Genomic DNA, 57671 nt, shown 5'->3' on the forward strand with positions numbered 1-57671 from the left:
AGAATCTAAAAGAGGGTTTGGGTTTGAATTCTGATAGTGACGCTCACTATGAGACTCATTGGCGCTCATATCTTGAGGCTTCAGCTGCGATTTCAGCGTATTATCCACATTGGCCCAGAGAGTCCGCAATTGGGCCGTGATAGCTTCCAGAGCCATGGTTTCGGCGTTGCGGGGCGGCGTCACATTCAAAGCATTGAATCGCGCCAGGAGATCGCTCCATGGGCCAGCAAGGTCCTCCTCGAGCGCTACGGCAATCGTTTTGCCAATATCACGTCGTAGGATGGTAATTTCTTCGCGCAGGAAGTACCGGACTTTCCTCTCGGCTTGCGCTTGCGCGGCCAGACTTTCGAACTCGGCGGCTCGAGCGACCAACGGTGAGAGGTCGAACCCGAAGGCCCGCTCAATTGAGCCCTCCTCCCCTTTCCGGGCATAGCGCTTCCCATTTGGGCTGTCGCGACGGATTACTAGGCCCGCTTGCACGAGAGCTGCCAAGTGGCGCCGCAAGGTCGCCGGAGACATGCCATTAGCTCGGAATGTCAGGGCTTTGTTGGACGGAAACACGATCAGGTCTGACCCGAATTGCAGGGTTGTGTCCTGATGGAAGGTGAGAAGAGCGTTGAGCACGCTCAGGGCCCGATCAGAGATTCCAAGCGCCGTCTTGGCCTCACGGAGGTTATCAAAGACCTTCCATTTTTGGGCGATGGCGTTGGATGGGCAGGACTCGGAAACCGCACGCGCGGCAACCATCGCGAGAGAAAGCGGCCGGCGGCCGAATGGAGTCGTCGACTGATGGGAGGTCATACGTCCCCCCACCTGGTTTGTGAACGGCGTGCTGAAAAATCCATAGTTCGGGCCCTTCTTTGGGCCGCGCGTGTCCGTTCGTAGAGATCGCTTGATCTCTCCGTCGTGAGGCAAAGCACCAGCGTACGGAGAAACGACATCTCCGTTGACACCGGATTCGGTGTATGAGACTCTTCGGGTGTTCGCTGACCGAAGGGTCTCAATCGAATTCTACGGCCTCCGTGAGTTGGCGCTCTCGGGGGCCGTTGCTTGTCCTAGGTCAATCGCGCGGGTTGCTCCTGTCTTGGGTTACGGTTTCGGCCCGGCTTGGCCGAAGGACTCGGCAAGCCGAAGCCTCCAGATTGCTCCACAGTGTCGCTGCGGAAGCAATTTGAATAAAAGAAGCGGACAATTTCAGCAGTGGTTTGCAGAGTAACCTCCTCGACGAGAGACTCCAAAGCATTCAGCTTCAGATCGAGGGCTAGTGTTTTACTCCACGTAGATTTCTTGCTGTTGATGGTGTCCCGAGCACGCGCGAAAGCATCAGGCGCGACGGCGAGGAAGCCGATCGATCCATCTTTACCTCGGCCGGTCGATACGATGACTTTACGTCCTCGTCCCAGACCAAGCATCGCAACATGCCCTTCTTCAAACGATGCGAACTGCATCGTACTCTCCTAATGAGGGCAAAGCGGGAGTGTTCACCGAACCGGTGTCCTTGACACTTAGCTTGTCGGGATGGCATAAAGAGAGGGTGCAAACTACTCTTCAGATGCCGATCCCTCGGTATCTCAAAGGCCCTCGAAGGTGGCACTTCGAGGGCCTTTTGCTTTGCTCAGTTAATTCGTTGTGTTGTCCTCCTTACGGACAAATACCGTCACGAGAGCCTCTTGGATGGCCTCTTGCCTGGTCTTGAAGCGGCCGGTGGCAACAGCTTCATCGAGCGCCGCTCCAACCACTGGCGGAATCCAAACGTTTGTCTCGCGATAGCCCGCCTCCCGACGGGACTTCCGCAAGCGCTGAACAGCTTCCGCCACCTTCACATCCGGCATGAGTCTCATCCAGTTCTCGTGACCTTACGAGTAAAGAACGATTCTCCGTATCAGTGGAGTCGGAATGCAAGATTAATTCAAAATGCAAGCGGAATCCGTTGGAAAACTTTCGCGCATGGCTACGAACGCTACGAAGAATTAAGACTCTTTGTGCGGCTGCTTCTTGAATTCGACGTAAAGCAAGCTGAGTTTCTGCGCGATAAACTGCCCAAAGTCTGGCTCGAGTTTGTCGTTCACCACGAGGGTAGTCTTCCCAAGGCTCTGCGAAATCCTTGCGACTGGCTTGCCATCCGGCGTGTGCCATGTCTCCGGTGGCGTTGGGCTTGTCCGCTTTGTTTTGAGAGCACCGAGAAGAACCTCGAAGCGTTGGTCGCTAGATGCGGTCTCGAATGCAAACGACTCGATTGCCGTGCGGGCACGCTTCAGTGCATCCTTACTCTGCAGGGTTTCTGCAAGTTCATCCCAGCGGACCCGGCCAACGCTTGGTGCAGGACCGATTGCATTGGCAATATCCCCGGGTATCTTCTGTGCCAGCGAAATCAGGCGTGAAAGGGCAGCTTTGTCGACCGAAAGCGCGGACATGATGATGTCGCGCGTATAACCGTTCTTCTCAAGCGTGTGCGCAAAGAGCGCCTTCTCAAGGAACGAGAGATCTGAGCGCGAGCTGTTCTCCTGCCCTTGCGCAACGACAAGCTGTGTATCCGTCAGCTCACGTACGACTGCACGGACTTTGCGGCTAAGCGCGGCAACCGCTCTCAGCCGCCGATGTCCGTATGCGACTTGATAGCGCTTTGAGTCTTTTGGGTGTGGGCGGACCAGAATAGGGACGAGCTGCCCCTCTTTTTCGATCCGTTCCTTAAGAAGTGCATCCTCCTCAGGGTCGCTGCCCATCCGGTCGGTAATAAAGGCAGGGTCCACCAGCGAAGGATCAATTTCGACAACAGCAGCCCCAGCACTGAGCTGTTGCTCGATCTCCTTAGCGCGTTCCGCTTGGGACGCAATGCGTTCAAGCGACTGGCCAATTGAGCCGAACGCACCCGTCTTCGTGATTGTCGGTGCTGAGCTCGCCCTCATAGGCGGAACGGAATTGTTCGTTCCGGTGCTCTCTTTCGCAGGAACGGCGATGTCCGGGACATCAGGACCAACTATGTTAGCAAGAAGATTTTTGCGTGCCATCACACCCTCCCCCAGGCTCGCTGGACCAGAACCTCTATTTCTGAGTTCACCATGTCCAGCGCCTCAATCGCACGGTCATAAGTTGACCGCGTAAACTGCTGTCGATCGACCTCATACAGTGTCTGTTTGGTAATACCTGCATCAGCGATTGCCGTGCTCTTCACCATCGGATGGGTTAAAACTCGCTGGCCGAACATCGAGCGCATGAAACCAACCATCTGCGTCTGGGGACCGTCACCAGGTTCGTAGCGGGTGACTAGATAGCGGAGCCAATCGTGCTTGGTATTGCCCCCAGCCCGCGCGACGACGTCCAGCAGCTCGCGCATCATGATGAGAAACTGGTTCATCGACATCACGTCGAGCATCTGTGGGTGGACCGTCAGCAGAACTGAGGTCGCGGCGCAAATTGCGGAAAGGGTGAGAAAGCCCAGCTGGGGTGGGCAGTCGATGACAATGATGTCGTACCGATCCGCCACGGACTCGAACGCACTGCTGAGGCGCGCGAAGAACATCAAGTCCTCGGCTCCTCGCCCCGTAAGCGCTTTGGGCGTCTCATGCTCGAATTCCATGAGTTCAAGGTTGCCTGGCACCAGATCGAGGCCCGAAACATACGTTGGCCGGATAATGTCTGAGAGGGCTCGCCGCTCCTCGTCGTAGCGAATAGCGCCATAAATCGTCTCGTTAGGACCGACGTCAAATTCAGGCTGCTGCCCAAACATGGCGCTTAAGCTCGCTTGGGGATCAAGATCTACAGCGAGGACTCTGTAGCCACGGAACGCGAGATACTGCGCAAGATGAGTAGAGGTGGTCGTCTTGCCCGAGCCGCCCTTAAAGTTCATGACCGAGATCACCTGCAGGTGCTCGGATCCGATTCGATGCGGGACATATCGGCGCTTGGAGCGCATGTTCGTGTCGAGATACGCCCGGATTGCGTTCATATCATCGAGCGAATAGAATCGACGCCCAGTATTCGAGACCTCCGGGTCGCCTGCCCTACCCTCTTGAGAGATCTGACGCAGGTAGCCGTCATTCACACCGATGAGTTTCGCGGCCTCTGCGGCGGAGAAGCGCCGGATTGTTTTCGATGCTGTCGGAGGGAACAGCTCGAGACGGTGCGCACGCAGGCGCTTGGTAAGTTGGTCGGTGTCGGCTGCAATCACGTCACGGATGTCATCCTGCTCACCAGACCGTAATTGAGCCTGCTCAACTGCCGCTTCCATTCTCATCTCCGCTTTGATGTCCAACTTCGATTTTTGCGCTAGTTCTGGAATAATTCGAAGTTGATACTCGCGTAAACAGCTTAACCGCTGATTAAGAGGTGTGACTGCATTTCGCTGAAGCGAGTTGTACACGTACAACTATGCCGGCCCGATTCGATTGCAGACATGTTGTTACAGCGCGTGTGGAAGGCGCGAAATCAGCCTATGCAACAAGGTTCGATTGCCATCAGGAACAGTTGTACATGTACAACTAGATCCCCGCTATTCGTGGTTGGGTCCTTCCCTACCGCGCAATCATCTCGATTGAGCATTTTTGGAGCAATTGGGGCACTGCAGGCCGTTAGAAGCGTGACTTAGCGCGTTAGTTCTCAGCGGCTCTTAGCGAACCTCACATGTCTGGAATGGCTCAGGAAGGATTGTGCCTTTCAAACAAGGAGAACCTCTAGATACTGCAGTTCTCTTCCTGGTGAGGGACCACGCACACATCGTTGCTGTTAGAACGAATCTCCCGCGAGCAGTTTCATACTGCAACACCCTAAGAACCGGATCCACCGACCACCTACAAGTGGGTCAGGAGGAGCGGGGATCGGGCGCTCGTGCGCAACAGCGGGCGGGGATCAGTTGTACATGTACAACTCGGCACACGAGCTGGGCTCAAATGAGATAGTAATCGGCACTAGTCTTAGAGTTGCCTCAACTCGATGCAGAACAAACGCTCTCTGGCAAGAATGGGGAGGGGACCCCTGCCGCGCACTCTCGGGTCGATCCTGCTCCTTCCGACCTAAGCAGCCGGCGATTCTTGATCCTTACTATCGGTTAGATCGGCAAGCTCTTAATGAACTGTCGAGATCTATCGCCGTCGTGAATCCATCCGGCATAATCGATTCCGCCTTTGAATTGGACGGCCTCGTGCATGAGCGTGACACTGGGGTATGCCTCACGACAAGATCCAATATCTGGTACTGGACCGCCGCGACCCAGGCGCCAACATAGCCCGATTTTATGTACTCTCAATCGAGGCGAGCCTCTTTGGTGACGTCGCGTTGATCCGTGAATGGGGTCGGATCGGGACCGTAGGACAGCGAACGACTGAGCTTCACGAGAGCGAGGGCAGCGCCATGGAAGCCCTTGAGGTATGGCTACATCGCAAGCAGAGGCGGGGCTATGTCGCCCGATCCGGTGGAAGATAAGGTTTTACCCAGCGGACCTCCTAGCATCCAATCGGCTCCCTCCCCTCGGTACCGATCGTCCCTTGGTCCCTTGTGCCTCCAGCAAGGGCTTAAGGTACTGGCGGCACTCAAGCCTGAACATGAGGCCGCTATGAAGCGCGGAACCTTCACCCACTCCATGCTGGATCTGTGCGCAGCCCCTCCCCTCACCCAGCAAGCGCTCGAGTTCTTCGGCTGCTTTGGCGACTGATCTATCCGGCCGTCCTCTCATGGGCGGTAGCATCACGGAGGCCCTTGGGATCAAGATCGGCCATCACATCCTCACCCGCCGGCCGACTGGCTGTACCGTCATCCTCTGCGAAGACGGTGCTGTGGGCGGCGTGGACGTGCGCGGCTCTGTCCCTGGCACCCGAGAAACTGATTTGCTCGATCCGACCAATGCCGTCCAGCACGTCCAGACCATCCTGCTGTCAGGCGGCAGCGCCTATGGGCTGGAGGCCGCCACTGGCGTGATGCGCTATCTCGAGGAGCGCAAGATCGGGTTCAAGTTGCGGGCGGGCATGGTTCCGATCGCCCCCGCGGCCATTCTGATGGACCTCAGCGCAGGCGACTTCACCGTCCGCCTGGATGCCGAGGCCGGATACCAAGCTTGCCTCGCCGCAGCCTCACGCCCAGTCCAAGAGGACAATGTCGAGATAGAGGCGGGAGCAACGGCGGGTAAGCTGTTCGGGCCAGCCTTTGCGATGAAAGGTGGCCTCGGAACAGCCAGCCATCGGGTACCTGGTACGGATGTTGTCGTTGGCGCCATCGCCGCCGTGAACGCCGTCGGCGATATCTACCATCCCGACACGCGCCAGATCCTTGCGGAAGCTAGACAGGAGGAGGGGCGGGGCTTCCGGGACACCATGGCGGCGATCATGGGCGGCTACCGCGTTGTCACATCGGCAGGCAGCAATACGACGATCGGGGCAGTAGCCACCAACGTGCCGTTCAGCAAGGTCGAGATGGGCAAGATCGCCCAGATGGCCCTTGATGGCTTCGCCCGCAGCAGCAATCCCGTGCACACGACGTCGGACGGTAACACGATCTTTGCGTTGTCCACGGGCAAGACCTCATCCGTCCGCGCCGATGTCTCCGCCATTGGAGCGATCGCTGCCACCGTACTGGCCCATGCTGTGGCCCGTGCGGCGGTGCAGGCCGAGAGCCTGAAGGAGCATCAGCTTCCAGCGCATAGAGACTACGTGAAGGGGTGAGTTGAGTTCATCGGCCCGATCTCAGGGGCGGCGAGGGGAGCCCGCTTCCCTCGCCTTGGACTCCATCTATCAGAGACGCCTGGACGATGTCCTAGACGGGCTTTGGCACGGCCAGCCCAGCCTTTCGCGCCCGGTCGAGTTGCTTCTTCACTGACGAGGCTGACCATGTGAGGCCGCCGCGTGGGGTTCGCTCCCGCATGCGTTCGAGTTGTGCTCCGATCTCCCGCAATGAGAGGCTTGGGTCGGTCATGGCGATGCCGGCAATCAGCGTCATGAGCCGATCCTCCGGGTTCTTGCGTGGAGCAGGCTGGAGGAGGGCAGGGTCCGCCATGTGCTGTGAGACGAGCTTGCCGACCGCGCGGCGCAGCCGAGCCGCGGTCCACGCTTGCCCGCTGTCGGCGAGCACGCGAACAACATCCTCCCACGGGTGCTGCGGACGCATGCGGCGCACCGTCGGCATCCATTGGTCCGCGCCGGCAATCAGATTGTCCACGTAGATCTTCTCCCGGGCCAGAGCAATCTTGCGGATGGCCTCCGGCTGACGTTCACGCATCCCCGGGTTGCCCGGCTTCTTGCCTCGCGCCTTTGCCGCCTTGATGCCGGCCCGCGTCCGCTCCGAGATGAGGGAGCGCTCGAGCTGAGCGACGGCACCGAGCACCTGCAAGGAAAATATACCTTGTGGGGTCGAGGTGTCGATGGGGTCGCGCAGGGACCGAAAATGCGCCTTCCTGGCCTCTAAGGTTTCGATCACCTCAAGAAGATGGCTCACTGAACGCGCCAGGCGGTCCAGACGTACCACGACCAGGACCTCACCCGGCTTGATCTCCCGGATGAGCCGCGCCAGCACCGGCCGGGCTCGGCTTGCCCCAGATCCGTGCTCCTGGTGGATCTCGGCGCAGCCGGCAGCGCGCAGTTCGTCGAGCTGAGCATCGTGCGCCTGATCCTCAGTAGACACGCGGGCGTAGCCAATTAGGCGCTTCCTGGAAGGGGAGGGGGCCATTAATGGTTGTCAATTTTCGAAGTTGATTGCACTCCAAATGCCTTGTTTCCCAAGCAAGTGAAGTGGCTCACGAGACATTCTCAGGCTCGAAGCTGATTGCACCGTCAATCACTTTGCATCGGAGCCGGTTGCACGAAAAACGGCTATCCAAAATTTCGTGTGGAATTGGTGGTCTCCTGCGATACTCAGAAGCCGAGGAACAGGATATCAAGTGCCCGCTTGATCGCGTCCTGATCGGCGGACAACGAGCCGACAGGGCGTTGCAACTCACGGACCGGGATGGATCCCAACTGATAGGTCAACAGAAGGTAGTCGGTTCCCTTAAACCGAACCAGCGGGGTTAGCCCGGAGATGATCGTGGCCTTGTCGCCGGGGACCATGGGCGCGACGATACGGACTGCCAGCCGATCCAGGAGGTCCGATTGCAACTCCACCACATAGCCCTTGGTGTGGCCGACCCCGGCATAGACATCGAATTGCGCCATCAGAATTGCCGGAACTCATCCAGGATCAGACCATCGCGTTCGATCATCGCATTGTGGGCATCAATGGCTTCCTTATTCTCCTCCAGCCAGCGAGCCCGCCGGGCTTCCGCCACCGAGCGAGCCAACCCACTTTCGCAGGCTTGGGAAACATTGACCTGCAAGGCTTTCGCCTCATCCACAAGTTCGACAGGAAGAGTGACATTCGTTGGACGCCGAACCCGCGCTTCTCCAACTGGCTTAGGCATTGCGGTTCCCCCAGAGTGTAGATGCGCACATTTTATGCGCATATAGCGCGTAAGTAAAGCCAAGCCTTGATCTGCTGATTCCACACCGAAATCCGAAAGGCCAAAAGATTTCGATCCGCTTTGAGGCGGCTAGCATGCAGTCGCCTTCGAACGAAAGTGCAATCCACTTCGAACACTGACACCCCGATTACGGTTTCCGGTGCCTTTGTACACTTTCGCTTCTTACGAGCAACTGATCGTTTGAAGACGTTTCTCAAGCCATTTTGTTAACCAGCCCGCGAGGGGAGGGCTTCTCCAGAGCGGGCAAAAATGGCTTAAAAATAAAGATCTTAGCCGCTCGGCTTCCGCTCCATGCGCAACCTGTCTGTGGTTGATCCAAGTGGAGCAGGTGACCTTTTCAGCCCGGTGCTGATGCAGGCTTGAGAAATAGCTTAAACTCATCCGCCACATCGTAGCGATGGCTTGCTTTGCTCCTCTTCTTACGGCTATGCTGTTTCTCATCAATAGTTTAGCTTATATGACACCATCGTAGTTCCTGGGTAAGTGGGGCATTTTGGGGGGCAACGATTCCCTCAGAAGAGCATCCGTGATTCAATCCAGGCATGACATCGCCGCCCGGTAGGTCCAGCAAGCCCCTGTCCTCGACGGCCCTGCGCCAGCTGGTCTCGGATCTGGCCGGCAAGATCGATCGACTGGAGCAAGAGGTCGAGCAACTCCGCCTCGACAACAGCAACCTGCGCCACGACAACCAGGCCCTGAAGGACGAGATCGCCCGGCTCAAGAACCTGCCGCCGCGCCCGCCCTTCAAGCCCTCCGGCATGGAGAAAGCCACTCAGCCGCGACCCACGGGCCCGGGCCGGCGCCCCGGCCGTGGCGCCAAACGGGATCGGGTCACGCGCGAGGTGACGATCCGGGCCGAAGTGCCACCCGGCTCGCGCTTCAAAGGCTACAAGACGGTGGTGCGACGGGATCTGATCCTGACCGCCGAAGTCGTGCGCTACAAACGGGAACGGTGGGTGACGCCCGAGGGGCAGACTATCATCGCCCCGTTGCCGGTCGGGGTCACCGGCGGGTTCGGGCCTGGCGTACAACGCTTCTGCCTCGCCCTGCACATGCAAGGCCAGGTGACCACCGAGCGCCTGACCGATCTGCTGAACGGCATTGGCCTGTCGATCTCGAAGCGGGAAGTCGTGCGCCTGCTCACCTCAGATCTGGAGCTGTTCGCGCAGGAAGACCGCGCGATCCTGCAGGCGGGCCTGACCTCGTCGCCGTACCTCACCGTCGATGATACCGGCGCGCGGCATGCCCGCCGTCCCGCTGTGACCACCCAGATCGGCGGTGAACGCTTTTGCGTCTTCCGCACCAGCCGATCAAAATCGCGCCTGAACTTCCTGTCGCTGCTGCGGGGTGGGTGCGAGGACTACGTCGTCAACGAGGCCGCCCTGAACTATCTGCGCCGGCAGCCGGTCGAGGCCGCCGTGATCGCCCGATTGACGAAGCTCCAGGGCAGAGTGTTCAGCTCGCAGATGGAGTGGTGGCAGCATCTGTTGCAGTGTTCGATCAACATCTTCGACCGGCCTCTGCTCCGGCTACTGGATGAAGCCGCCACCTGGGGTGCGCTCCGGCATCGCGGGCTGATGGAGAACACCGTCGTGGTCTCCGATGATGCCGGCCAGTTCCGCATCGCCCAGCACGCGCTGTGCTGGATTCATGCCGAGCGCCACCTGCAGAAGCTGATGCCGGGCTCGCCCAAGCAGGTGAAAGCAGTGGTGCTGGTCCGCGAGGCGATCTGGTGCTTTTACCGCAGCCTGAAGCTGTGGAAGCAAAGCCCCGCACCGGGTGGGGAGAGGGCCTTCCGGCAGCAGTTCGACAAGATCTTTGGTCTGCGCACGGGCTACAAGGAGCTCGACGAGTTGCTGGCCCGCCTGGCGCGGCGTAAGGCCGAGCTGCTGCGGGTGCTCGAGCGGCCGGAGATCCCGTTGCACACCAATGCGTCGGAGAACGACCTGCGGGCCTGGGTGATCAAGCGCAAGATCTCCGGTGGCACGATGAGTGCCGATGGCCGGGTGGCCCGGGATGTGATGCTGGGGCTTTCGAAGACCTGCCGCAAACTCGGGCTGTCGTTCTTCGACTATCTTGGCGACCGGCTCGGCCTGAATGGGGATCAGCCGAGAATTCCGCCCCTTGCCGACCTCGTCATCCGGTCAGCCTAAGGCCCACCGTCCCCCAAACTGCCCCGATGACGTTCCTGAGGCAGAGGGCTCGATCTCGACCCGGCTGCAGTCAATTCCGATCCCCATTCTCCGTTTCGACGCTCGATTGAAACGGCTTTGACCATGAGACGACCCACACGCCGGGAGATTGCCGCACAGGACCGCCAGATGCTGGACCGGCAGGCGCAGTTTCGCCTGGCGGCTGATGCCGTGACGGCCGCGCTCGCCGGGGTGGCCGAGGTCGAGGCGGTGGCGTTGATCGGCTCGGTTGCCCGGCCGTTGTGGCGAGAGGTGCCGCGCTTTCAGCCCTTCCGATACTGGGACGTTCCGGTCTGGCACGAATGCAAGGATATCGATCTGGCGGTGTGGCTCGATCGCCTGGACCCGCTCCCGACCCTCAATCGGGCCCGCAGCCTGGCCCTCCACCAACTGTTCAAGGAAAAGCAGATCGGGATTGCTCACCATCAGGTCGAGATCTTCATCCTGCAAGGAGAGGTGAACGCCTATCGCGGCCGGCTCTGCTCCTTCTCGCAGTGCCCGAAGGGCAGGCGGGAATGCCTGGTCCCGGGTTGCGGACGGGATCCGTTCCTGCAGCAGCACGCTGGCTTTACCTTCTGGCCGGACGCAGTGGCACCAGATAGAATCATGCCCCTGTATGATCGGCGGCGCGGGATCCTGCGACGTGCCTCCGAGACACCGGCCGAGGGACAGGACGATCATGTCGCGACAGGGTGATGCCGATGGGACGAGAAGGGGAGCATGGGGATCTATGGTATCCCCGTGAGCCATGGTGCCATGCTCCTTTCAGTGGTGCCCGATCAGGCGGAATGGCAGCGGTCCGGACCAGATCGGCACCGGCGGCCCGGCGAATTCTCGTGCTACTTGTGAAGGGCCCTCAGCCGTGTTCAGTGGGTCTTGCGGCTCCTGTTAAACGGGCAGTGCGGATTGAAACACTTCGGAGCTCGTTCAGCCATCATGCCCCGGATCCAGTTGCGTCTCACACCGCGTGGGCACCTCCTGCTGGAGGAGGCGAACGACGCGCCCACCCTGGATGACACCGTGGCGGCACGGCTGGCCAGGGCCTTTGCCCGTGGCACCGGGTACGGGCTGTTACAACTCGGAGCGGGCGAGATCGGCCGATCCTTGCCCCCCGCCCTCAACTGGTGGCGCGATTTCGCTGTCCGCTATGTGGAGGCGGTCTGTCTTCATGGGTCGGGCGGAGCAGGAGAGGGGCTATCCACCGCGATCTTGCCCACCGTTGCCCCGCCGCCCGAGGCCGAACTCGCAACGCTCGTTCTGACGGCCCCGATGATGCCAGGGGCGGAATACTTGACCTCCGATATCCTGCGTGGGCTGTGGGTCGACCTTGGCACCGCGTTTGCCGCGTCGTTCACAGCAGCCGGCACTGACCTGCAAGCGTTCCTCAAAACACTGAACCCGGCCTGGAACCTGATCGGCCGCGTTCACTTCAATCTGGCCGAGAACCGCCGCGACCCAGAACGGCCCTTTGCCTTCCTGGCCACCTACACCACGCGCCTGTCGGCCCAGGCCAAGGCCCAGCATGTGCCGCTCAGCCAGGCCCTGCGCGAATACGCCGGCGCGGCCGATCGAGACAAGCTGCTGTCGCTCTTGGTGCCGGTGCAGCGGGCAGCGGAGCGCGTCAGTTGGCTCAAGGCCATGGTCGAGACCGGGGAGATCTTTCATCCGCTCCGCTGGAGCCCGGCCGAGGCCACACGGCTTCTGACCAGCGTGCCCGACCTGGAAAGCGCCGGCGTGGTCGTACGCCTGCCCGCGCACTGGCGCGCGGGCCGCCCGTCACGCCCGCAGGTCACCGCCACGATTGGCGCCCGGCCGCCGTCTGGGACCGGCCTCGAGGCTCTGCTCGACTTCCATATGGACGTGACCCTGGAGGGTGAGCCGCTCACCGCCGCGGAGATGGCCACCTTGCTTGCCGGGACCGAGACGCTGGTGCTGCTGCGTGGCCAATGGGTGGAGATCGACCGTCCGCGTCTGGACCGTGCGATGCGCCGCTTCCAGGAGGTGCAGGAGCTCGCCGAACAGGAGGGGCTCACCTTTGCCGAGGCCATGCGCCTGTTGGCCGGCACTGAGGCCACCGGGGACGACGAGCCCGCCGCAGGTGCCGACTGGTCGCACATCACGGCCGGAGCGTGGCTGACTGAGACGCTGAGGGCGCTGCGCAACCCCGACGGTGCCGGTGTTGATCCGGGCCCCGCCCTGAAGGGACGCTTGCGGCCGTACCAGAAGGCGGGTGTCGAATGGCTCCACCTCCTGAGCGGGCTTGGCCTTGGCGCCTGCCTGGCCGACGACATGGGGCTGGGCAAGACGATCCAGGTCCTGTCACTGCTGCTGATCCAGAAACGGAAGAGCACTGAACGCACGCCGAGCCTGCTGGTGGCTCCGGCATCGCTGCTGGCCAACTGGGCGGCGGAGATCGAGCGCTTCGCCCCCGGGCTGAACGCAAAGATCGTCCATCCCTCGGCGACGTCGGCCGAAGACCTCAATCAGATGACGGGGGAGGGATTGTCCGCCTTGGATCTGGTGATCACAAGCTATGGCTCGCTGCTGCGTCTGCCGCTGCTGGGTACAGCGTCCTGGCGCTTCGTGGTGCTCGACGAGGCGCAGGCGATCAAGAACCCTAACGCCAAGCAGACGCGCGCCGCCAAGGCCCTGCAGGCTGAAGCCCGGATCGCCCTGACCGGAACGCCGGTGGAAAACCATCTCGGCGACCTGTGGTCGATCTTCGACTTTATCAACCCCGGCCTGCTTGGCAGCGCCAAGGAGTTCGGCCGCACCACCAAGGCCCTGGCGGAGCGACCGCACAACCCCTATGGCCCGCTGCGTGATCTGGTCCGGCCCTACATCCTGCGCCGGATGAAGACCGACAAGACTGTTATCACCGACCTGCCGGACAAGACGGAGGTCAAGGCGCTGTGCCCATTAAGCCGCAAGCAGGCTGCCCTCTATGCCGAGACGGTGACGGGTCTGACCAAAGCCTTGCAGGATGCCGACGGGATTCGGCGCAAGGGTCTCGTGCTGGCGACGCTGATGCGGCTGAAGCAAATCTGCAATCACCCCTCGCAGTGGCTGAACGATGGTCGGTGGGCCGAGGCCGACAGCGGCAAGTGGGCCCGCCTGCGCGAGATCGCAGGGGTCGCCGCCGCCCGCCAGGAGAAGATGCTGGTCTTCACCCAGTTCCGCGAGATGACGGCGCCACTGGCGGCGTATCTGGGCGGGATCTTCGGCCGAAGCGGGTTGGTCCTGCATGGCGACACCGCGGTCAAGAATCGCCGGGCCCTGGTCCAGACCTTTCAGGAGGACGAGACCGTGCCGTTCTTCGTCCTGTCCTTGAAGGCGGGCGGCTCGGGGCTGACACTGACCGCGGCGTCTCACGTCGTCCACTTCGACCGCTGGTGGAACCCGGCGGTCGAGAACCAGGCCACCGACCGGGCTTTCCGGATCGGCCAGAAGAACAACGTGCTGGTCCACAAATTCGTCTGTCAGGGTACAGTGGAGGAGAAGATCGACGCACTGATCGAGGCGAAGAGGGGCCTATCGGATGACCTGCTCGCTGGTGGAGACGAGATCAACCTGACCGAGATGAAGGATGAGGATCTGCTGCGGATGGTGACCCTTGATCTGAAGTCGGTCATGGCGGAGTAAGGCGGATGGCTCCAGGGTTCGAGGACGGATGGCCCCCCTACGTTCCGGTTGCGGAGCGTCGGAAGCAAGCCGCACGCGAGCTGGAGAAGCTGCGCAAGAAAGGGCACCCGATCGCCCCCATTCTCCTGGCGGGGCGCACCATTGCCCGGACCTTCTGGGGCCAGGCGTGGTGCAACAATCTGGAGAGTTATCAGGATTTCGACAACCGCCTGCCGCGCGGCCGGACCTATGTGCGCCATGGCGCGGTGATCGATCTCCAGATTTCGCCGCTGGAGATCCAGGCGAAGGTCAGTGGATCGTCGATCTACAAGGTCAGCGTCACCATCACGGCGTTGGCGCCGACGCTATGGCGGTCGATCTGCACGGATTGTGCCGGCGGCATCGACTCCTGGTCGAGCTGCTGCAAGGCCGGTTCTCCCAGGGCGTGATGGAGCGGATCTGCCGCCAGGACAGAGGTCTGTTCCCCAAGCCGTCGGACATCCGGTTCTCGTGCACCTTCCCGGACGGGGCCCTCATGTGCAAGCACGTTGCCGCGGTGCTGTATGGCGTCGGGGCCCAGCTTGATGAGAGGCCCGAGCTTCTGTTCCAGTTGCGTGCGGTGGATGAGAAGGATCTGGTCGCCGATCTTGACACGGCGCTGTCACTCTCGAGCCGGCCGCTCGAGGTCAGAAAGCTCCTGGAGACGGACGACATCTCAGCGTTGTTCGGTTTGGACATGGCGGAGACTGGAGGCGCAATCCCCGGCCCGGATGCTATCCCAGCTGTCTCCGAGCCAGTGGCCCGCGCTCGACAGAAGCGGACCAGCACGAAGGTGGCGGGACGCAAGGCGGTCATTCAGTCCCGTCCGGTACCCGCTGCTCGAAAAGCGAACCCGCACGCCGCATTGCCGGCACGGCAGATCCGTAAAACCAGCAAGGCCAGTAAGGTGCCACATTCCGGTGAGCCGATCGCGCAAACTCGGCCTCTCGACGATTCCCCGATCCGAAAGGCGTCCGGACGAACCCGAGATCCCAAGGCCGGGAAAGGCAAGGGGCAGCGGACAGTCCCGAAGCCGGAGATAGAACTGACCCAAGACGGGTTCGTGAAGTGGTGGAAATGACCTCCCAACCCACCGGAACCAGGAGCGCTTGGATGCCTCTGAGCACGGTGTGACGAGCTTCCTCCACGCTTGGATCAGAGCGGCCGAATACCCATATAAAGCCCATGCCGCCCAAGGGATCTTCGCCTCGCACCCTCGACCTGTTCGAGGTCACACTCACCGTACCAACACCTCGGTCCGAACCGGCTCCTGCCTCGGCCGAGCTGTGGGAGCTTGCCAGCCTGTCTGATGCACAACTGGCGAAGCATCTTGGCCAGCTTATGAATGAATTGCAGCGCCGGATGGAGGCGGGCAGGGGGAGTGGGCCTGAGTTGAAGGCGGCGGTCAGAAATGTCAGCGCATTCCTTGAGCGCCACCATCCGCATCCGCCAAAAAAACGGGGCAGGTCCTCACGATCCGATAAGACCTCATCCGCATTGCAGGAGGGGCAACGCAAGGCGGTGCGGGCTGCTCTTCTGGCGGGGGTGGCGCCGGCACAAGTCGCGAAGCATTTTGGTCTTCCACTTGCCACCGTCCGAAAGGTGCTTGAGGAGCCCGCGTAGAGTTCCAGGTGTAAGCATCCGAGGAGCCACGCGGACTTCAAGTGTCGCGCGTAATCCGGTTTGTCGTATGATGGTGGATGTTCATGCGGCCTGCTGCGAAGCCGGATCTCCGGTCTGGCGCAACCTCTTCCATTCCCATGGCAGCATTTCATGGAGGCGTGAGACCGGCAGGTTGGCGAGGCGAGCGAGGATATCGGCGAGCCAGGCCTTCGGGTCGACATCGTTGAGACGGGCCGTCATGATCAGCGTCAGCATGACAGCAGCCCGGTCGGCACCGCGATCGGACCCGGCGAAGAGCCACGATTTCCTGCCGCAGGCCACACCACGCAACGCCCGCTCGGCGGCGTTGTTCGTGAGACAAATCCTGCCATCGTCGACGAAGCGGGAGAAGTCGGCCCAGCGCGAGAGCATGTAGTTGATCGGCTCGATCACCGGGGAGGATCGCGACAGATGACCTCGCTCCTGGCGCAGCCAGGCCTCCATCTCGTCCAGCAGCGGCTTGCTCCTCTCCTGCCGCACGGCGAGCCGCTCAGTCGCGCTCCGGCCGTTGATCTCGCGCTCGATGGCAAACAGCGCATCGATGCGCCGGACCGCCTCCAGCGCAATCGGAGAGATCGGCCTGGCGTTCCGGCCGCGCCGGGGATTGCGGGCGACATCGACCAGTTCGAAGAATTTCCTGCGCGCATGCGCAAAGCAGAAAGCGGCCGTGATGGGCGTCTGCTTCTTCGCCGGGTCGAACAGCGGGTTAAAACCATTGTAGCAATCAGCCTGAAGCACGCCGCCGAACCCGGCCAGGTGTTTCTGCGGATGCTCGCCGCGGCGATCGCGGGAGGCGTAATAGACTGCGGCCGGCGGCGCAGGCCCGCCGAACGGCTGGTCGTCCCGCACGTAAGTCCAGATCCGTCCGGTCGTGCACTGGCCCTTGGCCAGGATCGGGATCGTCGTGTCGTCGCCATGCAGCCGTTCAGCGTCGAACACATGGGCTTCGATCAGGGCGAAGACCGGCTGAAGCGCGGCGCTGACATGCCCGACCTGATCGGCCAGGGTCTGGGTCGACAGCGCGATGCCTTCGCATGTGAAGCGCGTGCTCTGACGGTTCAGAGGGATGTGCTGTCCGAACTTGTCGAACACGATCGTCGCCAGCAGATGCGGACCGAGGAAGCCGCGCGGCGTGGCATGGAACGGCGCGGGCGCTTGGCTGATCGCCTCGCAATCCCGGCACGTGAACTTCTCCCGCACCGTCTCGATCACCTTGAAGCGGCGTGGGATCTCCTCGAGCGTCTCCGTCACGTCCTCGCCCAGCTTCGACAGCCGTGCGCTGCCGCAGCCCCCGCAGACCGTGGGCGCCTCAACCACGACGCGTTCGCGCTCAATGTCATCCGGAAAGGGTTTGCGCACCGGGCGCTTGCGCGTGAAGGCGCGCACGCTCTGCGTTCTCGCCGCTGCCGCTTCAGCGGCCAGTTCATCCTCGCTCGCCGCCGCCACTAGCTCTTCGAGCTGCAATTCCAGCTGGTCGATCAACCGTTGGGTGCGCTCACGGCGTGGGCCATGCTTCTCGCGTTCCAGCTTTCCGATCTGCAATTGCAGATACGCGATCAGCGCTTCGGTGCTGGACAGCCTCGCCCTAGCATTGGCCGCGTCGGCGACCGCCGCATCCCGCTCGGCCTCGCTGCGCAGCCGTGCCTCGCGCTCAGTCAGCAGCGCGGCCTGGGCGCTGGCAAGGTCCGAAGGCAGCGAGAACGGTGCCGATGACATGGCACCATTGAATCAGATTTCCCAGCAACTTCAATGGCAAAACCGGCTCACACCCGCGTCGGACGCCAGGTTTCCTGGGGATTGCGCCAGTCGATTCCAGACAGAAGATAAGACAGCTGCGCCGGTGAGATCGCAACCGCGCCGCCCTCCACATTCGGCCAGATGAAGCGGCCTTTCTCCAATTTTCGCGTGAACAGGCAGGCTCCCTGACCGTCATGCCAAATCACTTTGATCAGGTCACCTCTGCGTCCCCGGAAGCAAAATAAGTGGCCCGCCAAAGGGTCATGTTTCAAAATCTCCTGCACCCGAAGAGCCAGAGTGGGGAAACCACACCGCATGTCGGTATGCCCGGCTGCCAGCCAGACCTTGACGCTCGAGCTCATCGGAAAGAGGTTCATCGCAATGCCTCAAGGCCCCGGACGATCCGCAGCAGCGCATCGATGTCGACATCCCGGTCGACGATCACCTGCCGCCCGTTCGCAGTGACGACCTCCATCCGACCGAGGCCGCGTGGAGGATGCTGTGCCGGTGCCATCGGCCCGGAAGGCTCCAAGGGCGCGCGAGCGTCCGGAACGACCAGGGCAGGCACAAATCCATCGCATGACCCAGCGCCGAGCCGCCCCTCTCTGTGAGCCTTGCGCCAGCTGTTCAATTGAAAGCGGGTGATCCCGTGCCGGCGCGCCGTGGCCGACACCTGCTTTGGCCCGCGATAGCTCTCGGCCACAATCGCAAGCTTCGCTTCATCGCTGAAACGGCGGCGACGACCACTGTCGACCACGTCCAAGCGGCTGACCGGCCCACGATCCCTGATAATGTCCATGGCTACAACACCGTCCATATCGACGTCGATATAGCCAGTGCTCTTCCAAATGCCTCAATCCCACAAGGCGGCCCAGCCCGGATGCGTACTTCCAGGTCGAGTGGGCATGCTCCCAACCGGGGTCGCATCTGAACCCTATTCGCCAGCCTCGTTCAGAGCGTCTGACTTTTAATCAGAGGGTCCTGGGTTCGAGCCCCAGCGCGATCACCACCGCAAACCCTTAACCGGCAAGGGTTTTACTCTCTCGAGTGAGCGAGTGCCCTTCTCAAGTCATGTCGTAGGGTAACGCTCAGGGTAACAAAGGATGTTCGATAGACGTCCTTGAGCAATCGTTGCCTTTGTGAATCGGTGCGAGAGATCGGCTCTTTTGTCTCTCTTAAAAACACGCTCCAAGCTCACCCTCCCGGAACAGATTAAGCACAACAGGCACAACCGATCGGCTCGCAAGCTTTGGACATTGGCAGGGCAATGGAGCCAATAGCGAGTTGCCCGCTTGGCGCGTCAACTCACAGAGTGCTCTGCAGCCCAGGCAAGCGCGTCCGACGCCGTCCGCTCGCGATTGGTTGAGGTAACCCGCGCGAATTCTGATAGCGAACGGCTATGCTCCTGGCGGAGATGTCATTTTTACGGTCTTCAAACTTCCCTCCTTGCTCCGCTCAGAAAAGGGTTTTGGGTTCAAAGAGTTGCTGAAACAGGATCCAGGGTATGAGGACTATAGGATACGTTCGTAATGAGGCCTAAAGCGTAGAACGGTCAGCCTCCAGCGTGGCAGGAGAGGGACGTCGGCCGACCATTTATCCACAGCCTTCCTTGGACTATATGGCCACGCTCTTGCATTGTGGGACAAAACGAGGCACTTTTCCTACATAACGGGTTCTGACCTTGGAGTGCATATGAGCGAGTATGGCGATCAGTCACCTAACCCGGTTAATTCACGGCGCCCCATCTGAGATTGGCTGTACGAGCCTTACTGGTAAAGTTGACCGGATTTCAGGCATGTCCCCACCACCTCCAGGCGTTCTGCTTGGCGGATGAGGGCGGCGGGTTTGCAGGTGGACGGGACAGGGCTCGGGTCAGGGGCGTGCGCGCCCCGTTCCTCAGGTGACGAGGCGCGGAATGCGGCCAAGAACCACCCGCAGGATCGTCTGATCGGGGCAGGCGCTCGGCAGGTGCAGCCGGATCTGGGTCTTCCGTTCAACCACCCGGGCGGCAATCTTGATCAGGCGCAGGCGCAAGGTGTCAAATTGCGCGATGCGCCAGAGCGAGCGCTTCGGCATCATCGCGCGCAGGCCCCACATCAGCCAATAGGCGCCCGCGTGCAGGAACAGCCGGAACTGGTTTGCCGTCGCTTTGGTGCACGACGTGCGGTCGGCCGCCAGATGGGCTTTCCAGGCCTTGATGTGATTTTCCGCTATGCCGCGCCGACAGTAGATCCGCTCATAGAGCGTTCTGGCTTTGCCGCCGGCAAGATTGGTGACGATGAACCGGGTGTCGCTGCCCTGCTCGCCCGCTTCGACACGGGCGATGATGCGCTCGACCCGGCTCCAACTCTCGGCACCGTCAAAGAACTCCGTGAAGCGCCGCACCTTGCCTTGCAGGGGAGCCGCGGCAAAGCGCGCCTTGGCGCTCGCCTCCAGGCCAGCGATATGCCGGCGCAGGGTCGAGGTCGAGGCCACTCCGAGGATGAAGTCAACGCCGTTGGCTCGGCACCAATCAATCACCAGCGGACCGCAGTAATGGCTGTCAGCCCGGATCAGGATGCGGGTGGTGGGCCAGTGGGTTCGGATCGCCCGGATGAGCCGGCGCAGATGAGCCCGGATCTCGGTGCCCTTGGGCCGCTTGGCCGGCCGCAGCACGGCGGTGATGAAGCGTCCTTCACCGTCGAACACGACCATGGGCTGAAAGCCGTATTCGTCGTAATGAGCATTGAACAGGCGCAGTTGCTGATCGCCGTGAACGGCATCGAAGGTGTCGTCGAGGTCGAGCACGATCTGCTTCGGCACCTGTCGGAATGAGGCGCAGTACAGATCGATCATCGTGCGTCCCATGCGCACCAGCGAGCGCGCATCGGGCACATTCTCCAAGCGTGAGAGCGTGGGCTGTGAGGCGAGATGGCGATCCGATGGCAGCACGTCCTGCGCCATCTTAAAGATTGGATCGGCGCGCAAGCTCGTGGCGTCGTTGCAATCCTCATAACCAGCAGCGATCATCAACAGCCGGAAGCGGATCAGATCGGCCAAGCGATGAACGACCTGATCCTGAGAGCGTGGGTCATCGATGCACGCGGCGAGCCGCTCGGCGACACCCAAACGCTTCTCCACCTCGCGCAGGGCGAGAAGGCCAGCATCAGACGACAGCAATCCGCCATCGAACCGAGCCACAACGGTTTTGCCGCCAACAGGTGACAGGCCCGGCAGTGGAAGCGTAGAATGGTTCATGGCGGGTGGGTTCTCCCAGAAATGAGGCGGATCGGATTCAACAACCAAATCCTAAGTCATCTCAGGGCCTTGAGCTACACCCGCCAACCCTCCATGAATTTTCCGGGCTAGCAGATTTGCCTGGCTAATGCTTTCCGGGAACCAACCGTATGTTCTCGGTGCAGCGGAGAAACAAGCGCTGCGGGAAAGGGCTCTTCGTGAAGATCCCTGGGAATCCGGGTATGGTTCAGCAGGACCGCGCATCGATATCCAGTCCTGGACGCAAGGCATCGAAACATGGTTCGATTGACATATAGCATTGCCAAAGTACTTGCCGTGTTCAGCACTACCGCGGCGCTCGGACAAGAGAATGGACGGCGTCCTCTTTCCTCCATGATGACGGAAGACTGGAACGTCGAAACAGTGATCGAAGATCTCGACTATCCGTGGGAGATCGAGCGCTCAGGCGACAGGATTTTCGTGACGGAGGCCGGCGGCAATGTCGTCCTTTATGCCAATGGCACCGCGCAACGGTATGCCTTGCGCACGACGGATGCGATCGTGCGTGAGGGTGGCGGTGGCCTGCTGGGCATGGCTTTGGCCCGGGATTTCGATACCAGCGGACGGGCGTTCTTCTACCACACCTATCGCTCGAATGACGGCCTCACGAACAAAGTCGTCGAAGCCCGCTTCGATGGGCAGGCTTGGCAGGAAACCAAGACACTGCTTGCCGGGATACCCGGCCACAGGCTTTACAACGGCGGACGTATTGTGATCGGTCCTGACGGATACCTCTATGTGACGACGGGTTGGACTGAGGATTGGCAGCGGCCCCAGATCTCGGGAACCTCGCCGGCAAAATCCTCAGAATGACCCTCGATGGGGCGGTTCCCGCGGACAATCCATTTCCGAGTTCGTATGTTTACTCCTACGGTCATCGTAACCCCCAAGGAATAGCATGGAGCCCGGCGGGGGATATGTTCGAGCTTGAGCATGGCCAGTCAGCCCGCGACGAGTTGAATACGATCAGACCGGGTGTCAATTACGGTTGGCCGGTGATCGATGGCGACAGCCAACGCCAGAGCATGCAAAACGCGACATTGAATTCCGGTTCTGAAACATGGGGGCCGTCCGGAGCAGCGTTCGCCGGGAATGAGTTGTTGGTCGCAACCCTCGTAACGCGCGGCCTGTACCTCTTTGACCAGAAGGCCGGAGCCTTGAAGGAGGTCTTTTCGAATGGTGAGCGTTTGCGCGATGTTCTCCCAGTCGGTGAGGACATCTTCGTGATTACGACCAACAGATCACCCCGCGGCGAGGGCCCTTCCGATGATCACCTGATACGATTGTCGCCGAAGCGTTAGCAACGCAGCACCGCCGACTTACTGCCTTTATGCCTCGAGAGCGTATCCCGTGGGCCCCTGACGCTCGTCCGTGTTTTGAAGACCAGCACATCGTACAACACAAAAGGAAAATCACATGAATATCTCGTTTAACAACAAAGTCGCAATCGTGACCGGCGGCGCATCAGGCATGGGCCTTGCGACCGCTCAGGCATTTGCCGAAGCCGGCGCGTCGGTCGCCATCGCCGATATCAACGAGGAGCGCGTCATGGCGGCAGCCGAGAGCCTCAAGGCGGCCGGTCACAATGTCATTGGAATTCGATGCAATGTGGCGGAGCTCGAAGAAGCCGAGGCGATGGTCAAAGAGACTGTTTCGGCTTTCGGCCGGCTGGACTACGCCTTCAACAACGCGGGCGTCCAAAGTCCGGTAGCAGAGACGGCCGACGCAGACCCGAAGGACTACGACTTCGTCATGGGCGTCAACCTGAAGGGCATCTGGAACTGCATGAAGTACGAATTGCTCCAGATGCGTGCGCAAGGCACAGGCGGAGCGATCGTCAATAACTCATCACTAAGTACAGCGTCGGAACTCATATGGAATGAGCACCGATAATGATGCGCACTCTGTCGGGACAGCTGTTGCAGCGGTCGAAGAAAGCTCTGGTGGCGGTGAGTAAGTCCTGAACGGTGTCGAACAGCTCACAGTGCGTGACCTCGCGCCGGAACTGGCGCCAGAGCATCTCGATTGGGTTGAGCCATGGACTGTAGGTGGGCAGATACAGCAGCACGAGACGGCCCGCAGCGCCTCGCAGCACCGCCTCGATCTCCTCGTCCTCATGCGTGCTTGCATTGTCCCACGCCACATACATGGTCTTGTCGGTATGATGATCGAGCAGCGCCTGGAGAAATTCTGCCACCTCCCGTCGGCGCTTGTGATGGCGCGTGATGACCAGAGTCTCGCCGGTGTGCCAGTTGACCGCCCCAAGGCCATAGCGCCGCTTCGGCTGCATCGGTGTGGGGATCATCACCTGCTGGCCTTTCGGGCTCCACATCGCCCGCAGGGTGGGATGCCAGCTGATGTTGAACTCGTCAGCGTAATAGAACACCGCATTGAGCTTCAGGTCATCGCGAGCGTCTTCAACCGTCTTTTTTGACAGCATAGTCGGGATCGGGACTGGTGATGGTGTGCTGCGGCCGGCTCAGTGCCATGCCCCCCGCCCGCAGGAGCCGCTGCACGCTCGGTACGCTCATGCGCAAGCCTGTCTCCTCGGCCAGATGATCGGCCAGCCGGGCGGCGGTCCAGAGGGAGAACGGCAGACCCAAGGCACGTGGGCGTCGGCGCACAAGTTTCAACAGACGGGCCCGGTAGGCGGGCGTGACCTTGGGCGGCGTGCCCGCGCGTGGGGCATCGGCCAGGCCGGTCAGGCCTTCCGCCTCATAGCGCGCCAGCCAACGCCGCACCGTCTCCTCGTGCTGACGCACGATGGCGGCGATCTCAGTCGCGACCAGATGGCGTTCGGCCGAGAGTAGGATCATCAGGGCGCGAATGCGCACCCGCGGATCAGGACTGGTGTGATAGAGCTGATCAAGCTCGCTCAGCTGCTCTGGGCTGAGCGCATCCAGGCAAATGGGACGCATGGCCGACCCCCGGCTGCCCCCGCGTGCCAACATACCACAGAACTTCCAACGCTGTACTTAGGTGGCCTCGTCGGAATTGCTGAGCGCGGCATCTATCACGCCTCCAAACATGGCGTGGTCGGCCTAACGAAGAGCGCAGGTCTGGAATACGCGCCCAAGGGACTCCGGATCAACGCCGTGTGCCCCGGCATCATCGAAACGCCGATGGTCTCGGGAATGTTGGAGACGCAGCCAGAAGCCATGGCAGACCTCATGAAGGAAGTTCCAATGGCTCGCCTCGGCAAGGCCCATGAAATCGCCGATGCCGTACTTTGGCTCTGCAGCGATTATTCCAGCTTCATTGTTGGGCATGCTCTACCTGTTGATGGTGGTTACACAGTTCGATAACAGGCCTGACGCCGGGCGGACTTCACCCGTCCGGCTTCGGCGCCAACAAGGCTTCTCACTCGGCATGCTCGGTTTCTTATCGAGCAGAAGAAGCAGAGCATGCGCGAACCTTCTTGAATGTTCATCCAGTCTCAAGATAAGCCCGCTTCTGGCACGAGGCAGGCGAAAGCCGAACTTCCCTAGCCACAGGGTAAGCTGACCTTCATAAGGCCAAGCCCAACGGCTCAGTTTAACCCGAAGCTGACTCCAGCTACTTAGGGGTAGCATTGCAGCTTCCGGTCGTTCATCGAAGGTCTCTATCAGGCTATTCACCCGCGATATCCATTAACCTACAGACATGAGTTCAAACTGGTCGCGTCCCTCTTCGCGAGCATGGCATCTGCCGATGCATCGTGTCCGGCTATGAAGCAGTCGACACAGTTCTCCATCCCGGGAATAAAACTGCAAGAGGCATGGTCTTGCCGGTAGGGAGCAGTGACCGGAAATGACATCCACCTTGCTCCTCGATCCACCGATTGATGGAGAACCGTGATGTTGAACCTGTCACGCCGAGGTGTCCTGGTCAGCGCGGCCATGGCAGCGGCTTTCGGGCTGCCGAAGCCATTGGCCCTGATTGCTAACGCTCATGCAAAGACGCCTGTGGAGCCGACGAAGGGCTTCTACAAGTACAGGGTCGGGTCGATCGAGGCGACCGCCGTTTATGACGGCATCTGGCGCAAGCCCCATGATCCAGCCTTCATCAAGGATGTAAGCGTCGATGAGATCAAGGCGGCACTCGCCAGAGCAGGCCTTACAACCGACTTCATGCCGATCCCGCTCACGGTATTGGTTCTGAAGATTGGCGACAAACACATTATGATCGATGCTGGATCCGGTGTCGGGCAGTGGCAAGCCAACGCCACCCACCTGCCGGCCAACATGCAGGCGGCTGGCATCGATCGTCGCCAGATCAGCACGATCCTGATCTCTCATTTCCACCCGGATCACGTATGGGGCCTGATGGAGAAGGGTACGGACAACGCCGTGTTCCCCGAGGCCGAACTAGTCGTGAACAGTGCCGAGTACAGGTTCTGGACGGAGCCGGGCCGCGTCGAGCAACTGCCGGAAGGCCGTCGCCAGGCCGGCAAGCGCATTGCCGATGTCTTCCCGACATGGAACAATTGGAGGCTCGTCGAAAACGGCACTGAGGTCGCGCCTGGCATTCATATCCTTGAAGCTTTCGGCCATACGCCCGGGCATTCTGTCTTTCTGGTGACGTCAGGCAGCGACCAGCTGATGGTGTCGAACGACACCATGTACGTCCCGGCTCTCTTGGCGCCCCATCCGGAGTGGCAGGGCGCCTATGACCAGGATGGGCCGATGGCGGTGATCACCCGCCGCAAGATCGTCGACCGTGTCATTGCGGACAGGATGATGATTTGCGGCGCCCACTTCCCGTTCCCTGGCCTTGGTACGTTCATGAAGGATGGCAATGCCTATACCTTCTCCCCTGTTGAAATCTAATACAGCAAGTGAGGACGGATCATGTTGAATAAGGTCTCTCTCTTTTCGTTAGCTCTTCTGGGTGCGATGGCGCTCACGCCGGCCCTGACGAGCACTGCAGCCCTGGCAGTCGACGATGACACATCGGTCAGCTCGGTTGATCTGAGCTCCGTGCGAGACAAGATCAAGGCAGCAAACTATTCCGCGGCGCTGGAAGAGCTGCGGGGGCTGGCTGAAGACACCCAGCAGGCGGATGTCTACAATCTCCTCGGCTACACCCTTCGCAAGACAGGCGACTTCGAAACGTCGCTCGCCTACTACAACAAGGCGCTGCAGCTCCAGCCTGATTACAGGCCGGCCCGCGAGTATTTGGGCGAGCTGTATGTCGAGACCGGGAACATCGGCAAAGCCAGGGAACAGCTCGCTGCGTTGGTCAAGCTCTGTCCAGGTGGCTGCGAGGAGCGCGAGGACCTGGAGAAAGCGCTGGAGGGGAAATAAGAAGTTGATTAGCGGGTGGGCGAGATCATCGCCCACCTCATTCTGCCATGATCAACATTGGGAAATCGCGATGCCACGGACATTTGATCTCATTGCGTCAAGCGCCACCGATCTCCTTCTTCTCGTGGGACGGCTCCTGCTGGCCCTGATCTTTCTTCATGAGGCCGTGGCACTTTCCTTCGACTTCACGGCTGCTGCTTCGGCGATGAGCAAGATCGGCGTTCCACCTTATGTCCTGGTTCTCACCATTCTCTTGCAGCTCGGGTCGGGCTTAATGGTGGCATCGGGCTGGCACGCGCGCCTGGGATCCCTCAGCCTGGGCCTGTTCTGCCTCGCAACCGCTTTCCTGTTCCACTCCAACTTCGCCATCCGAAACGAGCTTTTGCATTTCGAGAAGGATCTTGCGATCGCGGGCGGCATGTTCGTCCTGACTGCATCAGGAGCCGGAGCGCTGTCGCTGGACAGGCTTGTCAAGTACCGGAGCCTCTTTGGATGGGCTCCGTGACGCATACGCCATATCCAAAGAAGGCATAGACCCACTTCTTTCGATACCGAACGGGCCGGCTCTTTATGCTTCTCAGCGCGACCGATCTTGGACGTTCCGGTCAAGGCGTTGTGAGACACCCCATCAAGGTGACCTCCATGAGCCGGTCAGACTACCCGAGTCAGCCCAATAATGGCTATTGACGGGCGAGCAGATCCTGAAGCCGATGTATGAACTCCTGCAGCTCGACGGCATTCAGATCCGAAACTGCCCAGAAGGTCATACCGCTGCCGGACCAATGACGCGTGTTGTATCCGTTGTTCACCGAGGACTGCTCTCCCTCGGCACTGACCCAGTTTTTCTCCGCCGGCCAGATGAACAGGTTGATCACGTGCTCGCGGCGTTTGTACACCAGTGCCGCAACTGCCCGTCCGGCAATGTAGTCGAGGCGCCCCCCTGTCAGCGCAAATCCCTCGCTGGCTAGATCAACAATCGGAGGGGCGAAGTCGAGCCGGCCATCAAACCAGGGCTTCACGGTATGGCGGTCGGACGTTGTCACGTCCGTAATGTGGTTTGCCATCAAGGAGCGGACATGTTCGGCGACAAGTTCTTGCTCCAGATCCGGCGATGTACGCGGCACGATCAAAGCCACGGCAAGACCCGCCGCAAACGCCGCAGCCGGAATGCCAAGGTGCTGACCTTGCCACAGGCGCTGCCACCAGCGGGCCGTCGTCGGCGCTACCGGGCTGGCTGGGGCAGGCACAAGAGCTTCCAGAACCCGCGCCCGTAACGCGTCGGGTGCCCGATACTGCAGACGATCCTGACGCAGGATCACCCGCTGCTCCTGCAGGCGCTGATATTCGCCCGCGCAAGCTGGGCAGGTTCTCCAGGTGATCCTCGACTTGGAAGGCGTTGGCGGCATCTAGTTCCCCGTCCAGATGACCATGCAGGAGAACTTTCATGTCAGAACAGGGGAGCGTCATGACCGGATCTCCTCTCTGTCTGCGGTCCGTCGGCGCCAAGCATTGGCGAGTAGCTGGCGCGCCCGGGCGAGGCGGGACATCACGGTCCCGATCGGCGTTCCAGTGGTTTCGGCAATCTCCTGGTAGGAGAGTTCCTCGAGTTCACGCAAAACCAGCGTCTCCCGAAACGGAAGGGGCAAGGTCTCGATCAACTCCCTCATGGTGGCGATCTCGTCCTGCCGGACAACGGCGGTTTCGGGGCTATCCGCGGGATCGACCAGTCCGGCGGCGCGCTCCGCTGCATCGCCCGGATCATCTCCCTGACTTGCTCCGGTACCTTCAAGCGGAACCGTTCGATCCGACGCCACGGCTTTCGCACAGGTGTGACAGCAGTTTCGCACGATCGCCAGGATCCAGGCCTTCGGATCACCGCCCCTGTACCCACCAAAGGCGCGGAACGCCCGCAGGAAGGCATCCTGCGCGACGTCCTCGGCCGCAACGGGGTCCCGCAGCAAATAGCGCGCCAGGTTGTAAGCGGCATCCAGATGCGGAAGCATCAGGTCGCGAAAGCGCCGGGCGAGATCGGCTTGCTCAACCGTTTCAGGCGACAGGGAGGCCGGCACAGGTTCCTCCGCGCGTTGCTGAAGTGTACTCCCGTCATGCTTGCCTGTCACACAGCCGGATGCGTTGGGCCAGCCTGCAACCTTCCCGGTAGCGTAGGCCTGCGGACCTGAGGTGGAGACCGCAGTCACCTTACTTGGCAGAAGGGACATGCGCTCGAAGGTGATCGCGTCGCCGCTCATGACCAGACATCCCTGTGCACCTGAGACGGATTATGGTTGCTCAGGAGTTCCAGAGGGTTCGGCTGACAGCACTCCCGTCAATCAGGCGTTGATGCTGCGCTGCTTTATCCAGACTGGACGCCACCCAGACTTATTCCCAGCCGGCTGCAGAAATCTGCAACTCGTCTCCCGGCACGTGCGATGGAGCACTCAGAGGGATGCGACCCTCTCGCACCAAGCGTCCTGCGGGAATAACAGGCGGATCGCATCGGTCTCGAGATAGGTGAGGCGGGACAACAGCGCCTCGCACTGAGTGGCACAAGTCTATCCAAGGGACGGGGACGTGCCCGGGAGGCCATCATGGACACGAACCGTCGTGATCGAATTCTTGTTGCCGACAACAATCCGATCTTCCGCGAAACCCTCTCCCGATGGCTGCGGGCCGCAGGGTACGAGGTGATCACAGCGGACACGGGCGAGCATGCATTTTTGACGTTGCGGGATTGGCAGCACCCCATCGAGTGGCTCTAGACCCGGGCCAATCTGCCCATCCTGATCGACGGCTGGATACCGGCCGACGAGTATCATGACACCTACACAACACGCCCAGTTGTGATCGCCGCACGACAGGCCCGGCCGTCTCAACAAGGTGACATCGTCCTCGCTCAACCGAGCCCGACCGCCGCGTTGGAGATCATCCGGGAGCTGATTGCCGCGAGCCATGATCTACCGGCGGTAACCGAGGTGGGATCCGACGATCAGCGGCATGCAGCGTAACAACAGAGCACCTGCGGTAGCCCCGCCGTTCGGGTTGAAGGGTGTTTTGGCGACCTATCTTCATTGTAGGAGTATGACAATGACGACCAAGAGAGTGGGCTGGTTTTGCAGGGCCAGGTACGGCTTGCCGCCTCACAATGCAGGGCTCCTCAATTCCGCAGGCATTGGTGCTGGTGAGCAAGAGCGCGTCCGGAGCGGAGCCTATTTGGTGCGTGCAATCTCGTTCGAAGTTGTCTCGATTCGGCCGAGTCGCAACTCCCGCGGCGCTGCTATGCATCACATACCCGCCGTGCCCGGGAGGCCAGTGGTCGAGTGCCCGCGAGAACTGCACCATGCTCACGAGGAGGCAGCTCCATTGCCGCAATGGATGAGTGCCACCCGTCCCAACCGGGCAGGCATGTTTATTCCAGGCCTTCTGGTCGCTCTTGCGCTCTTAGCGGCAGCAGATGGCGTTCTGAGCACCGCCTTGGAGCTGGCTTGGCTATGATCGCTCTGATGCACGCTCGCGAAAGGTCGGCTAATGGGATGGTCCGGCCGTGCTTCTGCCCCGCTTGCCCGTAAGCTGTGGGGCTTCGAGCCACGCAAGGAGCACGTCCCATGTCACGGTCTTCTGCCTCTGCCGCCATTGCCACCCTGGGCATCGATCTGGGCAAGAACAGCTTCCACCTCGTCGGCCAGGATCAGCGCGGTGCCATCGTGCTGCGCCTCAAGCTCTCCCAGCCCCAGCTCACGCAGCGCCTGGCCAACATCCCACCCTGCCTGATCGGCATGGAGGCCTGCTCCGGGTCCCATCACATCGGCCGCCAGCTCCAGGACCTCGGTCATGACGTGCGTCTGATCCCGGCCCAGTACGTGAAGATGCCATGAGGAGGTGAGCGGCGACCGGCTCTCTGCGAGAGTAGGAACGCCAACTCTTTCTTCCTGGAGGCGATAGGCCATGCAAGCGACCAACCCCACGTCGACTACCCGCAACACTTCCTCGGACCAAGCTGCCATCGTTGTTTCTCTGGAACTCAGTCGCGCCGTCTGGCTCGTGACGGCCTTGTTGCCGGGCGGGACCCAGAGGATGTCGCGTCATCAAGTGCCAGGCGGGGATCTGGCTGGGCTGCTGAGCCGCTTCACAGAGCTGCAACGCAAGGCGCACGCCCGCACGGGCCAGCTCGCCCGGATCGTGGTGATCCAGGAGGCGGGGCTGGATGGGTTCTGGATTCATCGCGTGCTGGAGAGCGAAGGGATTGAAAGCCATGTCGTGGATCCCGCCTCGATCGCCGTCTCACGCCGGCATCGCCGCGCCAAGACCGACCGGATTGATGGCGAGGCTCTGGTGCGGACCTTGCTGGCCTACAAGCGCGGCGAGCCGCGCGTCTGCGCCATGGTCCGCGTGCCGACCCCGGACGAAGAGGATCAGCGGCGCCTCTGCCGTGAGCTGAAGACCCTCGTCAGCGAACGAGTCCGGCATGTCAACAGGCTGAGGGGGCTGTTCTTCTCGCAGGGCATTGCCGATTATGACCCGCGGCGTCCGGACCGGCAGGCAAGACTCGACGAGCTGCGCACCGGCGACGGACGTGCCTTGCCGCCGCATCTCAAAGCCCTGGCACGACGTGAACTCGAGATCATCGAGCTGCTGGATCGGCAGATCGCGGCCGTGAAGGTCGAACGCGATGCTCTTCTGGCCGCGGCGCAAACGGCGGAGGTGCCCTCAAAGGCGGTTCAGATGCTGCTCGGCCTCAAGGGGATCGGATCCGGGTTTGCGGGTGCGCTGTGGTCGGAAGGCCTGTTCCGGCACTTTGACAACCGGCGGCAGGTGGCAGCCTATGCGGGCTTGGCGCCGACGCCCTGGAAGAGCGGCACGATCGATCACGAGCAGGGCGTATCGAAAGCTGGCAATCCGCGCCTGCGCGCCATCCTGGTCGAGATGGCGTGGCTCTGGCTACGGCATCAGCCGGGATCGGCCCTTGCGCGGTGGTATCATGATCGCGTGCACCGCCTGGGCGGGCGGATGAAGAAGGTCACGATCGTCGCGCTGGCGAGGAAGTTGCTCGTGGCGATCTGGAAGTACGTGAACCACGGCGTGGTCATTGAAGGAGCAGCCCTGAAGACCGCTTGATCCTGCCCGCGCACAGAACTCTCATCACTGTCCCCAAGGCCTGATCAGCCTTGGCGGATCCGGGTGGACGAACCGCGGTAAAGGTATGGCCTGACCAGCCGTAGTTAAGAATGGTCGCGTCCTCCCGAGCCCTGCCCGCAGAATGCGGGATGGTGGTGCAGCCGCTGCGAGCGGCGACCGTATGTGAGCTTGAGCGCGTGGTGCAAAAACGTGCTTGAAGGACGGGCTCGGACCTGTGAGCCGCAATCGTCAGGGAGAACTGAATGAACTGAAGCAATTCGACCTTGATCAGATGCTCCTCATGTGAGCCTTTCGTCAAGCGCCAGAAGAACGATTCCGCTGATGCGGAGGCGATCTGCGAGGCGGCTCAGCGCCCAACCATGCGCTTCGTGGTGCCAAAAAGCGAGCAGGCCCAAGCGGCCGCTGTCGTGTTCCGGGCGCGCGATCTCCTCGTGAAGCAGCGCACCCAGATCATCAATGCCCTGCGGGGACATCTGACCAAGTTCGGCATCGTGGTGGCGAAAGGCCCGGCTCACGTTCCTCAACTGGTACGGGCTGTCGAGGACGGGGCCGAGCCGATCCCGGAGCTCGCCCGACCGATCCTTCAAGGCCTGATCGAAATGCTGCAGGCGCTGGATGACAGGATTGCTGGGCTCGACCGCGAGATTGCTCAGCGGGCCAAGGAGGATAAGACTGCGCGGCGACGGATGACCATTCCCGGAGTGGGACCCGTCACTGCCCTGGCGGCACTCGCACCACCGGCTGAGACCTTCAAGCGCGGACGGGACTTTGCCGCCTGGGTCGGGCTCACGCCCTTGCCGCATTCGACGGGCGGCAAGCAGAAGCTCGGCGCTACCTCGAAGATGGGCGAACGGACGCTGCGCCGCCTGCTGATCCTCGGCGCCAGCGGCGTCTTACGCTGGGCGGCTCGCAACGGAGCTCCAGCAGGCTCGTGGCTTGCGCGCATGCTGGCCCGCAAGCCGCCGATGCTGGTGCGGGTGGCGCTGGCCAACACGATGGCTCGCGTCATCTGGGCTTTGATGGCCAAAGGCGGGATCGACCGAGTTCCGGCCGTGAGCGCATAAGCGCTCGCGTCTGTGAGGCTGTTGGAGCGGAGGAACGTCGAAGGAGAGGGATGGCGCAACGGTCGATGAGACGGGATCAGGAAAACCAGTGTGCAACAACGCGCCTCGAGCGCGCCGCTTTGAATTGGACCTGATCCGCGAACTCCATCCGGGCCCGTGGCATGTGAATGGCCGCAGATGAGGCCGTACACATGGCAGCACTCGCCGACGCGCTCCACCTCTCCAGAAGATTCTTCTTGCGTCACCACGGGCGTCCACACACGTTGCACGGATCGGCGATTTGGCAGCCGGAGCTGGAGGGCATAGGAGGGCTGGACCCTCCTGATCCCGGATCTCTAACGTGCCGTTCAAGGCCAATGCCGCTCGCCATCATCGCATCCCCAAGCAGCGGCATCGGGTGACGAACTGGGCGGAGTACGACACGGCCCTGCGCCAGCGGGGAAGTCTCACGATCTGGTTCTCAGAGGAAGCAATCACAGCCTGGCGGGCCGAGCCCCGCACCACACGAGGCGGTCAGCCTCACTACTCGGCCCTGGCGATCCGAACAGCCCTGACGCTGCGAGTGGTGTTCCGGCTGGCGCTCCGCCAAACTGAGGGGCTGATCGGCTCAATCCTTCGCCTCCTTGGCCTTGATCTCGCTGTCCCAGATCACTCCACCCTGAGCCGTCGCGCCGAAGCTCTGGAGGTTCCAAGACCAGTTTCACACGGCGAGCCTGTTCACCTGCTGGTCGACAGCACGGGCCTGCGGCTGTGTGGACCCGGCGAGTGGCTGGCCGAGAAACACGGCACCTGCAGGCGCCGCTCCTGGCGAAAGTTGCACATCGGCATCGATGCCGATACCGGGCAGATCCTTGCATCAGAGTTGACGTCCAATGATGTCGATGATGGCTCGCAGGTCGAGCCTCTGCTTGACCAGATCACCGATTCACTCGCCTCATTCACTGGTGATGGCGCCTACGATCAGGCTGGCATCTACGCCACCGTTACGGAACGGCATCCTGAGGCTGAGGTGATCATCCCGCCCCGATCGACGGCGGTGTTCAGCGAGGACGGGGAGACCACTCCGACCCAGCGCGAACGGCATCTCCAAAGCATCGCGGAGCATGGACGCATCGGCTGGCAGAAGTGGTCAGGGTACAATTGGCGAGCTTTGGTGGAGACCGCCATCAGCCGGCTCAAACGAGTGATCGGGAATGCGTTGCGTTCGCGAGCGGATCGGCGTCGTATCACCGAGGTCACCATCGCCGTTGCAGCCTTGAACAAGATGCTCGAACTTGGACGTCCGAAGTCCGTCCGCATCGCTTGAAGTCGGCTATGGATGCACGCGACGTGTGCACAATCCGGTCCATGCAACAAAGCAGGAGATCGTGCCACCCGAATTTCTACACAACTCGCGACGGCACCGAGACTGTGCTGATGATTTGACTCTTCTGGTTGGCGACATTGCGAAAACTATGAGGCACTCGGCTGTCAAAGTAGTAAGCATCGCCTTTATTCAGAACACGAACCTCTGCTCCAACTGTGACCTCCACATCTCCTTCTATCACTATGCCTGCCTCCTGCGCAGCATGCGAGCACCCGCCACCAGTTTTTGCGCCAATGGCATAAGTCTCATGCAGCATCAAAATGTCCCTGTTAGGATGATTTATGCCTATCATTCGATAAGAAACTGAGCTTTTATTGCCGATTTCTACAAGATCATCTGCCGAATAGAATGGTGAATAAGGTGAACGACCAGCAATTGTTGAAAAGAAGCCCAGCAATGTCGTTCCTAACGCATCCAGGATTGCGCTAAGCGTATTCACCGATGGGCTCATCTGATCCGAAACTAACCCCGAAAATTCATGGAGGGTTGGCGGGTGTAGCTCAAGGCCCTGAGATGACTTAGGATTTGGTTGTTGAATCCGATCCGCCTCATTTCTGGGAGAACCCACCCGCCATGAACCATTCTACGCTTCCACTGCCGGGCCTGTCACCTGTTGGCGGCAAAACCGTTGTGGCTCGGTTCGATGGCGGATTGCTGTCGTCTGATGCTGGCCTTCTCGCCCTGCGCGAGGTGGAGAAGCGTTTGGGTGTCGCCGAGCGGCTCGCCGCGTGCATCGATGACCCACGCTCTCAGGATCAGGTCGTTCATCGCTTGGCCGATCTGATCCGCTTCCGGCTGTTGATGATCGCTGCTGGTTATGAGGATTGCAACGACGCCACGAGCTTGCGCGCCGATCCAATCTTTAAGATGGCGCAGGACGTGCTGCCATCGGATCGCCATCTCGCCTCACAGCCCACGCTCTCACGCTTGGAGAATGTGCCCGATGCGCGCTCGCTGGTGCGCATGGGACGCACGATGATCGATCTGTACTGCGCCTCATTCCGACAGGTGCCGAAGCAGATCGTGCTCGACCTCGACGACACCTTCGATGCCGTTCACGGCGATCAGCAACTGCGCCTGTTCAATGCTCATTACGACGAATACGGCTTTCAGCCCATGGTCGTGTTCGACGGTGAAGGACGCTTCATCACCGCCGTGCTGCGGCCGGCCAAGCGGCCCAAGGGCACCGAGATCCGGGCTCATCTGCGCCGGCTCATCCGGGCGATCCGAACCCACTGGCCCACCACCCGCATCCTGATCCGGGCTGACAGCCATTACTGCGGTCCGCTGGTGATTGATTGGTGCCGAGCCAACGGCGTTGACTTCATCCTCGGAGTGGCCTCGACCTCGACCCTGCGCCGGCATATCGCTGGCCTGGAGGCGAGCGCCAAGGCGCGCTTTGCCGCGGCTCCCCTGCAAGGCAAGGTGCGGCGCTTCACGGAGTTCTTTGACGGTGCCGAGAGTTGGAGCCGGGTCGAGCGCATCATCGCCCGTGTCGAAGCGGGCGAGCAGGGCAGCGACACCCGGTTCATCGTCACCAATCTTGCCGGCGGCAAAGCCAGAACGCTCTATGAGCGGATCTACTGTCGGCGCGGCATAGCGGAAAATCACATCAAGGCCTGGAAAGCCCATCTGGCGGCCGACCGCACGTCGTGCACCAAAGCGACGGCAAACCAGTTCCGGCTGTTCCTGCACGCGGGCGCCTATTGGCTGATGTGGGGCCTGCGCGCGATGATGCCGAAGCGCTCGCTCTGGCGCATCGCGCAATTTGACACCTTGCGCCTGCGCCTGATCAAGATTGCCGCCCGGGTGGTTGAACGGAAGACCCAGATCCGGCTGCACCTGCCGAGCGCCTGCCCCGATCAGACGATCCTGCGGGTGGTTCTTGGCCGCATTCCGCGCCTCGTCACCTGAGGAACGGGGCGCGCACGCCCCCTGACCCGAGCCCTGTCCCGTCCACCTGCAAACCCGCCGCCCTCATCCGCCAAGCAGAACGCCTGGAGGTGGTGGGGACATGCCTGAAATCCGGTCAACTTTACCAGTAAGGCTCGTACAGCCAATCTCAGATGGGGCGCCGTGAATTAACCGGGCTAGGCCGTGTGGACGAATTGAGATCAGTAATGGGTGAGTGGATTGAACGAAGCCGCTGACGCGGCATTTGGTGCCCGGGGATGCGGATGATGCTTCTGTTTTGAAGGGTTGCGGCTGGTGAAGCGCAATCCCGGAACAGGAGATCAAGATGGTCGAGATGAGCCCTCTGCGCCGTCGCATGATCGAGGACATGACGGTCCGCAATCTGTCGCCCGCCACGCAACGATCCTACATCCACGCGGTAGCGAAGTTTTCGCGCTATTTCGGCCGGTCCCCGGCTCGGCTTGGCCTGGAAGATGTCCGCGCCTTCCAGGTGCATCTGGTGGCGAAGGGGATCTCATGGTCGGCGCTGAACCAGACGGTCTGCGCGCTGCGGTTCTTTTACGGCGTGACACTGGGCCATGCCGAGATTCCGGAACGGATTGCCTATGCGCGCTTGCCCCGCAAGCTGCCCGTGGTGCTGAGCGCGGATGAGGTTGTCCGGTTCCTGGAGGCGGTGCCCAGCCTGAAGACGCGCACCGCGCTGACCACGGCCTATGCGGCGGGCCTCCGTGCCTCCGAGACCGTCGGCCTGAAGGTCGGCGACATCGACAGCGAACGCGGTGTCATCCTGATCGCGCACGGCAAGGGCGGCAAGGACCGATACGTCATGCTGTCGGCGCAGCTTCTGCGCATCCTCCGGGTCTATTGGCGGCTGGCAAAGCCCAACGACTGGCTGTTTCCCGGTCGTGACGCAACCGCGCCAATCGATGTGCAGGTTCTCTATGCGGCATGCCGCTCGGCCTGTATCGCCGCCGGCATCGACAAACGCGTGACGGTCCACACGCTGCGGCACAGCTTCGCCACACATTTGCTCGAGAACGGAACCGACATTCGCATCATCCAGGTTTTGCTCGGTCACAACAATCTGTCGAGCACGGCACGCTACACGAAGGTCTCGAACGGCCTTATTCGCCGCACGCAGAGCCCGCTCGACCGTCTGAGGCTGGAGGTTGTTCCCCCAAACTGAGCCGGCGTCGTCATGTCGGCAAGACTGGAGGTGGCGGACATCATGCGTCGCCACGGCGAGGCCTATCGGCAGGCCCAGGAGGGGCATCTCGGGCGGGTCGAGCGCCGCACGATGAGCGCGATCGAGCTGTGCCGGACAGCCGCTCTCGGGGGCCATCTGGAGGGATGCCCATCATGCAGGACAATCCGCGTCTCCTACAATTCCTGCCGCAACCGGCATTGCCCGAAGTGCCAAGGACAGGCCTGTCGGGATTGGCTCGCGGCGCGGCAGGGTGACCTCCTGCCGGTTCCCTATTTCCACGTGGTCTTCACGCTGCCGGCGCCGATGGCCGGCATCGCGTTTCAGAACAAGGCCGCCGTCTATTCCATCCTGTTCAAGGCCGCGGCTGAGACGTTGCTCACCATCGCCGCTGACCCCAAACATCTGGGGGCGGAGATTGGACTCGTCGCGGTCCTGCACAGTTGGGGCCAGAACCTGCATTATCATCCGCATGTCCATTGCATCGTGCCGGGCGGCGGCCTGCCGCCTACCGGCTTCGGGCGTCGATCCGGGGCCGCGCAGTGGATTGCGTGCCGGCCCGGCTTCTTCCTGCCCGTGCGGGTCCTATCGCGTCTGTTTCGTCGGCTGTTTCTACAGGACCTGCAAGCCGCCTATGACGCGGGCAATCTGAGCTTCTTTGGCGACCTCGCCGGACTGATGGCGCCCGCCGCGTTCCGCCGCCGGCTGGCAGAGGTCTGTCATGTCGAATGGATCGTCTACGCCAAACCGCCCTTCGGTGGCCCCGGGCAGATGCTGACCTATCTCGGCCGCTACACCCATCGCGTCGCCATCGCCAATTCTCGGCTTGTCCGTATGGCCGACGGCAGGGTCTCGTTCCGCTGGAAGGACTATCGTCATCGCGGCAAGGTCAAGGTCATGACGCTCGATGCCCACGAGTTCATCCGGCGCTTCCTGCTGCACACCCTGCCGGACGGCTTCCACCGCATCCGACATTACGGCTTTCTCGCGAATGGCCATCGCGCCCAAAAGCTGGAACTGTGTCGCAGACTGCTGACCATCACGGCGCAAGAGAGCGCCGCCGACACCACGCATGATCGGCCCGCCGCAACTCCGGCCAGCCGGTGCTCCTGGTGCGGCCGACAGATGGTCACGTTCGGCATCTGGCGATGTGGGGAGGTGCCTCGCCGTCCCGTCTGGAGCGACAGTTCATGAGAGGATCAACCGCTTGCAGCATGGCAATGACCGAGCCGACTGCCATGTGCGCCGGCCTGCATCTGTTTGCACCCCGTCCCGGAGCGGGAAAGATCCGGGTGCTCTCCGGTGACCGGGCCGGCCGTATTCAACGCGATCATCGGCACCGGGCCGTCGCCGTCGGCACCATCGGGCACACGGATCGCGTTCCACATGCGGTCCGTCCGGCCCTCGTCGAGCACCTCACCTCACCAACCAGCCTACAATCCCCATAGCGCCATCCCCGTCTCGCGGCTTCGCTCAATCCGGCTTCAATGAGGTCCTTCCGGATGAGGGCCTTCACACGTTCCGTCGCGACCGGACCTCACAGAACCCTCCAGATTCCCAAATCAGTCGGGCGATGATTCATGGCGGTCGGCTTCAGGAGGCACGACCATGCTGACGGGAATGACAGAGGACGACTGGGCGACGGTGCTGCGGGTGTTTGCCGCCTCGTGTTCCCGGCGCGGCGCCAAGGGCCGCAATGACCGCCGCTTCCTGGAGGCCCTGCATTATTTCACGGTTCACAACATCACTTGGCGAGCCCTGCCTCCATGCTTCGGCAACTGGAACTCAATCTGGATGGGCGATTCACAAACGACAAATTTTGTCTCAGCCGCCCCGGTCAGTTGACTCTGACGGCGAGCCACATCCCGCTCGCAGCCCGCAGTCGTCACCCGGCCCATAGCAGTTCTCCTCCCGAGGAATTCCGCCCTCGCGGAGGGGACCATGAACCAACCTCCATGGACAATCCAACGGTGCTGGGCCGAGAACCCGGACGCCCTGCGACGCTGGGACAAGGCCTTCCAGCTTCTCCTGGCGGACAGCCAAGCACCCAGACCCAGTCACGACGGCACGGGGGGCGAACCACCAGCACAGGAGAGCCGCCATGCCGATCCTAGCCGCTTACGTGCGCGTCTCAACCCTGCGTCAGGTCCAGAGTCAGTCGATTGAGCAGCAGATCGAACGGCTGCGTGCCCATGCTCTGACCCATGGCGAGGATCTGCCTCTCGAGCATGTCTTTCGAGACGATGGCTACAGTGGCGCCAACCTGCACCGTCCGGGGCTCGATGCCCTGCGCGAGGCTGCCGCCAATGCCAAACTCGACCGGATCCTGATCACAGCTCCGGATCGTCTGGCGCGCAACTATGTGCATCAGGTGCTGTTGGTTGAAGAGCTGCAAAAGTATGGGGCCCAGGTCGACTTCCTCGACCGCCCGATGAGCCAGGATCCGCACGATCAACTCCTCCTCCAGATCCGCGGCGCCGTGGCCGAGTATGAGCGCACCCTGATTGCGGAGCGCATGCGACGCGGTCGGTTACGCCGGCTGCGGGCCGGGACACTCTTGCCATGGACCACGGCGCCGTACGGCTATGAGCTTGATCCAGAGCACCCTCGCAATCCCGCCGGGGTGCGCCTCAACGCTGCCCAAGCCGCCGTCGTCCGGGACATCTTCGCCTGGTATGTCGACGGGACCACGATCATCGGCCTGGTTCGGCGTCTGACCCAGCTTGGCATTCCCTCTCCCTTAGGTCACCCGACTTGAAGCCCGTCGGCGTTGCGCTGCCTGCTGACCAATCCAACCTATACCGGTCAGGTGTTCGCGAACCGGAAGCGCTTCGGTCCCTGTCACAAGCGGCGCTCAGCCCTGCTCCCGGCCCATCCGGCGGGCGGGACGTGCCACAAGACCGACCCCGCAGACTGGATTGCAGTGGCCTCGGTGCCGGCCATCGTGACGCAAGAGCAATTCGACTGCGTGGCAGGACGATTGATCTATAATCGCCAGATGGCGCAGCGGAACAACAGAGCCCATCAGTATCTCCTGCGCGGCTTGGTCAGCTGCGGGCGGTGCGGGCATGGCTGCCAGGGGCGGCATTCGCCCCCGGACTATGCCTATTACCGATGCCAAACCAAAGGACAGCCACGTCTGCTCCTCTCCGGCGAGAGATGTTCGACCCGCTACATTCCCGCCCGGCAACTTGAGGATCTGGTCTGGGGCGATCTGTGTGAGGTGGTGTTACATCCCGAGATCCTCAGCCATGCCATGGAGCGCGCCCGGGGTGGTCAGTGGCTGCCGCAGGAGTGGCAAGCCCGGCGGCACAACCTGCATCGTGGGCGGCGCAGCCTGAGCGAGCAGATCGAGCGTCTGACGAGTGCCTATCTAGCGGGCGTCATCGGACTGCCGGAGTTCGAGCGCCGTCGCCGCGAGGCCGAGAGCCGTCTTCTGACGTTAGAGCGGCAGGAGCAGGAGCTCACTCAGGAGGCTCTCTGTCGCGGGGAGATTGCGCAGCTTGCTGCCAATGCTGAAGCTTTTTGTCACCGCGTCTGTGACGGCCTGGCCAAGGCCGACTTTGATCGAAAGCGTCGCCTTCTCGAATTGCTCGTCGACCGCGTGGTCGTGACCGATGATCAAGTCGAGATCCATTACGCGTTCCCAACCGGTCCAGATGGCGAACGCGAGGCGTTTTGTCGATTGCGGGCAGACTATCTGGAAACGCTTTTGGCGCTTGAGCCGGACGGGCGTGTTCGAGGCCTTCTTCGACGCCTTGGCGGCGCTGAGTGACACAGCGCATCTGGTGCAGATGTTTGACTCCGCCATCGTGCGCGCCCATGTCTCGGCCGCAGGCGCAAACGTATGGCCCGCCCCGTCGGCAAGTGGTTTGTCTCGGCTGACTTGAGCAGTCTGCACAAACGTATCCGGCCTTTCAGCTGAGCTGTTGGCCAAGATGGAGATCCGCGCGTCCTGGTCCTCATAAAGGGGCCGGCATCGAGTGCCATTTTGCGCCATAGGGTTCCAGGCCACCGGTCGACTGTCAGGCCATCTTCCTCTCACCACCCGCGGACTTCGTCAGCCAGCGCGATCCGCGCCAGCCAGTTCCTGCTTAAGCCACTGCGGCTTGGTACGAGCGCTCATGCCGCAGGAGCGCCCAGACAATCCGGGCCATTTTGGTCGCAAGTGCCACCACGGCGGTGTTGGGATGTGCCCGCGCGAGCAGCCCCCTCAGCCACACACCGAGCCGCGTGTTCGTGTTTCTGAGCGTCGGCAGGGCCGCTCGAGCTCCCTGGATCAGCATCTTGCGCAGATACTTGCTGCCTCGTTTGCTGATCCCCAGAAGCCGGGGCTTGCCACCCGTGGTGGCTTGGCGTGGAACCAGACCAAGCCAGGCAGCCAGGTCGCGACCGCGGGCGAAAGTGCGGGCATCCCCGACAGCCGCCACGAGGGCTGTGGCATTCAGCGAGCCAATGCCCGGGATGCCGGTCAGCCGCCGGGCCTGGTCATTGCTGCGGCAGTGCTGATGGAACTCCTCGTCGAGAGCTGCAATCCGCTGGTCAAGCAGTTCCCACCGCTCCCGCATATCGGCGATGAGGTGGCGCATGCGAAGACTCAGCGTGCATGCCGGGTCGGCTACGATCTCAGTCAGCCGACTGGCGAGCTTGGCCCGCCCCTGCGGCACGACGTATCCTCGCTCCAGAAGCACGCTCCTGATCTGGTTCATCAGCGAGGTTCGCTCCGCAACGAGGCGATCGCGCACACGGTGAAGGGTTTGCATGTCGAGTTGGGCTTCTGACTTCAATTCGACAAAGCGCATGGTCGGGCGTGTGGCGGCTTCTGCGATGGCGTCAGCGTCACGGTCATCATTCTTCTGTGCCTTCACATAGGGGCGCACGTATTCCGGTGACATCAGTCGAATTGTGTGTCCTTGCGCGGCGAGTAATCGCCCCATGTGATGGGCGCCACAGCAGGCTTCCATGGCGATGATGCAGGCTGGCCGCCTGGACGCGAAAGCAATCACCGTCTCCCGCCGCATACGCCGGCGCACGACGACCTGACCATTTTGATCCAGACCGACCAGGCTGCAGCTGTTCTTGCCCAGGTCAACTCCAAGCACCGCAATCTTCATGGCTTCATTCCTTTCCCTCGTCTGAGCTATACCGCCAGCTTACAGCGGATCGGCTCGGGTAAGGGGCGGGCCATCCATAAAGGGGGCAGAACCGACAGGCTCTGGGCCGCTCCCGCGGCGGGTTCTCGACCAAGATCCACCTCAAGACCGACTGGGATGGCGATCCGCTCGGCTTTTGCCTGACTGCCGGTGAGGCTAGCGACAGTCTGCACTTTGAGACGCTGCTCGACCTCGGGCCTGAGATCACGCCGCGAGCGGCCGTGGGCGACAAGGGCTATGACTCTAAGGCTAACCGACAGGCGGCCCGTGCCCGCGGCATCTGCCCGGCCATTCCGTATCGGACGACCACCAAGGACAAGCCAAAGTACTTTCCCAAAGCGCTTTATCGTGGGCGGGCTCGCATCGAGCAGACCATAGGCAAACTCAAGCGGTTCAAGCGCGTTGCTTTACGCTGCGAGAAAACGGACGTATTGCGCGACGATCTGGAATGGAGGAGCGCGGCGATCAGGCTTGTAATTTGCTGTCGCGGCCGGACGATGATTGTCGCGCCACGACACAGATGCAAGCGCTTTGTTGATTGTCGCTGCGAGCGACAATCAGGATGAGGTCCTGATTGTTGCGCGCGTCGGCGGACGCCCCGGTCCGCGCTTACGCTCAAGGGCTTCTCTGCGGCGGTAGCTCTCCACATTCATCTCGAAGATCGTCGCGTGGTGCACCAAGCGATCCACCGCGGCGAGCGTCATCGCCTGATCCGGAAAGACCGAGTTCCAGGCTCCAAAGGGCTGATTGGCCGTAATCAGCAGCGAGCGACGCTCGTAGCGGGCGCCGATGAGTTCAAAGATCACGCTGGTTTCCGCCTGATCTTTGCTGACATAGGCGAGGTCATCCAGGATCAGCAGATGGTACTTGTCGAGTTTGGCAATCGCCGCCTCGAGCTGTAGATCCCGCCGCGCGCTCTGCAGCTTCTGCACCAGATCGGTGGTGCGGGTGAACAGCACCCGCCAGCCGTTCTCGACCAGGGCCAGGCCCAGCGCGGCCGCCAGGTGCGATTTGCCCCCGCCCGGCGGGCCGAACATCAACAGATTGGCGCCCTTCTCCAGCCAGCTGTCGCCGGCTGCCAGCGCCACCACCTGGGCCTTGCTGATCATCGGCACCGCGGAGAAGTCGAAGCTGTCGAGGGTCTTGCCGGGCGGCAGGCGCGCCTCGTCGAGATGGCGCTGGATGCGCCGGCTGGCGCGCTCGGCCATCTCGTATTCGGCCAGAGCCGCCAGGAAGCGGGCCGCCGGCCAGCCCTCCTTGTCGGCGCGGGCGGCGAAGTCCGGCCAGATCGTCTTGATCGCCGGCAGCCGCAGGTCGTTGAGCGCCAGGGTCAGGCGACCGGCATCAATATCGGGGCTCGTCATGCGACCTCTCCCTGATGGCCGCGGGTGAGTTCCTCGTAGGCGCTGAGCGGCGCATAGGAGACCGTGATGGCGGGCACGGCATCCGCATCCGGACTGAAGCGGGCGCGCAAGCTCTTGAGATCCGGCAGCCGGCCGGCCTTCAGATCCTCGTCGAGGCGCTCGGCAAGTTCGGCTTCGCAGGCGCGCTCATGCGCCAGGGCGAGCAGATCCACCATGGTGCGGCAGGCAACCCGGGCCGGCAGTTTGGCGCACATCGCCTCGAAGGCACGGGCGTAGGCTTGGCGGGGAAAGAGCTGATCGCGGTAGACCAGCCCCATCAGGGCCATGGGCTTGCGTCTGAGCGAGTGGATCACATGCCGGTAATCGACCACATGCCCGTGCCGGCCATTGGGATGAGCCCGCCCGCGCGGCAGCGTGAACTGGTGCGTGCCGCCGAGATAGACCTCGAGGCGATCGTCAAACAGCCTCACGCGCAGCCGGTGGCCGATCAGGCGCGAGGGCACGCTGTAGAACACCTTGCGCAGGACAAAGCCGCTGGTGGAGGTCACGGTGACGATGGCATCCTCGTAATCGGCGGTGCGCCGGTCCGGCAGTTCCTGGAGGACGGCGCGCTCGACCTCAATGCGCGGGATCAGCCGGGCATTGCGGCGTCCGATCACCTCGTCGATGAAGCGGCGGTAGGCACAAAGATCGGTGAAGTCGCGTGCGCCGCGCAGCAGCAGAGCGTCTTCGATTCCCTTCTTGAGGTGGCCGTGCACGCTCTCGATGGACCCGTTCTCGTGGGCGATGCCCGTGTTGTTGCGGCTCGGCTCCATGCCGTAATGGGCGCACAGGGCATCGTAGCGCCGGGTCAGGTCCTCACGGGCGTCGCGATCCAGGTTGCGGAAGGCAGCCGAGAGGCTGTCGCTGCGGTGCTCGCGGGGAGCACCACCCAGGGCCCAGAGGGCGTTCTGCAGCCCCTCGGCCAGCGCGACATAGCTCTCGCCGCCGAGCACCACGTGGGCATGCTCGAAGCCGGAATAGGCGAGCCGGAAGTGATAGAGCCGGTGATCGAGCGGCTGGCCGGCGATGGTGACGGAAAGATCGGCCATGTCGGTGAAATCGGACAGGCCCATGCGTCCGGGCTCATGCACCTGGCGGAAGATGACCTCCTGCTCGGGGCCGTGCAGGGCGCGCCAGGCACGGACGCGACGCTCGAGGGTGCGGCGGATGCCGGGGCCGAGCTCGGGATGGCGGCGGATGATCTCCTCGAAGAGAGCAACAGGGCGCAGGCTCGGGGCGGCTTGGAGCAGAGGAACGATCTCGCTGTCCCAGACGCTCGCGAGCGGGTCGGGACGCCGGCGCCCGCGCGGGGCTTTCTTCTGGGAGGGCAGACGCGGGTCTTTGGCGAGGCGGTAGCCGGTAGAGGGGCTGAAGCCGGCTTTGGCAGCGGCGATCGGGATGGTGTTGGTGTGACGGAGCGTCATGTACAGTCTCATTTGGCAGTCGGTGATGTGGCGGCCGGGCAAAGGCTGGGTTCCTCATTTGGTCGTGAAGAACTCCCATCCTTATCCGGTCGGCCGCGACGGCCAGACGGTGCGGTCCTGAGGATCGCACCGTCACCTCTGATCCTGATCGCCGCTCAACTTCCACCCTGATCGCCGCGCCTTAACGGACGAGAACTACGGCTCCTTCGTCGCGCTTGCTTTGAGCTTCATCCTTATCAAATCCGTCCACACGACCTAGCACTACTTTGGCACTTTCATCAGTGAGCCGAGGGTGAAGCGCGCCCGACAGAACGGACATCGCAGGCGCATGGCGTGTGCCAGATGATCAAGCAGCAGGCGCCGAATGGCCGGCAGGCTGGGTTGCGGCGGTGGTCCGCTGGCTTTTCTTTTTCCCCCTTTGGCTGCCCGCAGCCGCAGATGCTGCAGGAACAGATAGGCGATCAGCGTCAGCAGCGCATGCCGATGGAGACCCTGCCAAGAGCGGCCCTCGAAGTGATCGAGCCCAAGCTCCTCTTTCAACTGCTGATGCGCCTGCTCGCACACCCAGCGCGCCTTGATGAGAGACGCTAATTGCTTCAATGGCGTGTCGGGCGGCAGGTTGGACAGGTAGTACTTGCGCTCCCCCGACGAGCGATGCTCACCCACCAACCACATCTCGTCGCCTGGCAGGTGCTGGGCGGCATGCCCGCGCAACTGAACCGCCGGTCCATCAGCCACCCGTGCGCGTTCGAGACGATCGTGATCATGGCTTCCAGATGATCGTGATCATCCATTCCAGGGCGGCGTGATCATGGTTTCCAGAGGGCCGTGATCGCCCGTTCCAGCGATCGTGATCAGTCTCTGAGGCCGTGAAGAGGTGCTTGCCGCCGGCAGTCCGCAACCCACGGTACTCTTGGCCTTTGCTTCCCAGCCGAGGACCAAGATGCCCACCGAGAGACTGTCGATGCGCCACATCCGTGAAGTCTTACGCCTGCACCACGGTGTCGGGCTCTCCCAGCGCGCCACCGCTGCCAGCCTGGGACTGGCCCAGGGCACCATCAGCAAATACATCAACCGCGCCCGACGCGCCGGCCTGACCTGGCCGCTGCCGCCCGAGTTCGATGACGATAGCCTGCTGGAGAACCGGCTTTATCCGCCCGCTTCTGATCTGCCCACCGAGCAACGCAGCCAGCCCGATTGGACCCTGGTCCATCGCGAACTGCGCCGGCCGGGCGTCACCCTCATGCTCCTGTGGGAGGAATACTGCGACAGCACGCCCGAGGCCTTCAGCTATTCCTGGTTCTGCGAGCACTACAAGGACTGGGCGGGCCGGCTCAAGCCCACCCTGCGGCAGGTCCACGTCGCCGGCGAGAGGCTGTTCGTCGACTATTCCGGCCACACCATGGAGGTGATCGACGGGCTCACCGGCGAGGTCCGCCCGGTCCAGATCTTCGTCGCCGTGCTCGGGGCCTCCAACTACACCTATGCCGAGGCCAGCTTCACCCAGAGCCTGCCGGACTGGATCGGCTCGCATGTGCGCACCTTCGCCTTCCTGGGCGGCGCCACCCGCCAGACGGTCAGCGACAATCTCAAGGCCGGGATCACCAAGGCTTGCTTCCACGAGCCGATGGTCAATCGCACCTATGCCGACGCGGCACGCCACTACGGCACCGCCATCGTGCCGGCCCGGCCCTACAAGCCGCGCGACAAGGCGAAGGTTGAGGTCGGCGTTCAGGTGGTCGGGCGCTGGATCCTGGCCCGCCTGCGCAACCGCCGCTTCTTCTCGCTGCCGGCGCTCAACGCGGCAATCCACGATCTGCTGCATGACTTGAATGAGCGGCCCTTGCGCGGTTGGGGCCGCAGCCGGCGCGAGCTGTTCGAGACGCTCGACCGCCCGGCGCTCCTGCCGTTGCCGGCCGAACCTTACGAGTATGCAGAATGGAAGCGCTGCCGCGTCGGTCTCGATTATCACATCGAGATCGCCAAGCATTACTACAGCGTGCCGCACAGCCTCGTTCGGCAGGAGGTCGAGGCGCGGATCACGGCGACCAGCGTCGAAGTCTTCTGGCGCGGCAAGCGCGTGGCCTCGCATGTGCGGTCCCATCGTCCGCATCGGCCGAGCACGGTGGCCGAGCACATGCCGAGTTCGCATCGGCGCTACCGCGACTGGACGCATGAGCGCATCCGCCGCGAGGCGGGCAAGGTCGGAGCCGACGCGGCCACCTTGATCGACGTCATCTTGCGCTCCCGGCCGCATCCCGAGCAGGGCTTCCGCTCGGCGATCGGCATTCTCGGGCTGGTCAAGCGCTATGGGGCCGAGCAGGTCGATGCGGCCTGCGCGCAGGCTCTGGCGATCAACACCCGGTCCTACACCTCGGTTGCCACCATTCTGAAGAGCGGCACGCACAAGGCCTCTGAGCCGGCGCAGGACGCGCCGGTGCTCGTCCACGCCAACATCCGCGGCCCCGGCTACTATCACTGATCAGGAGATCCTCATGCTGCTTCATCCTACCGTCGAACGCCTGCGCACCCTTGGCCTGAGCGCCATGGCCGACACGCTGCTCGAGTTGCAGACCAACCCCGACGCGGCCGCGATGCCCCATGCCGACTGGCTCGGTCTTCTCGTCGATCGGGAAGCGACGTTCCGCGACAACCGTCGTCTGGCGCGCCGCCTGAGCGCGGCCAAACTACGCCAGAGCGCCACTGTCGAGAATGTCGACTACCGCAGCTCGCGCGGCCTTGACCGGGCCTTGTTCCAGGCGCTGGCCACCAGCCAATGGGTGCGCGATCACAATCACCTGGCGATTGTCGGCCCGACCGGAACGGGGAAGAGCTGGCTCGCCTGTGCGCTCGGCCACAAGGCCTGCCGCGACGGCTTCTCGGTTCTGTATCGCCGGGCGCCGCGCCTGTTTTCTGATCTGGCTCAGGCCCGCGGCGAAGGCCGTCTGGCACGGCTGATGAGCGCCCTGGAGCGCACGGATCTGCTCATCATCGACGACTGGGGCCCGGAGCCGCTCACCGCCGAGCAGCGCCGGGATCTGCTGGAGATCGCCGATGACCGATACGACAAGGGCTCGCTGCTGATCACGAGCCAGGTTCCCGTGTCACACTGGCACGATGTGATTGGTGACCCGACTCTTGGAGATGCGATATTGGATCGCGTCATTCACAATGCGCATCGGATTGAACTCAAGGGCGACAGTCTGCGCCGCCGTGCCGGCGACAGGAGTGTGGCATGATCCGAGAGACCTTTGATCATTGGCGCCGGACTTGACCCGAAGCCTGTTTCCAGACCACCTTACAACTGCCAGCGGTACGGACCGCTTCACTCCGCTCAGCGCACTGCCAGGTCAACGCTGACAGTGATCACGATCACTGGAACGAGTGATCATGATCGTGTGGAGCCACCGATCACCATCCCTGGAATGCGCAGCCACCCGCACACGCGTAGTGGCAAACCTCGCCTGCAACGGGCCTTTGGTGCCACGCCGCCAGGTGACCCGGCGCCATGACACCTTAGCCAGCATAGCCTCGGCCGAAACCGCTTCGACATCCGGAATCAGCGTCTTGCGGGGTCGTCCGCGCGTGGTGGTGGAGGCCACCATCTGCACATCGGCCGGATAAACCTTCTGAATGCGCACGGTGCCCACAGCCCAGCGCAACCCCAGAGCCGAGAGCGCCTGCCGGAAGGGTGCGCTGATGCCATAGCCGGCATCGGCCAGCACCGCCCCGAAGCTCACGCCAGCCTGCATGACACGCTGGAGCTCAGTGAGGGCGATCTGCGGCTTCGAGCACTCCGTCCAGAAAGGCTCGGGCACACCGGCGCGCTGCAGGCGCCCGGGATCCTTGATCCAGGTGTCAGGCAGGAACAGGCGCAAGGCGACTGGGATCGGCACCTCATCCTTGGCAAGCGTGAGGGAAACCAGCACCTGGCAGACCGTATGTTCGTTGCCGGCGGAGGTGGCTCGTCCACACTATGCGATGAGCGAGGGTTGCGCCGGATGGGCCGGCGCCGAGCCTCCCGCACAGGGGACGAGCCATGCAGCAGAAGAGCAAAGTGTTTGTCGGTCTGGATACCTTCTTTATTCGGCTAGTTCCAGTCAAGCGTCTTTAAATCCATCGCGGCGTTCGGTGCAGTGGCCCCCTGCAGGCTCTCGCTTCTTTCCGGAATCGGCATCAAAGCCCTTCCATAATGGGATCAGAAGAATGAAGTGGAACAATCTCTAAAGCGTTCTCTCGCAACTTGCGAAGGAGACCAGGTATCCAGCGAACTCACTTCATTCGTCGTCCCGCGAGGGAGACCGCTCCGCCAGCCGGCGAAGTTCCGAGACTTTCTTGAATCGTGATCGTGTGTCAGGCGGCCGATGCCGCCTTCGCCCACCGGAACTCGGTTCCGTCGCTCCACACGCGATGCAGGATGACAGCCAGGCGCCGGGCCAGCGCAATGATTGCTTTTCTCGCTCCGCGCCGCTTGGCCACGTTCATCGCCCATGCTTTCAACCACGACCATCTCGTCACTCGCGTGAGCAGCGTCTGAGCGGCTTCAAACAGCAGCGTTCGCATCATGCCATCACCACACAGCGAAATCCTGCCAACCCGCTTGCTTTCGCCGGACTGATGCTGCACGGGCGTGAGGCCCAGAGCCGGCCCCACCGCTTTGGAATTCCGAAACCGGGCTGGGATGTCGATGGTGGCGACGAAGGCCAGAGCGACCACAGGCCCTACTCCAGGGACGGTCATGAGCCGGCGGCAGACCTCGTCGCCACGCACAATCTCCAGAAGCTTGCGATGCAGGCTGGCAAAGTGCTCGCGCAGGGTCCGGCGAGCATCCAGAAGCGGCTTGGTGATCTCGGCCAGGTCCGGCAGGCCAGCCACCAGTTCGTGAATACGCTCCTCGAACTTGAGCGCACCGACAACTCCGACCTTGAGGCCAAAGTTGCGGAGCAGACCGCGTAAATCATTCTCGATGGCAATGGCCTTTTCCTGCAGGAGCTTACGGGCGGTCAGCAGCGCACGGCGCTTCTGGCTCGCCAGCGTCTTGACGTGAACCGGTCGGAACAGGTTGACCCGCATCATCTGGGCGATGCCGCGGGCATCATTCCGGTCGGTCTTGTTGACCTGGGCCTTGAGGAAGGCCTTGGTGTGCCGGGTCTCGATACACACGACGGGCAAGCCTGCCCTGGCGAGCCCATCGAAGAGCCATTGGGAGAGCGGGCCCGCCTCAAGGCCGATCCGCTCCATCCGCCAGGCAGGATCTTGTAGGACCTGAAGAAGGTCCTCCGGATGGCTGGGAGCCTTCAACTCGCGACAGATCCTCCCTGTCTCATCGACAATGCACACCGATGTCTCCTTGACCGAAACATCCAGACCCACGTAGTGCTTCATGCTGCGCTTCCTCTACTAAGACCCGAAGTCGTTCTCAACTGCTCTCGTTGTATCATTGGCCTGACGCACTGCCCCCATCAACCAGTGGAGGGCTCCGCAGCCGGCCGAATATCCCATCTCGAAACTGAAGATCTCGGGCGCCGTGGCCGAGGACGGCCGTCAGGGCGAAGTCCGCTTTCTCGGCGAGATCGACAATACCCCCGAGGCGGTGCGGCGTCTGGTCCACAAGCTGGCGAGCCGACACAGCGAATTGTTGTTCTGCTATGAGGCGGGGCCGACCGGCTATGGCCTGCAGCGCCAGATCAGCGCGTTCGGATACGATTGTGCGGTCATCGCCCCGTCCCTGATCCCCAAACGCCCGGGCGAACGGGTCAAGACCAACCGGCGCGATGCCTTGACCCTGGCCCGGCTGCACCGGGCCGGCGAGCTGACCGCCATCTGGGTGCCGGATCCGGGGCATGAGGCCGTGCGCGAACTGGTGCGGGCGCGCGAGGCCGCCATGGCAGATCTGCGCGAGAAGCGCCAGCATCTGCAATCGTTTCTGTTGCGCCATGGACGGATCTTCTCCGGCCGCAAGCCGTGGACCCGGGCGCATGCCCGCTGGCTGGCCGAACTCATCTTCGAGCATCCAGCCCAGTACCTGGTCCTGCGCGAGTATCGGCAGGCCATCGAGGATGCCGAGGCCCGCCTCGCGCGGCTGACCCAGCAAGTGGCTGAGGTGGTCTCAACCTGGTCGATGGCGCCGGTGGTGGAGGCCTATCAGGCTTTGCGCGGAGTGGCGCTGCTGACCGCCGTGATCTTTGTGGCGGAGATTGGCGATGTGCGCCGCTTCGAGCGCCCGCGTCAGCTGATGGCTTATCTGGGTCTGGTGCCGTGTGAGAGCTCGACCGGCGAGCGGGTGCGGCGGGGCAGCATCACCAAAGCGGGCAACGCGAGAGTGCGTCGGGTCCTGATCGAGGGCGCCTTCTTTATTCGGCTAGTTCCAGTCAAGCGTCTTTAAATCCATCGCGGCGTTCGGTGCAGTGGCCCCCTGCAGGCTCTCGCTTCTTTCCGGAATCGGCATCAAAGCCCTTCCATAATGGGATCAGAAGAATGAAGTGGAACAATCTCTAAAGCGTTCTCTCGCAACTTGCGAAGGAGACCAGGTATCCAGCGAACTCACTTCATTCGTCGTCCCGCGAGGGAGACCGCTCCGCCAGCCGGCGAAGTTCCGAGACTTTCTTGAATCGTGATCGTGTGTCAGGCGGCCGATGCCGCCTTCGCCCACCGGAACTCGGTTCCGTCGCTCCACACGCGATGCAGGATGACAGCCAGGCGCCGGGCCAGCGCAATGATTGCTTTTCTCGCTCCGCGCCGCTTGGCCACGTTCATCGCCCATGCTTTCAACCACGACCATCTCGTCACTCGCGTGAGCAGCGTCTGAGCGGCTTCAAACAGCAGCGTTCGCATCATGCCATCACCACACAGCGAAATCCTGCCAACCCGCTTGCTTTCGCCGGACTGATGCTGCACGGGCGTGAGGCCCAGAGCCGGCCCCACCGCTTTGGAATTCCGAAACCGGGCTGGGATGTCGATGGTGGCGACGAAGGCCAGAGCGACCACAGGCCCTACTCCAGGGACGGTCATGAGCCGGCGGCAGACCTCGTCGCCACGCACAATCTCCAGAAGCTTGCGATGCAGGCTGGCAAAGTGCTCGCGCAGGGTCCGGCGAGCATCCAGAAGCGGCTTGGTGATCTCGGCCAGGTCCGGCAGGCCAGCCACCAGTTCGTGAATACGCTCCTCGAACTTGAGCGCACCGACAACTCCGACCTTGAGGCCAAAGTTGCGGAGCAGACCGCGTAAATCATTCTCGATGGCAATGGCCTTTTCCTGCAGGAGCTTACGGGCGGTCAGCAGCGCACGGCGCTTCTGGCTCGCCAGCGTCTTGACGTGAACCGGTCGGAACAGGTTGACCCGCATCATCTGGGCGATGCCGCGGGCATCATTCCGGTCGGTCTTGTTGACCTGGGCCTTGAGGAAGGCCTTGGTGTGCCGGGTCTCGATACACACGACGGGCAAGCCTGCCCTGGCGAGCCCATCGAAGAGCCATTGGGAGAGCGGGCCCGCCTCAAGGCCGATCCGCTCCATCCGCCAGGCAGGATCTTGTAGGACCTGAAGAAGGTCCTCCGGATGGCTGGGAGCCTTCAACTCGCGACAGATCCTCCCTGTCTCATCGACAATGCACACCGATGTCTCCTTGACCGAAACATCCAGACCCACGTAGTGCTTCATGCTGCGCTTCCTCTACTAAGACCCGAAGTCGTTCTCAACTGCTCTCGTTGTATCATTGGCCTGACGCACTGCCCCCATCAACCAGTGGAGGGCTCCGCAGCCGGCCGAATATCCCATCTCGAAACTGAAGATCTCGGGCGCCGTGGCCGAGGACGGCCGTCAGGGCGAAGTCCGCTTTCTCGGCGAGATCGACAATACCCCCGAGGCGGTGCGGCGTCTGGTCCACAAGCTGGCGAGCCGACACAGCGAATTGTTGTTCTGCTATGAGGCGGGGCCGACCGGCTATGGCCTGCAGCGCCAGATCAGCGCGTTCGGATACGATTGTGCGGTCATCGCCCCGTCCCTGATCCCCAAACGCCCGGGCGAACGGGTCAAGACCAACCGGCGCGATGCCTTGACCCTGGCCCGGCTGCACCGGGCCGGCGAGCTGACCGCCATCTGGGTGCCGGATCCGGGGCATGAGGCCGTGCGCGAACTGGTGCGGGCGCGCGAGGCCGCCATGGCAGATCTGCGCGAGAAGCGCCAGCATCTGCAATCGTTTCTGTTGCGCCATGGACGGATCTTCTCCGGCCGCAAGCCGTGGACCCGGGCGCATGCCCGCTGGCTGGCCGAACTCATCTTCGAGCATCCAGCCCAGTACCTGGTCCTGCGCGAGTATCGGCAGGCCATCGAGGATGCCGAGGCCCGCCTCGCGCGGCTGACCCAGCAAGTGGCTGAGGTGGTCTCAACCTGGTCGATGGCGCCGGTGGTGGAGGCCTATCAGGCTTTGCGCGGAGTGGCGCTGCTGACCGCCGTGATCTTTGTGGCGGAGATTGGCGATGTGCGCCGCTTCGAGCGCCCGCGTCAGCTGATGGCTTATCTGGGTCTGGTGCCGTGTGAGAGCTCGACCGGCGAGCGGGTGCGGCGGGGCAGCATCACCAAAGCGGGCAACGCGAGAGTGCGTCGGGTCCTGATCGAGGGCGCCTGGACCTATCGCTTTCCGGCCCGAATGAGCCGCTTGCTGCAGGAGCGCCAGGAGAAGCTGCCGCAGATCGTGCGGGCGATTGCCTGGAAGGCGCAGGTGCGGTTGTGCGCGCGCTATCGTCGGCTGATGGCGGCTGGCAAGCGCCAGACTGTGGTCACCACCGCGATCGCGCGGGAGATGGCAGCCTTCCTGTGGGCGATCGGGCGCGAGATCGAGCCGCGCTCGGCCGCATAAAGCCGAACGAGCTCACGGTGATTGCGGAGGATCTTATCAGGTTGGACTGACATCTGCGGTTGCGCAGTACCGGAGGCAGAGCCTCGGTGGGGAACCCTCGTGCGAATTGTGTGGCCGATGATGTGTCATCGACGCCCGCTGGCAGATCGAGGCAGCCCCGGACGAACACACGGAAATGCGGTGACCAACCCGCGCATCAGAGTCTGCTCAACCGTCGTCTTGCGGCTCTGCCTCCGGCCCTGCGCAATCGCTCCATCGTTGAGTGCCCTGATCGTTGCAGGGCTCGCGCACCCACGTCCGACATCATTGACAACGAACATCAGAGTTCGCCTTCTTGCCCACCACCCCGGCATACTGCGGACCAACACCCACCGAGTGGGTGCCTTTCTTCGGCAGAGCGGTGTCATCGATCACCAGGACAGCCTCAGGGCCACCCACAAGCCGATTGGCCTGCGCCAGCAGTTCAGCCTCCAGCGGAGCCTCATCCCACGGCCCCACGGACACGAAGTGATGCAGCTGGTCGTAGCCGACAGGAGCAAGCCGAGCCGCGATGGGCTGCAGGCTTTTGCGCTCACCGGGGCCAATCAGGCCTGCCACATAGAGCGGGCACATGCGCCGACGGGCTGGGTGATGCAGATGGCTGAGGAAGGGTTCGAGCCAGGACTGAAGTTCGTGCTCCCACGCAACTGAGGTGCTCATGACGACCTCCCGCGGAAAATCCTTCAGCGGAAAAACCGGTGGGGCTCCCCCGGTTCCTCATACCTGCCAAAGTAGTGCTAGTTGTCTGGATGCGAGACCTCCTTGGCGGCAGCGACGACCTGGAGGGCTGGCGGCAACGCGTCTGAATCGGGCAGCTTGTAGCGGCGGTTGGCGAGCTTCGGCTCGGCGGCCAGGCGCCGTTGCACAACTTGCTCGGGTGAGGCGCCCTTGAGCACGCGCTGGCGTCTCCTGTTGTAAGCCTGGTTGAAGCCCTTGAGCAGCGTCTCGAGGTCGTGATGGCTATAGATGGTGATGCCCAGCACCTCGCGCTGCACCCGCCCGTTGAAGCGCTCCACGAGACCATTCGTCTGAGGCGTGTAGGGCTTGGTCTTGCGGTGCTCCAGCTTCAGCTGGTGGCAGGCGCCCTCGAAAGCATCCGCCGTGAAGCAGGATCCTCTGTCCGTCAGGATGTGCGTGATCTTGAAGGGGAACGCGCGGACCGCCTCTTTCAGGAAGGCGACCGCGCTGGTGGCCAGCTCATCGTCCTTGACGGCCAGATGCACCCAGCGCGAGCAGCGGTCGATGGCGACATAGAGGAAGCGCTTGCGGCTCTCGCCATTGGCGGTTCTCAGTTTGGGCAGGTGCTTGATGTCCATGTGGATGAAGCCGAGATCGTAATCCTTGAACGTGCCGCTCTTGCGCTTGCGCTGCTGCGCCGGCGGCAGGCGGCCCAGGCCTTCGGCTTTGAGGATGCGGTAGACCGCATCGCGGTTGAGATGCGGCAGGAAATGGCTGACCACGAAGGTGAGATCATCGAGCGGGAAGCCGGTGGCCTGCCGCAGGGCACAGACGATCGCCCGCTCTTCTTCCGTGGCTTTCCAGGGCAGCTTGTGCGGCCGGCTGCTATGGTCCTGGCAGTCTTGCACTCCGCGTTTGCGCCACTTGCGGACAGTCTCCGTGCTTACACTAAAGCGCTGGGCCAGCACGCCCGTGGGCTCAGTCGAGCGGGCGATCTCAATCCGAATGGCCGGGGTGGTGCGGGCTTGCGGGTGGATGGACAGCATCACGTCCTCCTACGGTGAGGAGCTCGGCGTCGCAGGCCGTCAAAGCGCCAAGCGTACTCCTCAATCGCGCAACGCACCTGATCCCAACAACGTTCCGCTACCAAACAGCTAGTGTAAGAGGATGCTATGAGCGCGGCAGCGAATGAACGCATACTGATTGTCGATAACAACCCGGGTTATTGCGAGGGGCTCGCGCAAGCGCTCCAATCTGAGAATTACAATGTTTTACGGCCACTACAGGCGAGCAAGCCTTTCTCATCCTGAGGCATCGGCGGTATCAAATCGGCTGGCTTTACAGCAGTTCTGTTCTCCCTGGCCTGATCGATGGCTGGATCCTTGCGGATGAGTATCATGATGCCTATCCCGACCGTCCGGCCGTCATCTCCGATCAAGACGCACGCTTCACTGCCCGCGGTGACATCGTCCTGAAACGCCCCACAGTGTCCGTCGTGTCAGAAACAGTTCGGCACGTAATCGAGTCGAGTCAAGGAATCGCTTCAGCTGATTGCGGCGAGTTTAGACGTGCCGCGTAGCAAACACGGCCATGTCGGCCTACCGCCCAGTGGACCAGCTGAAAGCACAGTGCGACTGCTATGGAGGCTAGAAATGTCATGGTACAGTCATAATGGCGTAGACAGTTCTTCCCTGCCCGACCTCTGCTATGACGAGGTCGAGCGATTACTGATCCGCGCCTATGTCAGCCTGATATTCATGCCCATGGATACTTATGGTTCTCGGACGGCGATCGTCGCGCAGTTCTATTCACTTGAGGTGCGTCTTACCGAATTTCCCGATGCGTACATAACACGGGATAGGCCACCACTATGGATCGAGATTTACTCTCACGCCACCCGCTCTATCGTCGACAGTTGCGAATGCTTCGAATTCGATGAGGACGAATTATCGACCGCCGCAGAATTGATTCTGCAAGCGAAGCAGCATCAAGGGGTTAATCACTGAATCATCGGGCCTTCCAAAGCAGTAGCAGTGCGAGAGGTTGCTTCCACCTGTTGGTCCGAGGCTCGTAGTCATGATGACTTATCCTGGGCGATCGGCAGGCTGAAGTGAAAGACCGCGCCCCGAGGCTCGTTGGCGCTCGCCCACAAGCGTCCGCCGTGCGCCTCAATGATCGATCCGCAGATGGCCAAGCCCAAGCCCATGCCCGCCGCCTTCGTCGTGTAAAATGCCTCAAACATCCGTTCCGCATTCTGTGGGTCCAGCCCGACGCCGGCGTCCTGCACGGACACCAGCACTCCGGCATCCTCGCGCCGGGACCGGATCAGCAGCTCGCGCGGCCGCTCCGCCACCTCCTTCATGGCCTCGAGGCCGTTCAGCACCAGGTTCAGCAAGACTTGCTGCAGTTGCACTTGGTCGCCCGCCACGAGCGGAAGGTCGGGCGCCAGCTCGGTGCGCAGCAGAACCCGGTGCTGAGCCACCTCCCCATGGACGAGGGCTGCTACATTCTGGATGAGATCATTCAGGTTCACCTGCTCCGCGACGGTGGTCTTCTTCCGGAGGAGCGCACGTACCCTCCCGATTACCTCGCTAGCTCGGTGCCCGTCCCGCGCGATGCGCTCCAGTGTCTCGCGGGCCTCGCCGAGATCGGGCGGCTCGTGAGCGAGCCAGCGCAAGGCCGCGTTGGCATTGGTGACGATGGCACCGAGCGGTTGGTTGACCTCATGCGCGATCGAGGCGGTCAGCGCGCTCATCGTCGTCACACGCGTGACATGCGCGAGTTCGGCATGTGCCTTGTGCAGCGCCTCCTCGGCGCGCCTGCGCTCGGTCATATCCATCACGGTCCCGATGTATTCAACGACGGTTCCGGTGTCGTCGAACACCGGATGCCCGCTCACCTGGAGGTGCTTGATCGTTCCGTCGGGCAGCACGATCCTGTGCTCGACCACATACTCGGCTTTCTCGTGGGTTGCGGTCCTGACGCATTCGAGAACTCGGTCGCGATCGTCCTGGTGCCAAAAGCGAGCAAGCTCATTCAGGTCGGGGGCACGGCTGCGTTCCGGATCCAATCCATGGATCCGGAACATCTCCTCGGACCAGTAAATGGCTTGCTCGGTGGCTGGGTCATAGGCGCAACTGCCAGTATGGCTCAGCCTTTGCGCCTCGGCGAGATAGTGCTCGCT

General features: G+C 62.1%; 47 protein-coding genes, 1 tRNA gene and 11 pseudogenes (2 of these 59 running past the window's edge). 32 read left to right on the top strand and 27 right to left on the bottom strand.

The features are described 5' to 3' along the window. The 5 genes from repC to repA all read right to left on the bottom strand — a co-directional run. A protein-coding gene (gene repC, locus ACD578_RS29320) for a plasmid replication protein RepC (RefSeq protein ID WP_404294462.1) crosses the window boundary here: on the bottom strand, positions 1-801 show its 5' portion. The gene continues 417 nt to the left of window position 1, outside the view; the window shows 801 of its 1218 coding nt (coding positions 1-801); its start codon is at positions 799-801; its stop codon lies beyond the left edge, outside the window. Between the two features lie 254 nt (positions 802-1055). After that, entirely contained in the window at positions 1056-1448 is a 393-nt protein-coding gene (locus ACD578_RS29325) for a hypothetical protein (protein ID WP_404294464.1), read from the bottom strand. A gap of 171 nt (positions 1449-1619) precedes the next feature. After that, positions 1620-1841 carry a hypothetical protein gene (locus ACD578_RS29330; protein ID WP_404294466.1) on the bottom strand — a complete coding sequence of 74 codons (222 nt, stop codon included), beginning with the start codon at positions 1839-1841 and terminating at the stop codon, positions 1620-1622. A gap of 129 nt (positions 1842-1970) precedes the next feature. Then, positions 1971-3008: a plasmid partitioning protein RepB gene (gene repB, locus ACD578_RS29335; RefSeq protein WP_404294468.1), complete on the bottom strand. Its 1038-nt coding sequence runs from the start codon at positions 3006-3008 to the stop codon at positions 1971-1973. Continuing rightward, positions 3008-4228 (bottom strand): plasmid partitioning protein RepA, encoded by a 1221-nt coding sequence (gene repA, locus ACD578_RS29340; protein ID WP_404294471.1) that lies wholly within the window; start codon positions 4226-4228, stop codon positions 3008-3010. Before repA ends, repB begins: the two co-directional genes overlap by 1 nt. Before the next feature lie 932 nt (positions 4229-5160). Here repA and ACD578_RS29345 point away from each other — a divergent pair. Beyond that, positions 5161-5418 (top strand): WGR domain-containing protein, encoded by a 258-nt coding sequence (locus ACD578_RS29345; protein WP_404294473.1) that lies wholly within the window; start codon positions 5161-5163, stop codon positions 5416-5418. A 130-nt stretch (positions 5419-5548) separates the two neighbouring features. Next, positions 5549-6650: pseudogene (locus ACD578_RS29350) on the top strand (P1 family peptidase). Positions 6651-6741: 91 nt separating this feature from the next. Here ACD578_RS29350 and ACD578_RS29355 read toward each other — a convergent pair. The 3 genes from ACD578_RS29355 to ACD578_RS29365 form a co-directional block, all read right to left on the bottom strand. Then, complete coding sequence (locus ACD578_RS29355; RefSeq protein WP_404294476.1) at positions 6742-7650, bottom strand: recombinase family protein; 909 nt, start codon at positions 7648-7650, stop codon at positions 6742-6744. A gap of 185 nt (positions 7651-7835) precedes the next feature. Further along, positions 7836-8135, bottom strand: a complete 300-nt coding sequence (locus ACD578_RS29360) for a CcdB family protein (protein WP_404294478.1) — start codon at positions 8133-8135, stop codon at positions 7836-7838. Continuing rightward, a complete protein-coding gene (locus tag ACD578_RS29365) occupies positions 8135-8422 on the bottom strand; it encodes a type II toxin-antitoxin system CcdA family antitoxin (RefSeq protein WP_404295535.1) in 288 nt (95 codons plus the stop codon). The genes ACD578_RS29360 and ACD578_RS29365 overlap by 1 nt, the downstream gene beginning before the upstream one ends. Before the next feature lie 560 nt (positions 8423-8982). Here ACD578_RS29365 and ACD578_RS29370 point away from each other — a divergent pair. The 5 genes from ACD578_RS29370 (at position 8983) to ACD578_RS29390 (ending at position 15373) form a co-directional block, all read left to right on the top strand. Next, positions 8983-10593: a transposase gene (locus ACD578_RS29370; RefSeq protein WP_404294480.1), complete on the top strand. Its 1611-nt coding sequence runs from the start codon at positions 8983-8985 to the stop codon at positions 10591-10593. Between the two features lie 123 nt (positions 10594-10716). Continuing rightward, positions 10717-11328, top strand: coding sequence for a hypothetical protein (locus ACD578_RS29375; RefSeq protein ID WP_404294450.1), 612 nt, complete (start codon positions 10717-10719; stop codon positions 11326-11328). A gap of 240 nt (positions 11329-11568) precedes the next feature. Next, complete coding sequence (locus tag ACD578_RS29380; protein WP_404294482.1) at positions 11569-14274, top strand: DEAD/DEAH box helicase; 2706 nt, start codon at positions 11569-11571, stop codon at positions 14272-14274. Positions 14275-14279: 5 nt separating this feature from the next. After that, positions 14280-14702 (top strand): hypothetical protein, encoded by a 423-nt coding sequence (locus ACD578_RS29385; protein ID WP_404294484.1) that lies wholly within the window; start codon positions 14280-14282, stop codon positions 14700-14702. Further along, a complete protein-coding gene (locus ACD578_RS29390; RefSeq protein WP_404294486.1) occupies positions 14621-15373 on the top strand; it encodes a hypothetical protein in 753 nt (250 codons plus the stop codon). The genes ACD578_RS29385 and ACD578_RS29390 overlap by 82 nt, the downstream gene beginning before the upstream one ends. A gap of 623 nt (positions 15374-15996) precedes the next feature. Here the strand turns inward: ACD578_RS29390 and tnpC are convergent. Genes tnpC through tnpA form a run of 3 tightly spaced genes read right to left on the bottom strand, consistent with a single transcriptional unit; the run spans position 15997 to position 18490 of the window. Then, a complete protein-coding gene (gene tnpC, locus ACD578_RS29395; RefSeq protein WP_404294488.1) occupies positions 15997-17670 on the bottom strand; it encodes an IS66 family transposase in 1674 nt (557 codons plus the stop codon). Between the two features lie 47 nt (positions 17671-17717). Further along, a complete protein-coding gene (gene tnpB, locus ACD578_RS29400; RefSeq protein WP_404294489.1) occupies positions 17718-18068 on the bottom strand; it encodes an IS66 family insertion sequence element accessory protein TnpB in 351 nt (116 codons plus the stop codon). Next, positions 18065-18490, bottom strand: a complete 426-nt coding sequence (gene tnpA, locus ACD578_RS29405; protein ID WP_404295537.1) for an IS66-like element accessory protein TnpA — start codon at positions 18488-18490, stop codon at positions 18065-18067. Before tnpA ends, tnpB begins: the two co-directional genes overlap by 4 nt. Positions 18491-18584: 94 nt before the next feature. Between tnpA and ACD578_RS29410 the strand changes: the two genes are divergently transcribed. Then, a tRNA-Lys gene (locus ACD578_RS29410) sits at positions 18585-18700 on the top strand. Positions 18701-19587: 887 nt separating this feature from the next. Here ACD578_RS29410 and ACD578_RS29415 read toward each other — a convergent pair. Next, on the bottom strand, positions 19588-20928 hold the full coding sequence (locus tag ACD578_RS29415) for an IS1380 family transposase (RefSeq protein ID WP_404294490.1): 1341 nt from the start codon (positions 20926-20928) through the stop codon (positions 19588-19590). Between the two features lie 375 nt (positions 20929-21303). Here ACD578_RS29415 and ACD578_RS29420 point away from each other — a divergent pair. Both ACD578_RS29420 and ACD578_RS29425 read left to right on the top strand, forming a co-directional pair. Continuing rightward, positions 21304-22268 (top strand): annotated as a pseudogene (locus ACD578_RS29420) (PQQ-dependent sugar dehydrogenase). A 115-nt stretch (positions 22269-22383) separates the two neighbouring features. After that, positions 22384-22821, top strand: a pseudogene (locus ACD578_RS29425) (SDR family NAD(P)-dependent oxidoreductase); the annotation flags it as partial. Positions 22822-22837: 16 nt separating this feature from the next. Here ACD578_RS29425 and ACD578_RS29430 read toward each other — a convergent pair. Continuing rightward, positions 22838-23407, bottom strand: a complete 570-nt coding sequence (locus ACD578_RS29430; RefSeq protein ID WP_404294492.1) for an IS630 family transposase — start codon at positions 23405-23407, stop codon at positions 22838-22840. Beyond that, complete coding sequence (locus tag ACD578_RS29435; protein ID WP_404294493.1) at positions 23385-23801, bottom strand: helix-turn-helix domain-containing protein; 417 nt, start codon at positions 23799-23801, stop codon at positions 23385-23387. The genes ACD578_RS29430 and ACD578_RS29435 overlap by 23 nt, the downstream gene beginning before the upstream one ends. A 141-nt stretch (positions 23802-23942) precedes the next feature. Between ACD578_RS29435 and ACD578_RS29440 the strand changes: the two are divergent. The 4 genes and pseudogenes from ACD578_RS29440 to ACD578_RS29455 form a co-directional block, all read left to right on the top strand. Next, positions 23943-24272 (top strand): annotated as a pseudogene (locus ACD578_RS29440) (SDR family oxidoreductase); the annotation flags it as partial. 531 nt (positions 24273-24803) lie between these two features. Further along, on the top strand, positions 24804-25775 hold the full coding sequence (locus ACD578_RS29445) for an MBL fold metallo-hydrolase (protein ID WP_404294495.1): 972 nt from the start codon (positions 24804-24806) through the stop codon (positions 25773-25775). A 21-nt stretch (positions 25776-25796) separates the two neighbouring features. Further along, positions 25797-26252 (top strand): tetratricopeptide repeat protein, encoded by a 456-nt coding sequence (locus ACD578_RS29450; RefSeq protein ID WP_404294496.1) that lies wholly within the window; start codon positions 25797-25799, stop codon positions 26250-26252. Between the two features lie 70 nt (positions 26253-26322). Continuing rightward, positions 26323-26757, top strand: a complete 435-nt coding sequence (locus ACD578_RS29455; protein ID WP_404294498.1) for a DoxX family protein — start codon at positions 26323-26325, stop codon at positions 26755-26757. Positions 26758-26932: 175 nt separating this feature from the next. On the opposite strand, the gene ACD578_RS29460 is transcribed toward ACD578_RS29455, so the two are convergent. Together ACD578_RS29460 and ACD578_RS29465 are read right to left on the bottom strand one after the other, a co-directional pair. Beyond that, positions 26933-27571 carry an anti-sigma factor family protein gene (locus ACD578_RS29460; RefSeq protein WP_404294500.1) on the bottom strand — a complete coding sequence of 213 codons (639 nt, stop codon included), beginning with the start codon at positions 27569-27571 and terminating at the stop codon, positions 26933-26935. 144 nt (positions 27572-27715) lie between these two features. Continuing rightward, complete coding sequence (locus tag ACD578_RS29465; RefSeq protein ID WP_404294501.1) at positions 27716-28501, bottom strand: sigma-70 family RNA polymerase sigma factor; 786 nt, start codon at positions 28499-28501, stop codon at positions 27716-27718. 339 nt (positions 28502-28840) lie between these two features. On the opposite strand from ACD578_RS29465, the gene ACD578_RS29470 reads away from it, so the two are divergent. The 5 genes and pseudogenes from ACD578_RS29470 to ACD578_RS29490 all read left to right on the top strand — a co-directional run bounded on the left by ACD578_RS29470 (position 28841) and on the right by ACD578_RS29490 (position 33755). After that, positions 28841-29011: a hypothetical protein gene (locus tag ACD578_RS29470; protein ID WP_404294503.1), complete on the top strand. Its 171-nt coding sequence runs from the start codon at positions 28841-28843 to the stop codon at positions 29009-29011. An 843-nt stretch (positions 29012-29854) separates the two neighbouring features. Further along, positions 29855-30115, top strand: a pseudogene (locus tag ACD578_RS29475) (IS110 family transposase); the annotation flags it as partial. Positions 30116-30194: 79 nt separating this feature from the next. After that, positions 30195-31364, top strand: a complete 1170-nt coding sequence (locus ACD578_RS29480; protein ID WP_404294505.1) for an IS110 family transposase — start codon at positions 30195-30197, stop codon at positions 31362-31364. Between the two features lie 305 nt (positions 31365-31669). Next, positions 31670-32449 (top strand): annotated as a pseudogene (locus tag ACD578_RS29485) (IS110 family transposase); the annotation flags it as partial. 340 nt (positions 32450-32789) lie between these two features. Further along, positions 32790-33755, top strand: a complete 966-nt coding sequence (locus ACD578_RS29490; protein ID WP_404294507.1) for an IS5 family transposase — start codon at positions 32790-32792, stop codon at positions 33753-33755. 76 nt (positions 33756-33831) lie between these two features. On the opposite strand, the gene ACD578_RS29495 is transcribed toward ACD578_RS29490, so the two are convergent. Beyond that, on the bottom strand, positions 33832-34254 hold the full coding sequence (locus tag ACD578_RS29495) for a cupin domain-containing protein (protein ID WP_404294509.1): 423 nt from the start codon (positions 34252-34254) through the stop codon (positions 33832-33834). A 134-nt stretch (positions 34255-34388) separates the two neighbouring features. On the opposite strand from ACD578_RS29495, the gene ACD578_RS29500 reads away from it, so the two are divergent. The 7 genes from ACD578_RS29500 to ACD578_RS29530 all read left to right on the top strand — a co-directional run bounded on the left by ACD578_RS29500 (position 34389) and on the right by ACD578_RS29530 (position 40708). Continuing rightward, positions 34389-35729: an IS1380 family transposase gene (locus ACD578_RS29500; RefSeq protein WP_404294490.1), complete on the top strand. Its 1341-nt coding sequence runs from the start codon at positions 34389-34391 to the stop codon at positions 35727-35729. Between the two features lie 325 nt (positions 35730-36054). Beyond that, positions 36055-36915 carry a tyrosine-type recombinase/integrase gene (locus ACD578_RS29505; protein WP_404294452.1) on the top strand — a complete coding sequence of 287 codons (861 nt, stop codon included), beginning with the start codon at positions 36055-36057 and terminating at the stop codon, positions 36913-36915. A gap of 12 nt (positions 36916-36927) precedes the next feature. After that, the gene (locus ACD578_RS29510) at positions 36928-38127 is read left to right on the top strand and encodes an IS91 family transposase (protein WP_404294455.1); all 1200 of its coding nucleotides are present in this window, start codon (positions 36928-36930) and stop codon (positions 38125-38127) included. A gap of 26 nt (positions 38128-38153) precedes the next feature. Then, positions 38154-38381 (top strand): hypothetical protein, encoded by a 228-nt coding sequence (locus ACD578_RS29515; RefSeq protein WP_404294457.1) that lies wholly within the window; start codon positions 38154-38156, stop codon positions 38379-38381. Between the two features lie 160 nt (positions 38382-38541). Beyond that, positions 38542-38778 carry a transposase gene (locus ACD578_RS29520; protein WP_404294510.1) on the top strand — a complete coding sequence of 79 codons (237 nt, stop codon included), beginning with the start codon at positions 38542-38544 and terminating at the stop codon, positions 38776-38778. A 256-nt stretch (positions 38779-39034) separates the two neighbouring features. After that, on the top strand, positions 39035-39691 hold the full coding sequence (locus ACD578_RS29525) for a recombinase family protein (RefSeq protein ID WP_404294511.1): 657 nt from the start codon (positions 39035-39037) through the stop codon (positions 39689-39691). Between the two features lie 12 nt (positions 39692-39703). Continuing rightward, positions 39704-40708, top strand: coding sequence for a zinc ribbon domain-containing protein (locus ACD578_RS29530; RefSeq protein WP_404294513.1), 1005 nt, complete (start codon positions 39704-39706; stop codon positions 40706-40708). A gap of 319 nt (positions 40709-41027) precedes the next feature. Here the strand turns inward: ACD578_RS29530 and ACD578_RS29535 are convergent, their stop codons facing one another. Continuing rightward, the gene (locus ACD578_RS29535; RefSeq protein ID WP_404294514.1) at positions 41028-42047 is read right to left on the bottom strand and encodes an IS110 family transposase; all 1020 of its coding nucleotides are present in this window, start codon (positions 42045-42047) and stop codon (positions 41028-41030) included. 134 nt (positions 42048-42181) lie between these two features. Between ACD578_RS29535 and ACD578_RS29540 the strand changes: the two genes are divergently transcribed. Further along, positions 42182-42652 (top strand): transposase, encoded by a 471-nt coding sequence (locus ACD578_RS29540; RefSeq protein ID WP_404295540.1) that lies wholly within the window; start codon positions 42182-42184, stop codon positions 42650-42652. Here ACD578_RS29540 and istB (ACD578_RS29545) read toward each other — a convergent pair. The 3 genes and pseudogenes from istB (ACD578_RS29545) to ACD578_RS29555 all read right to left on the bottom strand — a co-directional run. Further along, on the bottom strand, positions 42644-43450 hold the full coding sequence (istB, locus tag ACD578_RS29545) for an IS21-like element helper ATPase IstB (protein WP_404294392.1): 807 nt from the start codon (positions 43448-43450) through the stop codon (positions 42644-42646). The genes ACD578_RS29540 and istB (ACD578_RS29545) overlap by 9 nt on opposite strands. Next, positions 43431-44928 (bottom strand): annotated as a pseudogene (istA, locus tag ACD578_RS29550) (IS21 family transposase). The gene istB (ACD578_RS29545) and the pseudogene istA (ACD578_RS29550) overlap by 20 nt, the downstream one beginning before the upstream one ends. A gap of 334 nt (positions 44929-45262) precedes the next feature. Beyond that, positions 45263-45663: pseudogene (locus tag ACD578_RS29555) on the bottom strand (transposase); the annotation flags it as partial. Between the two features lie 196 nt (positions 45664-45859). On the opposite strand from ACD578_RS29555, the gene istA (ACD578_RS29560) reads away from it, so the two are divergent. Together istA (ACD578_RS29560) and istB (ACD578_RS29565) are read left to right on the top strand one after the other, a co-directional pair. Beyond that, complete coding sequence (istA, locus tag ACD578_RS29560; protein ID WP_404294516.1) at positions 45860-47398, top strand: IS21 family transposase; 1539 nt, start codon at positions 45860-45862, stop codon at positions 47396-47398. Positions 47399-47411: 13 nt separating this feature from the next. Then, entirely contained in the window at positions 47412-48155 is a 744-nt protein-coding gene (gene istB, locus ACD578_RS29565) for an IS21-like element helper ATPase IstB (protein WP_404294518.1), read from the top strand. Between the two features lie 192 nt (positions 48156-48347). Here the strand turns inward: istB (ACD578_RS29565) and ACD578_RS29570 are convergent. Then, positions 48348-48851: pseudogene (locus ACD578_RS29570) on the bottom strand (transposase); the annotation flags it as partial. A 418-nt stretch (positions 48852-49269) separates the two neighbouring features. Further along, entirely contained in the window at positions 49270-50301 is a 1032-nt protein-coding gene (locus ACD578_RS29575; RefSeq protein ID WP_404294519.1) for an IS110 family transposase, read from the bottom strand. A 115-nt stretch (positions 50302-50416) separates the two neighbouring features. Between ACD578_RS29575 and ACD578_RS29580 the strand changes: the two are divergent. Then, positions 50417-51277, top strand: a pseudogene (locus ACD578_RS29580) (IS110 family transposase); the annotation flags it as partial. A gap of 263 nt (positions 51278-51540) precedes the next feature. Here the strand turns inward: ACD578_RS29580 and ACD578_RS29585 are convergent. Next, a complete protein-coding gene (locus tag ACD578_RS29585; protein WP_404294519.1) occupies positions 51541-52572 on the bottom strand; it encodes an IS110 family transposase in 1032 nt (343 codons plus the stop codon). 115 nt (positions 52573-52687) lie between these two features. On the opposite strand from ACD578_RS29585, the gene ACD578_RS29590 reads away from it, so the two are divergent. Beyond that, positions 52688-53770 carry an IS110 family transposase gene (locus ACD578_RS29590; RefSeq protein WP_404295543.1) on the top strand — a complete coding sequence of 361 codons (1083 nt, stop codon included), beginning with the start codon at positions 52688-52690 and terminating at the stop codon, positions 53768-53770. A gap of 324 nt (positions 53771-54094) precedes the next feature. Here the strand turns inward: ACD578_RS29590 and ACD578_RS29595 are convergent. Both ACD578_RS29595 and ACD578_RS29600 read right to left on the bottom strand, forming a co-directional pair. Further along, positions 54095-54469, bottom strand: a pseudogene (locus tag ACD578_RS29595) (transposase); the annotation flags it as partial. 77 nt (positions 54470-54546) lie between these two features. Beyond that, positions 54547-55533, bottom strand: coding sequence for an IS481 family transposase (locus ACD578_RS29600; protein ID WP_404294521.1), 987 nt, complete (start codon positions 55531-55533; stop codon positions 54547-54549). Positions 55534-56139: 606 nt separating this feature from the next. Between ACD578_RS29600 and ACD578_RS29605 the strand changes: the two genes are divergently transcribed. Next, the gene (locus ACD578_RS29605; protein ID WP_404294523.1) at positions 56140-56493 is read left to right on the top strand and encodes a hypothetical protein; all 354 of its coding nucleotides are present in this window, start codon (positions 56140-56142) and stop codon (positions 56491-56493) included. A gap of 68 nt (positions 56494-56561) precedes the next feature. Here the strand turns inward: ACD578_RS29605 and ACD578_RS29610 are convergent, their stop codons facing one another. Further along, positions 56562-57671 carry the final stretch of a PAS domain S-box protein gene (locus ACD578_RS29610; RefSeq protein ID WP_404294524.1) on the bottom strand. Its footprint extends 2046 nt past the window's final position, so the window shows 1110 of its 3156 coding nt (coding positions 2047-3156); its start codon lies beyond the right edge, outside the window; its stop codon occupies positions 56562-56564.

Origin of the sequence: Microvirga sp. RSM25, from assembly GCF_044784385.1 — a bacterium.
Lineage (GTDB): Bacteria > Pseudomonadota > Alphaproteobacteria > Rhizobiales > Beijerinckiaceae > Microvirga > Microvirga tunisiensis.

Excerpts from the sequence above, each read along its gene's own strand:
- ACD578_RS29360 (WP_404294478.1), bottom strand. The coding sequence starts at position 8,135 with ATGGCGCAATTCGATGTCTATGCCGGGGTCGGCCACACCAAGGGCTAT.
- ACD578_RS29330 (WP_404294466.1), bottom strand. The coding sequence starts at position 1,841 with ATGAGACTCATGCCGGATGTGAAGGTGGCGGAAGCTGTTCAGCGCTTG.
- ACD578_RS29470 (WP_404294503.1), top strand. The coding sequence starts at position 28,841 with ATGGACACGAACCGTCGTGATCGAATTCTTGTTGCCGACAACAATCCG.
- ACD578_RS29430 (WP_404294492.1), bottom strand. The coding sequence starts at position 23,407 with ATGCTGTCAAAAAAGACGGTTGAAGACGCTCGCGATGACCTGAAGCTC.
- ACD578_RS29445 (WP_404294495.1), top strand. The coding sequence starts at position 24,804 with ATGTTGAACCTGTCACGCCGAGGTGTCCTGGTCAGCGCGGCCATGGCA.
- ACD578_RS29505 (WP_404294452.1), top strand. The coding sequence starts at position 36,055 with ATGGTCGAGATGAGCCCTCTGCGCCGTCGCATGATCGAGGACATGACG.
- tnpB (WP_404294489.1), bottom strand. The coding sequence starts at position 18,068 with ATGAACCTCTTTCCGATGAGCTCGAGCGTCAAGGTCTGGCTGGCAGCC.
- istB (WP_404294518.1), top strand. The coding sequence starts at position 47,412 with ATGCTGCTTCATCCTACCGTCGAACGCCTGCGCACCCTTGGCCTGAGC.
- ACD578_RS29355 (WP_404294476.1), bottom strand. The coding sequence starts at position 7,650 with ATGGCCCCCTCCCCTTCCAGGAAGCGCCTAATTGGCTACGCCCGCGTG.
- ACD578_RS29600 (WP_404294521.1), bottom strand. The coding sequence starts at position 55,533 with ATGCTGTCCATCCACCCGCAAGCCCGCACCACCCCGGCCATTCGGATT.
- ACD578_RS29605 (WP_404294523.1), top strand. The coding sequence starts at position 56,140 with ATGTCATGGTACAGTCATAATGGCGTAGACAGTTCTTCCCTGCCCGAC.
- ACD578_RS29345 (WP_404294473.1), top strand. The coding sequence starts at position 5,161 with ATGCCTCACGACAAGATCCAATATCTGGTACTGGACCGCCGCGACCCA.
- ACD578_RS29585 (WP_404294519.1), bottom strand. The coding sequence starts at position 52,572 with ATGAAGCACTACGTGGGTCTGGATGTTTCGGTCAAGGAGACATCGGTG.
- istA (WP_404294516.1), top strand. The coding sequence starts at position 45,860 with ATGCCCACCGAGAGACTGTCGATGCGCCACATCCGTGAAGTCTTACGC.
- ACD578_RS29525 (WP_404294511.1), top strand. The coding sequence starts at position 39,035 with ATGCCGATCCTAGCCGCTTACGTGCGCGTCTCAACCCTGCGTCAGGTC.
- ACD578_RS29520 (WP_404294510.1), top strand. The coding sequence starts at position 38,542 with ATGCTGACGGGAATGACAGAGGACGACTGGGCGACGGTGCTGCGGGTG.
- tnpC (WP_404294488.1), bottom strand. The coding sequence starts at position 17,670 with ATGTCATCGGCACCGTTCTCGCTGCCTTCGGACCTTGCCAGCGCCCAG.
- ACD578_RS29515 (WP_404294457.1), top strand. The coding sequence starts at position 38,154 with ATGACCGAGCCGACTGCCATGTGCGCCGGCCTGCATCTGTTTGCACCC.
- tnpA (WP_404295537.1), bottom strand. The coding sequence starts at position 18,490 with ATGGACATTATCAGGGATCGTGGGCCGGTCAGCCGCTTGGACGTGGTC.
- ACD578_RS29380 (WP_404294482.1), top strand. The coding sequence starts at position 11,569 with ATGCCCCGGATCCAGTTGCGTCTCACACCGCGTGGGCACCTCCTGCTG.
- ACD578_RS29465 (WP_404294501.1), bottom strand. The coding sequence starts at position 28,501 with ATGAGCGGCGACGCGATCACCTTCGAGCGCATGTCCCTTCTGCCAAGT.
- ACD578_RS29415 (WP_404294490.1), bottom strand. The coding sequence starts at position 20,928 with ATGAACCATTCTACGCTTCCACTGCCGGGCCTGTCACCTGTTGGCGGC.
- ACD578_RS29385 (WP_404294484.1), top strand. The coding sequence starts at position 14,280 with ATGGCTCCAGGGTTCGAGGACGGATGGCCCCCCTACGTTCCGGTTGCG.
- ACD578_RS29510 (WP_404294455.1), top strand. The coding sequence starts at position 36,928 with ATGTCGGCAAGACTGGAGGTGGCGGACATCATGCGTCGCCACGGCGAG.
- ACD578_RS29575 (WP_404294519.1), bottom strand. The coding sequence starts at position 50,301 with ATGAAGCACTACGTGGGTCTGGATGTTTCGGTCAAGGAGACATCGGTG.
- ACD578_RS29450 (WP_404294496.1), top strand. The coding sequence starts at position 25,797 with ATGTTGAATAAGGTCTCTCTCTTTTCGTTAGCTCTTCTGGGTGCGATG.
- ACD578_RS29455 (WP_404294498.1), top strand. The coding sequence starts at position 26,323 with ATGCCACGGACATTTGATCTCATTGCGTCAAGCGCCACCGATCTCCTT.
- istB (WP_404294392.1), bottom strand. The coding sequence starts at position 43,450 with ATGACGAGCCCCGATATTGATGCCGGTCGCCTGACCCTGGCGCTCAAC.
- repA (WP_404294471.1), bottom strand. The coding sequence starts at position 4,228 with ATGGAAGCGGCAGTTGAGCAGGCTCAATTACGGTCTGGTGAGCAGGAT.
- ACD578_RS29325 (WP_404294464.1), bottom strand. The coding sequence starts at position 1,448 with ATGCAGTTCGCATCGTTTGAAGAAGGGCATGTTGCGATGCTTGGTCTG.
- ACD578_RS29535 (WP_404294514.1), bottom strand. The coding sequence starts at position 42,047 with ATGAAGATTGCGGTGCTTGGAGTTGACCTGGGCAAGAACAGCTGCAGC.
- ACD578_RS29480 (WP_404294505.1), top strand. The coding sequence starts at position 30,195 with ATGCAAGCGACCAACCCCACGTCGACTACCCGCAACACTTCCTCGGAC.
- ACD578_RS29500 (WP_404294490.1), top strand. The coding sequence starts at position 34,389 with ATGAACCATTCTACGCTTCCACTGCCGGGCCTGTCACCTGTTGGCGGC.
- ACD578_RS29370 (WP_404294480.1), top strand. The coding sequence starts at position 8,983 with ATGACATCGCCGCCCGGTAGGTCCAGCAAGCCCCTGTCCTCGACGGCC.
- ACD578_RS29375 (WP_404294450.1), top strand. The coding sequence starts at position 10,717 with ATGAGACGACCCACACGCCGGGAGATTGCCGCACAGGACCGCCAGATG.
- ACD578_RS29390 (WP_404294486.1), top strand. The coding sequence starts at position 14,621 with ATGGCGGTCGATCTGCACGGATTGTGCCGGCGGCATCGACTCCTGGTC.
- ACD578_RS29365 (WP_404295535.1), bottom strand. The coding sequence starts at position 8,422 with ATGCGCATAAAATGTGCGCATCTACACTCTGGGGGAACCGCAATGCCT.
- repB (WP_404294468.1), bottom strand. The coding sequence starts at position 3,008 with ATGGCACGCAAAAATCTTCTTGCTAACATAGTTGGTCCTGATGTCCCG.